Raw genomic sequence first — 57671 nt, 5'->3', positions numbered from 1 at the left:
ACTCCGCCGAGGATGAGCGCCATGCACAGCAGCTGGGCCGGTCCGGTGTGCTCGCCCAGCAGCAGGAAGCCGAGCCCGGCCACGCACACCGGCTGGAGGTAGTAGACGACTCCGGCGCGGGCCGCCCCGATCATCGAGACGGCCTTGTTCCAGGCGAAGAAGGCGACGGCCGAGGAGAACACCCCGACGTACAGCAGTGGTCCGACCGTCCCGGTGGTGGCCTCGAAGCCGCCCTGGACGGAGACGGAGACGGCGTAGGCGGGTGCCAGCATCAGCGCGCCGAGCACGAAGGTGGTGATCAGGAAGGCCGCTCCGCCGAGTTCGGCCGGCCTGCGCCGCAGCAGGGCGCTGTACGTGGCGAAGGAGAGGGCGGCGGCGAACATCCACAGGTCTCCGGCGCCGAAGTCGAAGCCGATCGAGCCGTCCCCGACGAGCAGCAGCACCCCGAGGGCGGCGAGCAGGATGCCGAAGGTCCGCCGCTTGCCAAGCCGTTCGCCGCCGAGGCGGGCGTAGAGCGCCATGATGACGGGCGAGGCGGCCATGATCATGCCCATGTTGGAGGCGGAGGTGGTCAGTCCGGCCTGGTGCACGAGCGTGTTGTAGAGGGTGACGCCGAACAGCGAGGCGAGGGCGATGAAGCCGAGGTGCCGCCGGATCAGGGCCCGCTGCTGCCAGGCCTGGCGGGCGGCGAAGGGGGCGACGGCGAGCAGGGCGATGATCCAGCGCCAGAAGACCGCCTGGACGGGTGGGACGGTCTCGGCCATGCCCCGGGTGGCGACGAAGCTGCCGGACCAGACGACCGTCGCGAGCAGGGCGAGGAGCACGCCGAGCCCGGCGGCACCTTTCTTCCCCGTGCTGCCGGGCTTGGCTTGCGAGACGGTACGGACGCGGTCCATGACGGCCACTGTGGGTCTGCTCCTCGGGGTGGGCTGGTGGTGGGTGAGGACTACCGTCGCACCGCCTCATCCGTCAGGTCCATCGAAATGTTCTGATCATTCTTTTCAGCAGAACTGAACGATCGGGGCCTGCGGGCCGCCGCCAGCTGGCCGGCGACGGTGGCCCCGAAGGCGATCGCCATCCCGACGAGCTGGACGGGCGACAGCGCCTGCCCGAGGGCGGCCCAGCCGATGACGGCGGCGGTGAGCGGGGAGAGCGGGCCGAGCAGGGTGACCGAGGTGGCGCTGAGGGCTCCGATGCCGCGGAACCAGAGCCAGTACGCGATCCCGGTGTTGATCAGCATCATGTAGCCGTAGCCGAGGAAGGCCTTGCCGTCGAGCGCGGGCGGGGCACCCTCGACGAGGGCGGCGACGGGGATGATGAACAGTCCGCCCGCGGTGAGCTGCCAGCCGGTCATCGCCAGCGGGCCCACGCCCTCGGGGCGGCCCCAGCGCTTGGTCATCACAGTGCCGGCGCCCATGGAGGCGGAGGAGATCACACCGGCGACCACGCCGACCGCGTCGAGCCGGGCCTCGGCGGTCAGGACGACCATGCTCACGCCGAACGCCCCGACGACGGCGGCGAGCACGGTGCGCAGGCTCGCCCGCTCCCCGAGGACCAGCGCGGCCAGCCCTACGACGAACAGCGGGCCGGCGGCGCCCAGTACGGCCGCGACCCCGCCGGGGAGCCGGTAGGCGGAGAGGAACAGCAGCGGGAAGAAGGCGCCGATGTTGAGGATGCCGAGGACGGCGGACTTCCACCACCACTGCCCCTTGGGCAGGGTGCGGGCCAGCGCGGTCAGCAGCAGTCCGGCGGGCAGGGCCCGCATGACCCCGGTGAACAGCGGCCGGTCGGGCGGCAGCAGCTCGGTGGCCACGGCGTAGGTGGAGCCCCATGAGATGGGGGCGAGTGCGGTCAGGGCGACGGTGGCCAAACGCTTCATGGCAGGTGACTCCTGGATCGGACGGGGGAAGCGGGCGGGAGGACCGGCGGGCTCAGCCGGCGGCGGGCACGGGGACCGGCGCGGCGGAGGCCTTCAGAGCCACCGGGGGCTCGGCGTGCACGGCCTCGGCCGGCAGGTGCCGCTCCAGCCGGAGCAGCGCCAGGGCGGCGCCGAGGGCGGCGACGGCCAGGACGGCCCAGGGCAGGCGGCCGTCGACGTCGAGCAGGGCGGTGAAGAGGGAGGGGGCGAGCGCACCGGCCAGCGAGTAGGACAGCTGGTAGGTGGCCAGGTAGCGGCCGCGGACGGCCTCGGGGGCGGCGGAGACCGACAGGGCGCCGCCGGAGGGGCTGTGGACGAGCTCGCCGAGGGTGTAGACGACGACGATGGCCAGCAGGGCGATCAGGGTGGCGCTCTGACCGGGCTTCACGGTGCCGAGCACGATCTGCCCGGTGAAGGCCGCGGCGAAGAGCAGGGCGCCGAGGGCGGCCGAGCGGGTGCGGCGGGCGCCGGAGCGGCGGACCCGGCCCGCGATCAGTACGCCGATCCCGGCGCACAGCACGGTGTTGACGGTGAAGGCGGCTCCGGTGAGGGAGTCGGGGGCCGTCAGCCAGGTCGAGAGGTAGAGGGGGAAGAGGACGGAGAGGGCGGAGTAACCCAGCGCGGTGAGGAAGTTGGCGGCGGTGAGCCCGAGGAAGGGGCGGTCGCGCAGGACCGTCCGGTACCCGGCGTCCGGCGGCCCGGCGGTGGTGGCGGCCTCCTTCGCCCGGACCGCCCGGACCCGGCCGACGAGCAGTCCGGCGAGGGCGAAGGCCAGCGAGTTGCCCCAGGCGGTGTAGGTGAATCCGCCGGTGCCCCACAGGGCCAGCACCCCGGAGACGAGCAGGGCTCCCGCGCCCATACCGGCGTTCTGCAGCGCCCGGGTGGACGCCTGGAGCCGGTCGCGGGCGGCGCCCCGCGCCACCTCGCCGATCAGGGACTGCTGGACGACGGAGAACGAGCGGTCGGCGAGCGCGGTGACGAGGGAGACGGCCGCGAAGGCGGGCAGGGAGCTCGCGAAGGGGTAGAGGGCGAAGCCGAGCGCCCGTATCCCGTAGAGCACCAGGTTGACCCGCTTGGCGCCGAACCGGTCGACGGCCGTGCCGGCCAGCGGCATGAACGCCAGCCCGGCCAGTCCGGTGACGGTCATGACCAGGCCGACGACGGTGAGGGAGAGGCCGGTGACGTGGTGGAAGAAGACCAGCGAGAACGGGATGTACATACCGATCCCGACCGAGCTGATACCGATTCCGAGGAGCAGCGACCGCTCCCCCGCGACCTTCGCTTCCCCTGACGCGGCTGTCTTCCTCATGAATACGGCCATGACCTCTCCCCCAGACTCGGTTGCCGGTAAGTAGCTTACCGCTAAGCTACTTACCGTCAAGCAACTTTCTTGCGAACGATCTCGGGAAGGCCGGATACTGCGCACATGAGTGACGACAAGGACGCAGTGGACGCGATCACGGCCCAGTGGTTCGCCGTGCGCCCCGACCTGGAAACGGCCCCCATGGCCGTCTTCGGACGCATCTACCGGATCGCCAAGGGCATGGGCGACGCGATGGAGCAGTGCTACGCGCGCTTCGGCATCTCGCGCGGCGAGTTCGACGTCGTGGCCACGCTGCGCCGGTCGGGCGCCCCGTACACGCTCTCGCCCCGGCAGCTCTCGGCCACCCTCATGCTCACCACGGGCGGCATGACAGGGCGTCTGGACAAGCTGGAGAAGGCCGGACTGCTCTGCCGCAAGCCCGATCCGCACGACCGGCGGGGACTCCAGGTGACGATCACCGACCGCGGCCTCGCGCTCATCGACGAGGCCGTCAGCGCCGGTCTGGAGGTGCAGCGCGCCGCGCTCACCGGGCTGACCGACGACGAGATCGCCGTACTCACCGGCCTGCTCCGCCGGCTCCTGGCCGCCGTCTGAGGACGCCGGGGGCTCCGAGGGCCCAGAGAGGGCCCTGAGGGCACGACAAGGCGCCGGGGGTCGTCGCACGGCCGGATCGAATCGGCGGTGCGGACCCCCGGCGCCCGGGAAAGTCTGCTGGTCCCGGCCCCGTGGGGCCGGACCGGATCAGGCCTGCTTCGGCTTGCGGTCCGACTTGTCGAGGACCATCACGAGACCGATGATCGCCAGGAAAATGGCGATGGGCAGGGCCACGTACAGGCCGACCGTCTCGCCGACGCTCAGGCCCGGACCCGGGTCGTCACCGTCGTCGCGGGTGAGCGCGAGGGCGGGAGACGTCATCAGCAGCATCATCAGCGCGGTTCCGGCCGTGACGGCGCCGGCGCGCAGAGCGTTCTTCTTGTCCACGGTGCAAACGTAGCGAACACCTAAACGGGGCGCGCGCCCGGGGGTGCCGTACGAGGCCGTGCGCCCTCCCCCACCGCGCTCAGCAGGGCGTTCGCCCGGGGCGAGGACACCAGCTCCTCCAGGGTCAGCGGCCGCCCCGCGGCATCGGCGACCGGCAGCCGCCAATTGGGGTACTGGTCCCAGGTGCCCGGCAGGTTCTGCGGCCGCCGGTCCCCCACCGCGTCCGGCAGCCATACGCCGACCAGCCGCGCGGGGGTGCGCAGCAGGAAGGCGTACAGGGCCCGTACGGCGGCCTCCTCGCCCTTGGTGTCCAGCCCCAGCCCGTCCAGCAGCTCCAGCCACTCGGCCGTGTCGGCGGCGTCCTGGGCGCGCTCCAGCTCGGCCGGGCGGGTCAGCAGGCCGAGCCGGTCCCGCAGTTCCACATGGCCCCCGGCGAGTTTGGCCGCCGTGGGCGGCAGGTCGTGCGTGGTGACGGTGGCCAGGCAGTCGGCCCGCCAGGCCTGCGGGGCCAGCGGGTCCCCGGCGCCGTCCCAGTCCCGCTCGAACCAGAGCACCGAGGTGCCGAGCACCCCGCGCCGGGCCAGTTCCTGACGGACCCGCGGCTCCACCGTCCCGAGGTCCTCGCCGATGACCAGCGCGCCCGCCCGGTGGGCCTCCAGGACCAGGATCGCCAGCATGGCCTCGCCGTCGTAGCTGACGTACGCGCCCTCCGCGGGCGAGGTCCCCTCCGGGATCCACCAGAGCCGGAACAGACCCATCACGTGGTCGATCCGCAGGGCGCCCGCGTAGCGGAACACCCCGCGCAGCAGGGACCGGAAGGGGGCGTAGCGGGTGGCGGCCAGCACGTCCGGGCGCCACGGCGGCAGCCCCCAGTCCTGGCCGCGCGCGTTGAAGGCGTCCGGCGGGGCCCCGACCGAGATGTGCCGGGCGTAGCAGGGTGACCCGGAGACGTCGGAACCCTGCGGGTGCACCCCGACGGCGAGGTCGTGGACGATGCCGACCGTCATGCCGGCCTCGCGGGCGGCCCGCTGCGCGGCGGCGAGCTGGCCGTCCGTCAGCCAGACCAGCCAGCGGTGGAAGTCGGCCCGCTCCATCGGGTCCTCCGCTCCCGCGTGCCCGGCACACCAGGTGGCGTGCACGTCCAGCGGGACGCCCTGTTCGGCGCAGAACGCCAGGTAGGCGGCTTCGCGCTCGGGGGTGCGGGGGACGGCGTACAGCAGCTCCAGGGCGGACCGCTTGAGTTCCCAGACGGCGTCGCGGTCGATGAGCGCGCCCTTCTCCAGGACCTGGCGGCGCAGTTCCCCGCCGCGGGCGGCGAGGTCGTCCAGGGCTTGTCGGTCGGGGCAGTCGGCGTATTCGGGGACGTCCTCGATCCGCAGGTGGACCGGGTCCGGGAAGCGCCGCGAGGACGGCCGGTACGGGGAGGGGTCGGTCGGGGCCCCGGGCACGGCCGCGTGCAGCGGGTTGACCTGGATGAACCCTGCGCCATGGGTACGGCCCGCCCAGCGGGCGAGTTCCGCCAGGTCGCCGAGGTCGCCCATGCCCCAGGAGCGCTCGGAGAGCAGGGAGTAGAGCTGGACGAGCAGCCCGTGGGCCCGCTCGGGCGCGGCCGGGGCCCGCTCCGGGGCCACGACCAGGGTGGCCTCGGCGCTGCGCCCGTCGGGTGCCTCGGCGATGAGCCGGTGGATGCCCAGCGGCAGTGCGGGGCCCCACGCGTGCACCTCCCCTGTCTCCTCCGCCACCACCCGCACCCGGGTGCCGGGGGGCACCCCTGCGGGCTCCGGAGCCACCCGTTCCCCCTGCCAGAGCACCACCGTGGGCGGCAGCAGCCGCCCGGCCGCCTCCCGTGCGGCGGACTCGGCGGACACCCGGATGCTCGCCGCGTCGTCGGTGACCACCCCCAGCAGCGCGAGTACAGCCTTGACGGTGGCCTCCGGTACCGGGACGGTGACGTCCGCGGCGGGCCGGTAGTCGGTGGCGACTCCGTACTGGGCAGCGAGCCGGGCCAGGTCGTCCATCTGCGGGCGCTCCTTCGTGCGTGCGGGCATCAGGGCATGAGGATGAGTCAGATGATGGGGGCACAAGGGTGGTTCACAAGGGTGGGACGCCGCCGGGGAACACCGCGTCCATACCCACTCGGAGGCACCGCATTCCTGCCGCATCCGGGGCAGATCACCCACCCGCATTGACACTCCAGCCGCACGGATGGTGGGCTCAGGCTCATTCGTACGAGTGGGGGACGTTTCGGGACGAGGAGGCTCCGTGCAGCTCAGGGGTAGGAGGCGGAACACCGCCGCCGCTCTGGCGGTGATCGGCACGCTGCTGGGCGGTGCCGTGTCCTCCGCGCCACCCGGGACCTTCGCGGCGCCCACCACACCGGACAGACCGGCGCCCGGAGCGGGCCCCGGAGCTGCCCCCGTGTCCAACGCGGCCGGGCCGATGCTCGACCCGGGAGCCGACACCCCCCGGGCGGCCTCCGAGGGGCCCGCCGTGTGGCCCCGGCCGCAGTCGATGGCCGCCGATCCGGCGCGCGAGCTGCCCCTGGGCACCGAGGCCGTCCTGGTCGCCGCGGCCGACGCCGATCCGTACGCCGTCCGGGTGGTGCGGGACGCCCTGCGCGCGGCGGGCGTGAAGACCGTCCACGAGCCGGCCCCCGGCGCCCCGCTGCCCGCACGGGGCACCGTCGTACGGCTCCAGGACACGGACGCGGAGCAAGCGCTGCGGGCGCTGGGCGCGGCCGCGCCGTCGGACCTGCCGGTCGGGGGCTACCGGCTGGCCGCGGGCCGCCACGCCGGCCGGGACACGATCGCGCTGGCCGGCATAGGCACGGAAGGACTCTTCCACGCGGCGCAGACGCTGCGCCAACTCCTCGCCGCGGGCGGCGGGAAGATGCCCGGGGTGCTGGTGCGGGACTGGCCGGCCGCGCCGGTGCGCGGGATCACCGAGGGCTTCTACGGGCAGCCGTGGACCCAGCAACAGCGCCTCGCACAGCTGGACTTCATGGGGCGCACCAAGCAGAACCGGCTGCTCGTCGCCCCCGGCGACGACCCGTACCGCACGACGGGCTGGCGCCAGGACTACCCGCAGGAGCAGCAGGCGGAATTCCGCGCGCTGGCCGAACGGGCCCGCGCCAACCAGGTCGTCCTGGCCTGGGCGGTGACCCCCGGACAGTCGATGTGCCTGTCCTCGGAGGCCGACCGGGCGGCGCTCGCGCGCAAGCTGGACGCGATGTGGGACCTCGGCTTCCGCGCCTTCCAGGTGCAGTTCCAGGACGTCAGCTACACGGAGTGGGGCTGCAAGGCCGACCGGGAGCGGTACGGGAAGGGCCCGGCGGCGGCCGCGAAGGCGCACGCGGAGGTCGCGGGCGGACTGGCCGCGCACCTGGCCGCCCGGTATCCGGGGGCGCCCGCGCTGTCGCTGCTGCCGACGGAGTACTACCAGGAGGGCACCACCACCTACCGGACGGCCCTGGCGGGCGCGCTGGACCCGCGGGTGGAGGTGGCCTGGACGGGCGTGGGCGTGGTGCCGCGCACGATCACGGGCAAGGAGCTGGCCGGCGCGCGCGCCGCCCTCGGGCATCCGCTGATCACCATGGACAACTACCCGGTGAACGACTGGGATCCGGGCCGGATCTTCCTCGGCCCGTACGCGGGCCGCGAGCCGGCGGTCGCGGGCGGTTCGGCGGCGCTGCTGGCCAACGCGATGCCGCAGGGCACCCTGTCGCGGATCCCGCTGTTCACGGCGGCGGACTTCGCGTGGAACCCGCGCGGCTACCGGCCCGGCGAGTCCTGGGCGGCGGCGGTACGGGAGCTGACGGGTGCCGACCCGCGCACGCGCCAGGCGGTGGCGGCGCTCGCCGGGAACACCGCGTCGTCCGGGCTCAAGCAGGAGGAGTCGGCGTATCTGAAGCCGCTCGTCGAGCAGTTCTGGAAGGCCCGCGCCGCGGGCGACCCGGCGGCCGGGACCGAGCTGCGCAAGGCGTTCACGGTCCTGCGCGAGGCCAAGGACCGGCTGCCGGCCCTGTCGGGCGAGGCGGGTCCCTGGCTGGACCGCCTGGCGCGCTACGGGGCGGCGGGCGAGCTGGCGGTGGACGTCCTGCAGGCCCAGGCCCGCGGGGACGGGACGGCCGCATGGCAGGCCTCCCGGGCCCTGACCGAGGTCCGGGCGGCGCTGGCGCAGCCGGGATCGGCCCGGGTGGACAAGGCCGTCCTGGAGCCCTTCCTGACGAAGGCGGTGGCCGAGGCCGACGCCTGGACCGGCGCCACCCGCGAGACCGGCACGGTGACGAAGGAGGCCGGGGCCTGGACCGTACGGCTGGACGCCCCGCGCCCGTTGTCGGCGGTGACCGTGATGACCGACCCGCTCCCCGCCGGGGCGCGGGGCGCCGTGGTGGAGGCCCACGTACCCGGCGAGGGCTGGCGCAAGGTCGCCGACGCCGCGGCCTCGGGCTGGACCCAGGTGGAGACGGCGGGGCTGAGCGCGGACGCGGTGCGCCTGTCCTGGGCCGGGTCCGGGTCCGCGCCCGCGGTGCACCAGGTGGTGCCGTGGTTCGGGGACGGCCCGCGGGCCCGCTTCGAGCTGGCGGACGGGGCCGCGGCCGACGCCGAGATCGGCGGCGCGGCCCAGCGGGTCTCGGCGCAGCTGTCCGCGCTGGGTCCCGGTGAGGTCCGCGGACCGCTGTCGGCGCGGCCGCCGGCGGGCATCGAGGTCCGCCTTCCGCAGACGGCGGTGGCCCCGCGGGGCGGCCAGGTGTCGATCCCGCTGGAGGTCAGCGTCGCCGCGGGCACCCGGCCGGGCAGCTATCAGGTGCCGGTGACCTTCGACGGGGAGTCACGCACCCTGACGGTGCGTGCGGTGGCCCGTACCGGCGGTCCCGATCTGCTGCGGACCGCGCGGGCGACCTCCTCGGCGAACGAGACCCCCGACTTCCCGGCCTCGGCGGCCGTGGACGGCTCCGCGGCCACGCGCTGGTCGTCGCCGGCGGTGGACGGCGCGTGGTGGCGGGCGGAACTGCCCGCCCCGGCGCGGGTGGGCCGCCTCGAACTGCACTGGCAGGACGCGTACCCGTCGGCGTACCGGGTGGAGACCTCCGCGGACGGGGTGACCTGGCGCCCGGCGGCAGCCGTGAAGGCCTCCCGGGGTGGCCACGAGTCGCTCCGGATGGACGCCCCGGACACCCGTTTCCTGCGGATCACGTGCGAGACCCGCGCGACGCGGTACGGCTGCTCCCTCTGGTCGGCGGAGGCCTACGCGGTCACCCCGTAGCCCGCCCGTCCAGCCCCGCGGGGTCCGGGGCGGAGCCCCGCTCCTCCAGCCCCGCCGGCGTTTGAAGCGCGGGGTCCGGGGCGGAGCCCCGGGAGGCAGGGCCGCAGGTCACCGACGGGCGCAACCCCAAACGGAACCGGCGGCCCTGCGGGAGCAACCCGGCGGGAGCTAACTGGCCGCGACCCCGATCCGGTCCAGCGCGTCCTCGGCCCCGTACGGCTGGAGATACGGCATCCACCGCGGATCCCGGTGCCCCGTGCCGATGATCCGCCACGCCAGCCCGGACGGCGGGGCCGGCTGGTGGCGCAGCCGCCAGCCGAGCTCCAGCAGGTGCCGGTCGGCCTTGACGTGGTTGCACCGGCGGCATGCGGCGACGACGTTGTCCCAGGCGTGCTGGCCGCCCCGGCTGCGCGGAATGACGTGGTCGACGCTGGTGGCGACGGCGCCGCAGTACATGCAGCGTCCGCCGTCCCGCGCGAACAGGGCGCGCCGGGTGAGTGGAACGGGCCCCCGGTAGGGGACCCGCACGAAGCGCTTGAGCCGTACCACGCTGGGCGCGGGGACGACCCTTGTCGCGCTGTGCAGATAGGCGCCGGATTCCTCCAGGGAGACTGCTTTGTTCTCCAGGACGAGGACGAGCGCGCGGCGGAGCGGTACGACGCCGAGGGGCTCGTACGACGCGTTGAGGACCAGGACGTGCGGCACGGACTGCCTCCTTGTACGTCGGCGGCGCGTGGCTCGCGCCGGGACGATCTGCTCTCCAGTCTCTCCTTAGGGCTGGTCGAAACGCCACCACTCGCCCGTAACGGGTCCGAGGTGTTTTCAACCACAGTCAGTCATCCCCAGGTGAGTCTGGTCTCTCCCTCGAACACGGCACCAAGGTGAAGGGATTGCCCCGTTAGTGTGGACGTTCTGTCCCGCATATCCCCGGATCCGTCCGGGGGTCCCCCCGGTTCCGCGGGCAGACCGCTACACCTGGAGGTTCCCGTCGTGCCCTGGCCCGCCGCCCTGCTGCCGCTGGCAGCCGACGTTCCGGACGCGCCCGCATCGGTCAAGGAGGCGCAGGAGAGCGTCACCGAGGCCGCCAGCTTCATCGAGCAGAACTGGGCCACCTGGCTGAGCATCGGCCTGCGGATCCTGCTGATCGTCGTGATAGCGGCGGTGATCCGCTCGGCGGTCCGCAAGGCACTGACCAAGCTCATAACGCGGATGAACACCAGCGCCGAGGCCGTGGAGGGCACCGCTCTGGGCGGGCTGCTGGTCAATGCGGAGCGCCGGCGCCAGCGTTCGGAGGCGATCGGCTCGGTGCTCCGGTCGGTGGCCTCGTTCCTGATCCTCGGTACGGCCGCGCTGATGGTCCTGGCCGCACTGAAGATCGATCTGGCCCCGCTGCTGGCGAGTGCCGGTGTGGCCGGTGTGGCGATCGGTTTCGGCGCCCGGAACCTGGTGACGGACTTCCTGTCCGGCGTCTTCATGATCATGGAGGACCAGTACGGCGTCGGCGACAAGATCGACGCGGGTGTGGCCTCGGGCGAGGTCATCGAGGTCGGACTGCGCGTGACCAAGCTCCGCGGGGACAACGGCGAGATCTGGTACGTGCGCAACGGCGAGATCAAGCGGATCGGCAACCTCAGCCAGGGCTGGGCGACCGCGGGCGTGGACGTCCAGGTCAAACCGTCGGAGAACCTGTCCCGGATCCGCGAGGTGGTCAAGGAGGTCGCCGACGCCATGGCCAAGGAGTCCCCGTGGGACGAGCGCCTGTGGGGTCCGGTGGAGGTCCTGGGCCTGGACGAGGTGCTGCTCGCCTCGATGACCGTGAAGGTGTCAGCCAAGACCATGCCCGGCCAGCAGTTCGCGGTGGAGCGGGAGCTGCGCTGGCGGATCAAGGAGGCCTTCGACGCCGCGGGCATCCGGATCATCGGCGGAGTGCCGGCGGCCGACGAGGACGAGGAGGTCCCGGCGGACCCGTCGGCCTCGGTCGCCGCGCCGTCCGCCCTCGCGAACCCGGCCTCCCCACAGTCACTGGCCACCGCCCCGATCCCGCCGCCGGCCGGCCCGCGGATCACCAAGTGACCGCATAGCCGGGCAGCCGCGCAGCCGGTTGCCCGCAGGCCGCACGAGCCCCGCTCGCCCCACTGCCCCGCAGGTCATCCGTGAAATGACACGTGAAATGACACAGCCTGCGGGGCAGCGGCATTGACACACTTCAACAGGTGATAGGAAACTTACCTAACAGATCACCTCGGTGAGGGAGAGCCGCTCGATGCCCGCCGCCACGCCCGGAACGCCCAGCCTGTTGCGCGCCATGAACGACCGGGCCGCACTCGAACTCCTGCTGACGCACGGCCCGCTGTCCCGGACCCGCATCGGGCACCTGACCGGGCTGTCCAAGCCCACCGCCTCCCAGCTGCTCGCCCGCCTCGAAGCGGTCGGGCTCGTCGTGGCCACCGGCACGGACGGGGGACGCCCCGGCCCCAGTGCCCAGCTCTACGCGATCAACCCGCGGGCCGCCTACGTCGGCGGTCTCGACGTCACCCCGGAGCGGGTACTGGCGGCCGTCGCCGACCTCACCGGCACGGTGGTCGCCACCCACGAGGTCCCCTACACCGAAGGCGCGGAGGCCGTCGACCAGGTGACCGAAGCCCTCGGCGGGGCCGTCAAGGCCGCCGGACTGCACCGCACCGACCTGCGCCGGGCGGTCATCGGCACGCCGGGCGCCTTCGACCCCCAGACGGGCCGCCTGCGCTACGCCAGCCACCTCCCCGGCTGGCACTCCCCCACCCTCCTGGAGGAACTGGCGGCAGCCCTGCCGATGCCCGTCGAGTACGAGAACGACGTCAACCTCGCCGCCGTCGCCGAACAGCGGCTCGGCGCCGCCCGCGGCCACGAGGACTTCGTGCTGCTCTGGAACGAGGAGGGCCTCGGCGCGGCACTGGTCCTGGGCGGCCGGCTGCACCGCGGCTGGACCGGCGGCGCCGGCGAGGTGGGCTTCCTGCCCGTGCCGGGCCGGCCCCTGGTCCGGCAGGTCACCCGGGCCAATTCCGGCGGGTACCAGGAGCTGGCCGGCGTGGAGGGACTGCCCCGGCTCGCCGCGGAACTGGGCATGGAGCCGGCCGACGCCCCCGGTGCGCCCGAGGCCCCCGGAGCACCCCACGGACCGGAAGTCGCCGCCGCCGTCGCCCTGCTCACGCGGGCCGCCGCCGCCCCCGAGGGGGCGCACCTGCGGTTCCTCCAGTCGTACGCCACCGCGCTGGCCACCGGTCTCGCCTCGGTCGTCGCCGTACTGGACCCGGAGATCGTGGTCCTGTCCGGGGCGGCGATCAGTGCGGGCGGCGAGCCGCTGCGCGCGCTGCTGGAGGCCGAACTCGCCGAACTGGCCCCCTCCCGGCCCCGGCTGGTCCCCGGCGAGGTGCGGGAACGGCCCGTCCTGCACGGCGCGCTGGAGAGCGCGCTGGCCGCCACCCGGGACGAAGTGTTCGACACCTCGGGCTGAACCGCCCGGAGCCCGCCGTCCCCGCCTTCCCCCCTGCACCCCGTATCGGCACGCCCGCACCCGCAGACCCCACCGCCATCCCCACCGGCACCCCCCACGGAAGTTCCTCCCGCAGAGAGCGAGCCCCGCCATGCCCAGAACCGGACGCCTGACCACCGCGACCGCCGTCCTCGCGGCGATATCCGCCCTCGCCACGGCCTGTACGGGCCAGGGCGCGGACACCGCCTCCGACGACCCCAAGGCGGACGTCACCCTCAACTTCTGGCACGGCTGGTCCGCGCCGAGCGAGGCCAAGGCGATCGAGGAGAACATCGCCCGGTTCGAGAAGGCGCACCCGAACATCAAGGTCCAGGTCACCGGCAACATGACCGACGACAAGGTCAACCAGGCGCTGCGGGCGGGCGGGGACAAGGCCCCCGACGTGGTCTCCTCCTTCACCACCGACAGCGTGGGCAAGTTCTGCAACTCCCGCGCCTTCGCCGACCTGAACCCCTTCCTCGCGAAGTCCGGGGTGGACAAGACGAAGGTCTTCCCCAAGACCCTGCTGGAGTACACGCAGTTCGACGGCAACCAGTGCACGCTGCCGCTGCTGCACGACGCGTACGGCCTCGTCTACAACAAGACCGCCTTCGCGGCCGCCGGCATCACCGAACCGCCGAAGACCTGGAGCCAGTTCACCGAGGTCGCGCAGAAACTCACCAAGCTCAAGGGCGACTCGTACGAGCAGGTCGCCCTGATGCCCACCTTCCACGGCTACGAGACGAAGCCGACGCGGCTCGCGGCGCAGTGGGGCGCCACGTACTTCGGCGCCGACGGCAAGTCCAACCTGGCCGCAGACCCGGCCTTCGCCAAGATGCTGACCGCGCAGAAGGACCTGGTGGACAAGCTCGGCGGCTACGAGAAGCTGGAGAGGTTCCGCAACACCTTCGGGGACGAGTGGAGCGCCGAACACCCCTTCCACACCGGCCAGGTGGCCATGCAGATCGACGGCGAGTGGCGGGCCTCGATGGCGAAGGAGGCCGGTGTCGCCTTCGAGATCGGCACCGCCCCGCTGCCCGTCCCCGACGAGCAGGCGGCCGACTACGGCAAGGGCTACCTCTCCGGCACGATCATGGGGATCGCCGCGGGCAGCAAGAAGCAGAACGCCGCCTGGGAGCTGGTCAAGTACATGACGACCGACACCGAGGCGGTGGTGGCCTTCGCCAACGCCATCCACAACATCCCGTCCACGTTCGCCGCCCTGGACTCCCCGGCCCTCCGGGTGACCCCGGAGTTCAAGACCTTCCTCGACATCGCCCGGCACCCGAAGTCCAGCACCACCCCGGCCAAGGCCGACGGCGGCACCTACCAGCTGACCTTCGAGGACTTCGCGTACGGGGTGGAGAAGGGTGACGTGGCCGACATCCCGGCCGGTCTCGCCAAGACCGGCCAGCAGATCGACACGGACATCGCGAAGGCGAAGTAGCCCGATGACCGGCGCCCACCCCCTGCGGTCGAAGCGGCGGCGCTCCGCCCTGCGGACCGCGGCCTTCCTCTCCCCCTGGCTGATCGGCTTCGCCGTCTTCTTCGTCTACCCGCTGCTGTCCACCCTGTACTTCTCCTTCACGCGGTACGACGGCTTCCGGCAGCCCGCCTTCAACGGCCTGGACAACTGGAGCTATGTCTTCACGGACTATCCGCTCTTCTGGCCGGCCATGCGCAACACGCTGTGGCTGGTCCTGGTGATGGTCACCTGCCGGGTCGCCTTCGGCCTCGGCATCGGGCTGCTCATCACGAAGATCAAGACGGGGACCGGGATCTTCCGGACCCTGTTCTACCTGCCCTACCTGGCCCCGCCGGTCGCCGCGACCCTGGCCTTCGTCTTCCTGCTCAACCCCGGCACCGGACCCGTCAACACCCTGCTGGACGCGGTGGGACTGCCCACCCCCGGCTGGTTCACCGACGCCGACTGGTCCAAGCCGGCCCTGACCGCCCTCGCCCTGTGGGGGGTCGGCGACCTGATGGTCATCTTCATGGCCGCGCTGCTCGACGTACCCAAGGAGCAGTACGAGGCCGCGGAGCTGGACGGGGCCGGCGCCTGGGCGCGCTTCCGCCACATCACCCTGCCCAACATCTCGCCGATCATCATGTTCGCCGTCGTCACCGGGGTCATCCAGGCCATGCAGTACTACGCCCAGCCGCTGGTGGCGGGGAAGGTCGCGGCCGGGGTCATCGGCGGCTCGGGCCAGCAGTTCGAGCCGGGCTATCCCGACAAGTCCACCCTGACCCTGCCCCAGCTCGTCTACAACCTCGGGTTCCAGCGCTTCGACTACGGCACCGCGTGTGTCGTCGCGCTCGTCCTGTTCGCCCTCTCCATGGCCTTCACCGCGCTCCTGATGCGGCGCCGTGGCGGTCTGATCGGAGCAGGTGGATGAGCAGCGCGCACACCGGCCGGAGATCCTCCAAGGCGGTACTGCACTGGGTCGGGGTGCACTCGCTCGGCGTGGCCGCCGCCCTCTTCTTCGTCCTCCCCTTCGTCTTCCTCCTCCTCACCTCCCTGATGGGCGACCGGCAGGCGCTGACCCGCGACCTGTGGCCCGACACCTGGGAATGGGGCAACTACGCGAAGGTGTGGCACACCCCGGGCTTCCTGACCTGGTGGCGCAACACGCTCCTGTACGCCGGACTGGGCACCCTGTTGACCGTGGTCTCCTCCGTGCCCGTCGCGTACGCGCTCGCCAAGTTCCGCTTCCGCGGGCGACGGCTCGCGCTGCTCCTCGTGATCGCCATGATGATGCTGCCGCCGCAGGTGGTGGTCATCCCCATGTACCTCTTCTGGGCCAAGCAGCTCGACCTGTCGGGCACCCTGTGGCCGCTGATCGTCCCGATGGCGTTCGGCGACGCCTTCTCCATCTTCCTGCTCCGCCAGTTCCTGCTGACCATCCCCGACGAGTACCTGGACGCGGCCCGGGTCGACGGCTGCGGCGAGGTGCGCACCCTGCTGCGCGTGGTCCTGCCCATGGCCCGGCCCGGGATCGCCGCCGTCGCGCTCTTCCAGTTCTTCTGTGCCTGGAACGACTACTTCGGCCCGCAGATCTACGCCTCCGACAACCCGGCCGCCTGGACCCTCAGTTACGGACTGGAGTCCTTCAAGGGGGCGCACCACACCAACTGGAACCTGACCATGGCCGCGACCGTACTGGTCATGGCACCGGTGATCGTCCTCTTCTTCTTCGCTCAGAAGGCGTTCGTCGAGGGAGTCACCCTGACCGGCGTGAAAGGCTGACGACGATGAAACTCGCAGTGGTGGGCGGCGGTTCCACCTACACCCCCGAACTGATCGACGGGTTCGCACGGCTGCGCGACACCCTGCCCGTCGGCGAGCTCGTGCTGATCGACCCGGCCACCGAGCGGCTGGAGCTGATCGGCGGCCTGGCCCGGCGGATCTTCGCCCGCCAGGGGCACCCGGGCCGCGTCACCACCACCACCGACCTCGATGCGGGCATCGACGGGGCCGACGCCGTCCTGCTCCAGCTGCGGGTCGGCGGACAGGCCGCCCGGCTGCGGGACGAGACCTGGCCGCTGGAGTGCGGCTGCGTCGGCCAGGAGACCACGGGCGCGGGCGGGCTCGCCAAGGCCCTGCGCACGGTCCCGGTGGTCCTCGACATCGCCGAGCGGGTCCGGCGGACCAGCCCGGGCGCGTGGATCATCGACTTCACCAACCCGGTCGGGATCGTCACCCGGGCCCTGCTGCGGGCCGGGCACAAGGCCGTCGGGCTGTGCAACGTCGCCATCGGCCTCCAGCGGAAGTTCGCGGCCCTGCTGGACCTGGCGCCGGCCGACATCCACCTGGACCACGTGGGCCTCAACCACCTCACCTGGGAGCTCGGCGTGCGCCGGGGCGGACCGGACGGCGAGGACCTGCTGGGGACCCTGCTCGCCACGCACGGCGAGGCCGTCGCCGGGGACCTGCGGCTGCCGCGGGCGGTGCTCGACCGGCTCGGCGTCGTGCCCTCGTACTACCTGCGCTACTTCTACGCCCACGACGAGGTCGTCCGGGAGCTCGGGGCCAACCCCTCGCGGGCCGCCGAGGTCGCCGCGATGGAACGCGAACTGCTCGCCCTGTACGGGGATCCCGCGCTCGACGAGAAACCGGCGCTGCTGGCGAAGCGGGGCGGCGCCTTCTACTCCGAAGCCGCCGTGGACCTGGCCGCCTCCCTGCTGGGCGACGGCGGGCCGGCCGTGCAGGTGGTCAACACGTACAACAACGGCACGCTGCCCTTCCTGCCGGACGACGCGGTGATCGAGGTGCAGGCCCGCGTCGACGGATCCGGCCCCGTCCCGCTCGCGGTGCCCCGGCTGGACCCGCTGTTCTCCGGGCTGATCGCGCACGTGAGCGCGTACGAGGACCTCGCGCTGGACGCGGCCCTGCGCGGCGGGCGCGAGCGGGTCTTCAAGGCACTGCTGGCGCACCCGCTCATCGGGCAGTTCGACCTGGCCGAAGGACTGACCGACCGGCTCCTCGCGCACAACAAGGAGCACCTGCCATGGGCGTGACGCTCCCCTCGGTGCTGGCGATCGACGCGGGCAACAGCAAGACGGACGTGGCGCTCCTCGCCCCGGACGGCTCGGTGCTGTGCTCCGGCCAGGCCGGGGGCTTCCAGCCGCCGCGCACGGGGGTGGCCGCCGCCGTCGACGTGCTGGCCGAGGCGATGGCCGACGCCGGGCTGCGCACGGACCCGGCGGCCGGGCCGCTGGCCGAGCGGGTGTCGGCGTGCCTGGCCAACGCCGACTTCGCGGTGGAGGAGCGGGAGCTGGCGCGGGAGATCGAGCGCCGCGGCTGGGGCCGTGCGACGGCGGTGCACAACGACACCTTCGCGCTGCTGCGCTCCGGGCTGCCGACGGGCGCCGGCCCGTGCGGAGTCGCGGTGGTGTGCGGGGCGGGCATCAACTGTGTCGGGATGACCCCGGACGGGCGGACCGCGCGCTTCCCCGCGGTCGGGCGGATCTCCGGCGACTGGGGCGGCGGGGGCGGACTGGCCGAGGAGGCCCTGTGGTTCGCGGCCCGGGCCGAGGACGGGCGGGGCAGGCCGACGGAACTGGCCCGCGCGCTGCCCGCGTACCTCGGCCACACGTCGATGGCCTCGCTGATCGAGGCGATGCACCTGGGCCGGGTGCCGCACGCGCGGCGGCACGAGCTGACACCGGTGCTGTTCGCGGTGGCGGCCGCCGGGGACCCGGTGGCGCTGTCGCTGGTGCACCGGCAGGCGGACGAGGTGGTGGCCATGGCGTCGGTGGCGCTGGGGCGCCTGGGTCTGCTGGAGCAGGAGGTGCCGGTGGTGCTGGGCGGCAGTGTGCTGGCGGCCGGACACCCGCACCTCAACGACCGGATCGCGGCGGGCCTCGCCGAACGGGCCCCGCGCGCCCGCATCTCCGTCATCACGGCGCCGCCCGTGCTCGGTGCCGGCCTGCTGGGCCTGGACGCCCTCGGGTCCCCGCCCGAGGCCTATGAAAAACTCCGTACCCATTTCGGTTGAACCCGCCCCGGAAGTCCTCCGGTCTGGAACCGTGGCGCCCGTGCGGACGTATTGACGGTGAAGGGGCGGCGAAGGGGGCCCTCAGGGACGGATCGCCCTGGATCCAGCACCGGGTGCTGTGGTCGACCGGCACTACGGCCATACTGCTGCGCAGGGGGTACCTCCCAGCGTCGGCTGGAGGACGACAGGACCGAGGGGGAGGTCACGGTGGCGATCACATCACGCGCGCCCGCGCCCGGGGGCGGTACTTCCGTGCCGTCCGCCGGGCCGACGGCGCCACCGCCCGTCGGGCCGCCCGGGCGGGGCACCGCCTGGGCCGAGGGCGTGGAGCGGCTGCGCGAGGCGGCGACCACCGAGCCGGGCCGGCTGCGGATCATCGGCGCGGTACTGGCCGCCCTGATCGTGCTGTTCGGCACGGTGAGCGTCTGGGAGATCTCCGACCGGGCCGCGGCCGCCGACGACGTGGTGGGCCGCAGCCAGCCGCTGAGCGCGGACGCGGCGAGCATCTACCGCTCCCTGGCGGACGCCGACACGACCTCCTCCAGCGGGTTCCTGCTGGGGGCCCAGGAGCCGCGCGAGGTCCGCCAGCGGTACGAGAAGGACATCGCCAACGCCTCCAAGCTGCTGGTGAGCGCGGCCGCCAACACCGGTGGCAACGAGGACTCCCGCCGGCAGATCACCGTGCTGAGCGAGCAGCTCCCGCGCTACACCGGTCTGATCGAGCAGGCCCGGGCCACCAACCGGCAGGGCCTGCCGCTGGGCGGCGCCTACCTGCGCTACGCCAACGAGCAGATGACCACCCAGCTGCTGCCCGCCGCGCAGCGGCTGTACGAGTCGGAGACCAAGCGGCTCTACACGGACGACGACGACGCCCGGTCCTGGCCGCTGGCCTCGATCGGGCTGGGCCTGCTCGCGGTCACCGCCCTGGTCTGGGCGCAGCGGCGCAACTACCGGCACACGAACCGGGTCCTCAACCACGGACTGGTGGCCGCGACGGCCGCGTCGGTGGTGGTCCTGCTGTGGCTGACCGTGGGGCACACGGTGGCACGCGCCTCGCTGAGCGAGGCCCGGGCGGACGGGCAGGAGTCGATGAAGGTGCTCAACGACGCGCGGATCGCCTCCCTGCAGGCGCGGGCCGGTGAGAACCTGACCCTGATCGCGCGGGGCGCCGTACTGGCCGAGGACAAGAAGTCCGACAAGTACGACGTGGACTTCACGAACAACATGGAGCAGTTGGACGCCGGACTGGCGACCGCGCTGCGGCTCGCCGACGACGCGGCCGGCCGGGACCCCGTCAGCCGGGCCGCGGACGGCGTGAAGCAGTGGAAGCAGCGGCACACGGCGGCCCGGGAGGCGGACTTGAAGGGGGACTACGAGGCCGCGCTGCCCCTGGTCGTCGGGGACGAGAAGCACAAGGAGAGCAGCGGCGCCGCCTTCGACACGGTGGACGCCTCCCTGGAACAGGCCGTCGCCCACGAGCAGCGGGAGTTCACCCGGTCCGCACAGGACGGGCTCGGCGCGCTGGGCGGTCTGGTGACGGGGGCCGCGGTCCTGGCGGTCATCGGTGCGGCAGCGGCCCTGCTCGGCATCGGCCGCAGGCTTTCGGAGTACAGGTGAGCGCGATGCGGATACGGACGAGGCGGGCCGCCGAAGGTCACGAGAACCACGGGAACCCCACGGGCCGGGCCGGGCGGGCGGCGACCGCGGGCGCGGCCTCCGGCATCCGCCGCGCGGCGGGCCGGCTGCGCGGCTGGGGCGGGGTGAGCGCGATGGCCGTCGCCTGCGCGACGACCGCCGCCGTCGTCCTGCTGCCGCTGGCCCACGCGACGCCCGACACGGGCCGGCCGGTGGTCCGCCGGCCCGCGTCGATGGCTGCGGCCCCGGCCGCGCCCTGGGCCCTCACCGACACCTGCCAGGACCCGGAGGCCAGCCTGCGCCCCTCCGACGTGGACGGCGCGACCATCGCCCGGATCAAGGCGGCCGGCAAGCTCGTCGCCGGCGTGGACCAGAACAGCTTCCGCTGGGGCTACCGCAACCAGACCGCCGAGGGCAGCCGCCTCGACGGCTTCGACATCGACCTGGTGAAGGCCATCGCCAAGGACATCCTGGGCGACGAGAACGCGGTCATCTACCGGGCCATCCCCACCAGTCAGCGCATCCCCGCCCTCCAGGAGGGGCGCGTCGACATCGTCGTACGGACCATGACCATCAACTGCAAGCGGCTGGAGGACGTCGCCTTCTCGACGGCCTACTTCGAGGCCGGGCAGCAGGTGCTGGCGCCCAAGGGATCGCCGATCACCGGGTACGACCCCTCGCTGAAGGACCGGCGGATCTGTTTCGCGGCCGGTTCCACGGCGGAGGCGGCCCTGAAGGCCCAGTCGTACGGCTCGGTGCCGGTCACCGTCGCCAACCAGCTGGACTGCCTGGTGCGGCTGCAGCTGGGCGAGGTCGACGGCATCATCACGGACAACGCCCTCGCGGCCGGTCAGGCCGCACAGGACCCGTCGGTGCGGCTGGTGGGCTCGCCCTTCACCCGCGAGTTCTACGGGGTGGCGATGAACAAGGACGCCTCGGACCTGGTCCGCCGCGTCAACAAGGTGCTGGAGAACTACCGCACGGGTGGTGGTGACAGCCCGTGGATGAAGGCGTACCTCAAGCACCTGCAGCCCGTGCTGCCCGGTGTGACGGCGCCCCCCGCACCCAAGTACCGGGACGGCTGAGGACCGTGACGGTTTCGGACACGGGACCGGGCGCGGGGCAGGATACGGGGACGCACACGGAGGCGGCGGCGGAAGCGGAGGCACAGTCGGTGGAGGCGGGGTCTGCAGTGATGGACCGGGACGACGTCGACCGCGCCCTGGCCCGGCTGGGCGCGGAGCACGAGGCCGTCGAGACCTCGCTGCTAGCCCTCCAGGACCACGCCGGGCGCCGGCTGCTGGAGGGCGCCGCGCTGAGCGGGACCACCAAGGAGCGGTGGACGGCCGCCGACGCGGACATCACCCGGCTGTGGACGTACTTCGACGCCTACAGCGGGGCCCTGACCGCCGCCCGGGAGGTACGGGAGCGGCGCCGCTGGCCGAACCGCGAGGACCTGATCGAGCTGACCGAGCGGCTGCGCGGGCCCGGAGTGCTGATCGCCGGGGCCGGTGCCGAGGGCGTCGCGCTGGCGGAGCGGCTCTCGCTCGCCGAGCTGGTGGCCCGGATGAACGGCCTGTACGCGCGCTCGCTGGATCTGGTGGTCGCCGCCGACGCCGTGTGGTCGGCGCTGCCCGCCCGGATCGACCTGCTCGCCGCCGAGCTGCACCGCACCCGCTCGCTGGCCCGCTCGGTGGGGGTGCGGCCGGGCGAGCACCCCTCGGGCGACGACCTGGAGGACATCACCGCCGAGCTGACGGAGCTGCGCACCCAGGTGATCGCGGACCCGCTGGCGTTCTGGCTGCCGGCGACGGGCAGTTCCGCGCCCGGCGGCGGCCGTCCGGACACCGGGCGCTACGACCGGGCCGCGCTCGCGCTGGAGGACGTACGCCGCGAGATCGAGGCGGTGCTGGACGTACGGCAGGACGCCGAGCAGCGGCTGATCGCCCTGCGGGACGTGCTCTCGCGGGCCGACCGGACCCTGGCGGAGGCGCGGACCGCGCGCGGCGAGGTGCTGGCGAAGATCGCCGCGTCCGAGGTGCCCGCGGTGAGCGGCCCTCCCACAGTGCTCCAGGAGCAGCTCGCGGCGGCGGCCGAACACCGGCGCCAGGCGCGCTGGCACCGGCTCTCGCCGCTGCTGGAATCTCTGGAGGAGCGCGCCGAGGAGGAACTGCGGCGGGCCCGTGAATCGTTGACCGCGGTGACGGCGCCCCTGGCCGTACGGGCCGAGCTGCGCGGGCGGCTCGACGCGTACAAGGCGAAGGTGGCCCGTCACGGGATGGCGGAGGACCCCCTGCTGATCGAGCGGTACGACACCGCCCGGCGGATGCTGTGGAGCGCGCCCTGCGACCTGCGGGCCGCCGAACAGGCCGTCCTGCGCTACCAGCAGGCGACGGCGGAAGCGCTGACGCCGCCCCAGGACCGGACCGAACCACCACGACACCAGGAACAGCGGCCCGACGGGCCCGGGGAGGAGGACGCATGAGCCTGATCGGAACCGCCTGCGTTCGTCCCGGCTGTCCGGGGGCGTACGAGGACATGGGCGGCGGCGAGGTCTACTGCGACACGTGCGGGCTGGCGCCGGTCGGCTCGGTCGCGGCGGGCGCGGACGAGCTGGTGTCGCCGCCGACGGGGATGACGAGCGCGGCCCGCGGCTCCCTGGGCTCCGGCGGGTCCCGTGGCTCGATGGGGTCGCAGGGCTCCCACGGCTCGGCGCGGTCCTCGGCCTCGGCAGGGTCCTCCCGGTCCTCCTCCTCGCGCCGCTCGGTGTCCGGGAGGCTGTCGCGCTCGGTGTCGGGGACGACCTCCACCCGTTCGGTGTCGGTGCGCAGTTCGGGCTCGGCGGCCTCGGGCCGCAGCCGGCTGGGCGCCGGTCTGGTCAACGTGCCGGAGGTGCCGCGTCCGAATCCCTCGACCGCGGTCCTGGAGAACCCGGAGGTGCCGGAGCGCAAGCGGTTCTGCTCGCGCTCGGACTGCGGGGCTCCGGTGGGCCGCTCCCGGGGCGACCGGCCGGGGCGGACGGAAGGGTTCTGCACCAAGTGCGGTCACCCGTACTCCTTCGTGCCCAAGCTGCGCTCCGGTGATGTGGTGCGCGGCCAGTACGAGGTGGCGGGCTGCCTCGCGCACGGCGGTCTCGGCTGGGTGTACCTGGCGGTGGACCGGGCGGTCGCGGACCGGTGGGTGGTGCTCAAGGGCCTGCTGGACACCGGGGACCAGGACGCGATGGAGGCCGCGATATCGGAGCGGCGCTTCCTCGCGGAGATCGAGCACTCCAACATCGTGCGGATCTACAACTTCGTGGAACACCTGGACCAGCGGACCGGCTCGCTGGACGGGTACATCGTCATGGAGTACGTCGGTGGCAAGTCGCTGAAGGAGATCGCGAACGAGCGGCGCCGGCCGGACGGGCGGCGCGACCCGCTGCCGGTGGAGCAGGCGTGCGCCTACGGCATCGAGGCGCTGGAGGCGCTGGGCCACCTGCACAGCAGGAACCTCCTGTACTGCGACTTCAAGGTCGACAACGCGATCCAGCAGCAGGACCAGCTGAAGCTGATCGACATGGGCGCGGTCCGGCGGATGGACGACGCCGAGTCGGCCATCTACGGCACGGTGGGCTACCAGGCCCCCGAGGTCGCGGAGCTGGGCCCCTCGGTCGCCTCCGACCTCTACACGGTGGCGCGGACGCTGGCCGTGCTGACCTTCGACTTCCAGGGCTACACGAATGTGTTCGTGGATTCGCTGCCGGATCCGGAGCACATCGAGGTGTTCCGGCGGTACGAGTCCTTCTACCGGCTGCTGGTCCGGGCCACCGATCCGGACCCGGGGCGGCGGTTCTCGTCCGCGCAGGAGATGGCGGACCAGCTGACGGGCGTGCTGCGGGAGGTGGTCGCCCTGCAGACGGGCCGGCCGCGGCCGCAGCTGTCGACCCTCTTCGGTCCGGAGCTGCGGGTTCCGGATACCCAGCTGTTCGCCGACGCGGCCGACACCGTCGTCTCCCGGCTGGGCTACCGGCCGATCGCCTCCCGGCGGGGCGGCGGCCTGTTCGGGCTCGCCGGCCGCGGCCGGACGGCGGTCGCGGCCGGTAAGCACGCGCCCGGTGCGCACGCACCCGGTGGCGCCGCCCTGCCCGGGGCGGCGGCCACCGGGGCGCTCGGCCCGCAGGGCCGTACCCCCGGCGGCGGCACCCCGCCCGGCGGCACGCCCGTGTCCGGGGCGGCCGGTGGCGGCGCGGCGGGTACGTGGGCGCCCGCGACCGGCGGATCCGGGGCGGGTGTGGCCGGGCTCGGGACCACCGCCACGCGGGTGACGGGCGTGCCGGGTCCGCGACCCGCGCCGCCCGCCGCGGTCCAGGGCGCGGGGGCCGCACCCGCGCCCGTACTCCTGTCCCCGGAGCCGGCTGCCGCGAGAGCGACGACCCTCGACGCCCGCGACACCGCGCTGGCCCTGCCCGTACCGCTGGTGGACGCGTCCGACCCGAACGCCGGTTTCCTGACGGGTCTGCTGGCCTCCGCGCCGGGCGATCTGCTGGGCGCCCTGAGCGCGGCGCCGGCCGATTCGGCCGAGCTGCGGCTGCGGGAGCTGCGGGCCCGCCTGGAGCTGGGCGAACTGGCCGCGGCCGGACACACCCTGGCAGATCTGGAGGCCCGGCATCCGGACGACTGGCGGGTGGTGTGGGCCCGTGGCATCGCCTCGCTGGCCACCGGTGACGACGAGATAGCGGCCCTGTCCTTCGACGCCATCTACGACGCCTTCCCCGGCGAGCCCGCGCCGAAGCTGGCGCTGGCGCTGTGTGCGGAGGTACTGGGCCAGCTGGACAACGCCGCCGAGTACTACCGCCTCGTATGGATCACCGACCCGGGATTCGTGAGCGCGGCCTTCGGGCTGGCCCGCGTCCAGCTGGCCGCCGGGGACCGGGACGCGGCCGTGCGCACACTGGAATCCGTGCCCGAGGCGTCCATCCACTACACCGCCGCGCGGGTGGCGGCCGTACGCGCACGTCTGCGCGACCGGTCCCCGCAGGAGCCGCTGCTGGCCGACCTGGCGGCCGCCGCGGACCAGGTGGAAGCCCTGCGGCGGTTCGGACTGGACCCGGAGCGGCAGGAGCGGCTCGCGACGGAGGTTCTGGGCTCGGCCCTGGACTGGGTACTGTCGGGTAGCCGGGGTTCCGACCCCGGTCGGACCTCGCTGCTCGGCAGTCAACTGGACGAGCGGGGCCTGCGCTTCGGACTGGAGCGCTCGTACCGCGTCCTCGCACGGCTGGCGCGGCGTGGCGAGGAAAGGATCGAACTGGTGGAGCGGGCAAACCGTTTCCGTCCCCGGACGTGGGTGTGAGTGATGTCGATGCATCGGCTGTCGGGCTGCCCCAGCTGCGCGGAACCCCTGGAGGAGGGTGACCGTTTCTGCGGTGTCTGCGGCTATGCCGTGAGCGCTCCTCCCCCGGCCGCCGTGGACCACCCCACCATCCCCATCCCACCGGCGCCACCGGCCCGGCCGGCCGCCGCGGGCGCCCCGGCGGGCGGTTACGCGAGCCCGGCCCCGGCTCCCGGCGTTTCGGCCCCCGGCGTCCCGCGCGCCGCCGTCGAGCCCGCCCCGGGCTGGGGCAGCGTGGCGGCGGCCGCTCCGACGCTGGTCGACGAGCCGGCCGCCTGGGCCGCCACCCGGGCGGAACCGGAGCCGGAACCGGAGCCTCGGCAGGGTCCGGCCGGGGTCACCTACGCGGCCTCCGGCCACGGGAACCCGTACGGCAACGGAACCCCGCCGGAAGGCACCCCGTGGGGCGCGGCCGAGCACCCGTACGGCGCCGCGGACGGCCCCGAGACCCGCCACGACCGGCCCGGTGGCAGCCCCGGCACGCCTGCGGAGGGGGCACCCTGGGGCGCGGGCGAAGCCCCGTACGAGAATCCGCCCCAGACCGGCGGCGCGGCCGGCGGGAAGACCTGTGTCGCCTGCCGCGCCGGGCACGTCGACACCGACGGGTACTGCGAGCACTGCGGGCACGCGCAGCCCCGCGAGCGCGACCACATCGAGGAGGAGCTCGGGAGCGTCGCCGCCGTCACCGACCGGGGACTGCGCCACCACCGCAACGAGGACTCGTTCGCCGTGTCGGCCACCGCCCTGCCCGACGGCTCCGCCGCCACCGTGGCCATCGTCTGCGACGGCGTCTCCTCCGCCAGCCGCCCCGACGAGGCGTCGGCCGCCGCGGCCGTCGCCGCCAACGAGGCGCTGCTCGAAGCGCTCCCGCGCGGCGCCCACCCCCAGGAGGCCATGCACGAGGCGATCCTGGCCGCCGCCGAAGCGGTGAACGCCCTGGCCCCGGAGACCCCCGGCGCGCAGAACGCCCCCGCGTGCACCCTGGTCGGCGCCGTCGTCAGCGGCGGCCTGCTGACCATCGGCTGGGTGGGCGACAGCCGTGCCTACTGGGTCCCCGACGACCGCGCCGCTCTGCCCCGCCGCCTCACCGAGGACGACTCCTGGGCGGCCCAGATGGTCGCCGCCGGTCTGATGGGCGAGGCCGAGGCCTACGCGGACGTCCGCGCGCACGCCATCACCGGCTGGCTGGGGGCCGACGCGTACGACCTCGAACCGCACACCGCGACCTTCAAGCCCGACCACCCCGGGGTGGTGGTGGTCTGCACCGACGGACTGTGGAACTACGCGGAATCCGCGCGGGAGATGGCCCAGGTGGTACCCGCCGACGCCGCGACCCGCCCGCTGCACAGCGCCCAGGTACTGGTGGGGTACGCACTCGACGGCGGCGGCCACGACAACGTCACCGTGGCGGTCGTGCCGTTCGCCACGCACCCCGAGCAGGAACCGGGACCGGATGCGGAGCCGGGCCCGGCGGCAGGACCGGAATAGGAAGTGGAAGCGCGCCCGCAGGTCTGACCCGCCTGCCCGAGCCCCCTAGGAGTCCAACCGATGGCGAATTTCGCCAAGCCGAGTGCCCCGCGGTTCAGCGTGGAGGTGTACCAGAACGAGTTTCTCCCCGAGGGCGGACGGGACGTCCACGCGATCGTCACGGTGACCGCCACCGGCGGTGCCACCGCCACGCGCGCGCCGGTCGCCGACGGCACGGCGGCCGTGGTGCTCATGGTCGACTGCTCGGGGTCCATGGAGTACCCGCCGGAGAAGATGCGCGGCGCCCGTGAGGCCACGGCGGCCGCCGTCGACACCCTGCGCGACGGCACCGCCTTCGCCGTGATCGCCGGTACGCACGTGGCCAAGGAGGTCTACCCCGGCCAGGGCCGCCTCGCGGTCGCGGACGCGACCACCCGCGCCCAGGCCAAGGAGGCCCTGCGCGGGCTGAGCTCCGGCGGCGGCACCGCCATCGGCACCTGGCTGCGCCTGGCCGACGGCCTGCTGCGCGGCTCCACCGCCGCCATCCGGCACGGCGTCCTGCTCACCGACGGCCGCAACGAGCACGAGGAGCCGGCCGTGCTCCGCGCCACCCTCGACGCGTGCGCGGGCCGCTTCACCTGCGACGCCCGCGGGGTGGGCACCGACTGGGACGTCAAGGAGGTCACCGGGATCGCGAACGCGCTGCTCGGCTCCGCCGACATCGTGGCCGACCCGGCCCATCTCGCCGAGGACTTCACGCGCATGATGGAGAACGTCATGGGCAAGGAGGTCGCGGACGTCGCGCTGCGCCTGTGGACCCCGGTCGGCGTGGAGATCCAGTACGTCAAGCAGGTGGCGCCCGTCCTCCAGGACCTGACCGACCGCCGCACCGAGGCGGGCCCGCGCGCCGGCGACTACCCGACCGGGTCGTGGGGCGACGAGTCCCGCGAATACCACGTGTGCGTGCGCGTCCCGACGGCCACCGTGGGCCAGGAGATGCTGGCCGCCCGCGCCACGCTCGTGCTCCCGGCCGCGGCGGGCGGGCCGGACGGGAAGCCGACCGTCCTGGCCCAGGGCCTGGTGCGCGCGGTGTGGACGGACGATCTGGCGGCGTCCACCGCCATCAACGCGCAGGTCGCCCACTACACGGGACAGGCGGAGCTGGCAGAGGCCATCCAGCAAGGTTTGGAAGCCCGCAAAATGGGCGATGTCGGTGGTGCCACGGCCAAGCTGGGGCGTGCGGTACAACTGGCGAGCTCCTCAGGAAACGCCGACACAGCACGACTCCTGGCGAAGGTGGTGGATGTGGTGGACGCGGTGGCGGGTACTGTGCGGCTGAAAGCGAAGGTCGCCGATGCCGACGAGATGACTCTTGACACCCGTTCGACACAGACCGTCCGAGTGAAGAAGACCTGAGAAGACCTGACGTGATGACGCAGGGAGAAGAAGGGGGAAGCGCCGCCATGCCGACCTGCCCGAACGGGCACCAGTCCGCGTCCGACGACTGGTGCGAGGTCTGCGGCCACCGCATGGCTGCCTCGGAGGGCCCGCCCCCGGTGCCGTCCTACGGCTACGGCTTCCCCCCGACCGCTGGTGAGCCGACCGCCCAGGCCGAGCTCTGCCCGCAGTGCCGGACCCCGCGCGAGGCCATGGCCCCGTTCTGCGAGGAATGCCGCTACAACTTCCTCACCCGTACCCCGACTTCGTACGCCCCGGCGGCCCCGGAACCGGGGCCCCAGACGACGGGTGGCGGTGCCGGAGGCGGTGCCGGAGGCGGTGCCGGAGGCCGCGGTACGCCTCCGCCGCCCGTGCCCGCTCCCGGGACCTACTCCCAGGACCACTTCGAGTACCAGGGCTCGCGGCCGTCCCGGGTCAACCGGCCGGCCGAGCCGCTGCAGCGCGAGGACGACTGGCTGCTGCCGCCGCCCGCGCACGAGTCGCCCCTGGAGTACCAGCGGGCCCCGCAGCCCCAGTACCAGCAGCAGCCCCCGCCGCAGCAGCGGGAGTACCAGCAGCAGGGACCGCCGCCCCCGCAGCAGCACTACCAGCAGCAGCCTCCGCCGCAGCACCAGCCCTTCCCGCCGCAGGGCGGGGGCGCCTGGAGCGCGACGATCGCCCCCGACCGCTCGTACTTCATGGCGATGATGCAGCGCAGCGGCCCCGAGGCCGCCGGGCTGAACCTGCCCGCGTACTCCCCGGAGCAGCACCTTCCGCTGTCCGGCAGCCAGATCACCATCGGCCGCCGCCGTGCCTCCACGGGCGAGTCCCCCGACATCGACCTGTCGGTGCCCCCGGAGGACCCGGGCGTCTCCCACCAGCACGCGGTGCTCGTCCAGCAGCCCGACCTCAGCTGGGCGGTGGTGGACCAGAACTCCACCAACGGCACCACGATCAACGGCGGCGAGGAACCGATCCAGCCCTACGTCCCGGTCCCCCTCGCCGACGGCGACCGGGTCCACGTGGGCGCCTGGACGACGATCACGATCCGCCGCGGCTGATTCACCCCTCCCCCAGGGGCCACACGTACGGCCCCTGGGGATCGTCGAGCCACGACCACTGGCCCTCGGTGCTGACCGAGACCCCGAAGCGTTCCCTGGCCGGGCGGCCCTCGCGGCGCCACAGGTCCAGGGCCTCGCGGGGGTGCAGGACGCCCGCGGTCAGCACGAGCATGAACTGGAAGCGCTCGTTCTCCACCAGCTCGTACGGAATCCCGTACCCCGTACCGGCCGGGTCGGGCGGCGGGGCGGCCGTGGCCCCGCGCAGCGGCACGAAGTACGCCGAGGTGTGCAGGAAGTTGCCCTCGGCGAAGCCGGCGTCCCGGACGGTCAGCGCGATCAGGCCGGTCGACAGCGGCGCCAGGATCCGTGCCCCCGGCCGGCACTGGCCGAGCCAGGCGTGCGGGATCAGCGGCAGTGTGCAGGTCACGATGATCCGGTCGAACGGGGCCCGGGCGGGGCAGCCGCGCGCCCCGTCCCCGGTGACCACGACCGGGTGGTAGCCGAGCTCGGCCAGGTGCCTCCGCGCGGACTCGGTGATCTCCTCGTCCAGGTCCACGGTGGTGACGTGCTCCTCGCCGAGCCGGTGGCAGAGCAGGGCCGCGTTGTAGCCGGTGCCCGCGCCGATCTCCAGGACGTCGTCGCCCTCGCGCACGTCCAGGGCGGCCAGCATCTTCGCCATCAGGGAGGGCTGGCTGCTGGAGGAGACCTGCAGGCCGTCGCGCATCCGCGTGGCCAGCGGGGTGTCGACGTAGACCCCGCGCAGCCAGCGGGCCCGGCGTTCGGGGTCGGGGTCCTGCGCCCAGAGCCGCTCGTGACCGGCGCCGCGGCCGGTCCAGAAGTAGGGCACGAACACGTGCCGGGGGACGGCGGCGAAGGCCGCCCGCCAGCGCGGGTCCTCCAGCACCCCGGCGGCGGTCAGCTCCCGCACCTGGGCGGCGTGCGCGGTCTCCCGCAGGTCCCGTGTCTCGGTGTGCCCGGTGTGTGCGGCCATGCCTCCACTGTCCTGCGCCGGACCGCCGCGTGCGAGCGCGAGGCGGCCCGGAGGGACTCGAGGGGCTCGAAGGGGCCCGCGAGGGCTTCGGGGGACGGTCCTAGGACCTCGGTCCTGGATCCGGGCGTCTGAGACGATGGTCGGGTGAATGAGATTCCGCGGGGCACGCTTCAGGAGCAGACCTTCTACGAGCAGGTGGGCGGCGAGGACACCTTCCGCCGTCTCGTCCGGCGCTTCTACCAGGGGGTCGCGGAGGACCCGCTGCTGCGCCCGATGTACCCGGAGGAGGACCTGGGCCCCGCCGAGGAGCGGTTCGCGCTGTTCCTGATGCAGTACTGGGGTGGTCCGACCACCTACAGCCAGCACCGCGGCCACCCGCGCCTGCGGATGCGGCACGCGCCGTTCCAGGTGGACGCGGCCGCCCACGACGCGTGGCTGAGGCACATGCGGGTCGCGCTGGACGAGCTGGGCCTGGCGCCGGAGCACGAGGCGCAGCTGTGGAAGTACCTGACGTACGCCGCCGCCTCGATGATCAACACGGCGGGCTAGTAGCGGGGCTTCCGGGGGATGGGACCGGCCGGACTGCCCGGACCGGTCAGACCGGCCGGACCTGGAGGGCGCCCAGGCCGCCGGTGACGCCGGGGCGGCGCATGGCGACCGATCCGTAGGGGGTGCGCAGCCGCAGCCAGGACCCGGCGGCGAGCAGCGCCACGGGGGCGGGGGCGCCGGGCAGGGGAGCGGGGGCGGCCGCGGGTACGGCGGCCCGTACCGGCCGCAGGAAGCCCAGGGACTGCGCGGCGTGCACGGCCCGCAGCGGGAGCTCGGTGTCACCCACGGTGCGGGACCAGATCTCGCGGCCGATGCGGTCGCGCTCGGACCGGGTCCGGTGCTGCACGGGCAGGGCCTCGTCCCGGGCCCGGAACTCGGCGACGGCGGCGGCCACGGCCGCTCCCATCGCCTCGGGGCCGGGCAGCCCCGGAACCTGCCGCCAGCCGCCGCGGGGCGGGAGCACCCCGGCCCAGGGCGGTCCGGTGACCGGCCCGGGCACGGTGGCCTCGGCGGAGGCCTCGTCCACGGACTCCAGCAGCTCGCCGGCGGACACCGTCAGGTCCAGCGGCGTCGCGACGGGCGCGGCGAGCCGCACCGTGCGGACGGCCAGGATGTCGAAGGACGGCGGCCGCCCGAAGACGGCGAGCGCGCCGCCGCCCGCCTGGAGGCGTACGGCGGCGGCGCGGTCGTAGTGCACCAGCCGGCCCAGGAAGGCGGCGAGGTCCGCCGCCTCCCCGGAATCGGCGAAGCGCAGCTGGTCGTTCATGCCGCGAGGGGCCCTTCCCGGCCGGTGCCGGACTCGGACCCGGTCGCGGTCGCGGGTTCGTCGAGGTACTCCTCGAGGAAGTGCCTCTCCTCGGCCGTGATGCGGCGGGGCCGCCCCGCGGCGAGGTTGTAGGGCACGACCACGGTCTCGGCGCGCACGTAGACCGTCTCGGGCGCGTCCTCGGTCGCCTCGTCCTTGACCTCGTAGCGGATGGTCAGGGACGCGGCGCCTATCCGGGTCACCCAGGACTCGATGAGGACCGGCTCGTGGCGGTGTACGAGGGGCAGCTTGTAGTCGATCTCGTGACGGGCCACGACGGAGCCGCCCGTGAAGGACTCGCTGCCCTCCCCCGGCGCGAGGCGGAACATGAAGTCGATCCGCGCCTCCTCCAGGTAACGGAGGAAGACGACGTTGTTGACGTGCCCGAAGGCATCCATGTCCGCCCAGCGCAGGGGGCACCGGTAGTGGTGTCTGGCCATGACGGCTACCTCAGCCTCGGGTGAGCTTCTTGTAGGTGGCACGGTGCGGGCGGGTGGCGTCCACACCGAGACGCTCGACCTTGTTCTTCTCGTACGACTCGAAGTTGCCCTCGAACCAGTACCACTTGGACTCGCCCTCGTACGCCAGGATGTGCGTGGCGACCCGGTCGAGGAACCAGCGGTCGTGGGAGATGACCACGGCGGCACCGGGGAACTCGAGCAGGGCGTTCTCCAGGGAGGAGAGCGTCTCGACGTCGAGGTCGTTGGTGGGCTCGTCGAGGAGCAGCAGGTTGCCGCCCTCCTTGAGCGTCAGCGCCAGGTTCAGGCGGTTGCGCTCACCACCGGAGAGGACACCGGCCGGCTTCTGCTGGTCCGGGCCCTTGAAGCCGAAGGCGCTGACGTACGCGCGGGACGGCATCTCGACCTGGCCCACGTTGATGTAGTCCAGCTCGTCCGACACGACCGCCCAGAGGGTCTTCTTGGGGTCGATGTTGGCGCGGCTCTGGTCGACGTACGAGATCTTGACCGTGTCGCCGACCTTGATGGCGCCGGAGTCCGGCGTCTCCAGGCCCTGGATCATCTTGAAGAGCGTGGTCTTGCCCGCGCCGTTCGGACCGATGATGCCGACGATGCCGTTGCGCGGCAGCGTGAAGGACAGGTCGTCGATGAGGACCTTGTCACCGAACGCCTTGGAGAGGTTGTTGACCTCGACCACGATCGAGCCCAGACGCGGGCCCGGCGGGATCTGGATCTCCTCGAAGTCCAGCTTCCGCATCTTGTCCGCCTCGGCGGCCATCTCCTCGTAGCGGGCGAGGCGGGCCTTGGACTTGGTCTGGCGGCCCTTGGCGTTGGAGCGGACCCACTCCAGCTCTTCCTTGAGGCGCTTCTGGCGCTTCTCGTCCTTGCGGCCCTCGACCTTGAGGCGGGTGGCCTTCTTCTCCAGGTAGGTGGAGTAGTTGCCCTCGTAGGGATGCGCGCGGCCGCGGTCGAGCTCGAGGATCCACTCGGCGACGTTGTTCAGGAAGTACCGGTCGTGGGTGACGGCCACGACGGCGCCCGTGTACTGCGAGAGGTGCTGCTCCAGCCAGTTCACCGACTCGGCGTCGAGGTGGTTGGTGGGCTCGTCGAGGAGGAGCAGGTCCGGGGCCTCGATCAGCAGCTTGCAGAGCGCCACGCGGCGCTTCTCGCCACCGGAGAGGGTGGTGACCGGCCAGTCGCCGGGCGGGCAGCCCAGGGCGTCCATGGCCTGCTCCAGCTGGGCGTCCAGGTCCCACGCGTTGGCGTGGTCCAGGTCCTCCTGGAGCTTGCCCATCTCGTCCATGAGGGCGTCGGTGTACTCGACGCCCATCAGCTCGGCGACCTCGTTGAAGCGCTTGAGCTTCTTCATGACGTCGGCGGCGCCGTCCTGGACGTTCTCCAGGACCGTCTTCGACTCGTCGAGCTTGGGCTCCTGCATGAGGATGCCGACGGTGAAGCCGGGCGACAGGAAGGCGTCACCGTTGGACGGCTGCTCCAGGCCCGCCATGATCTTCAGAACGGTGGACTTACCGGCGCCGTTGGGGCCGACCACACCGATCTTCGCGCCGGGCAGGAAGTTCAAGGAGACGTCATCAAGAATCACCTTGTCGCCGTGCGCCTTGCGCGTCTTGCGCATGGTGTAGATGAACTCAGCCAAGAGAAACCGTCCGGCAGATCGATGGTGGGCAGATACACCCCATCTTGCCAGGCGTCCATACCTCGGGGGAAACGCGTATGGTCCGGGGGCCCTGACCTGGGGTCCAGAGTCAGGGCCCCGCACGATCCTGGTCGTCGTTGGCCGTCGGCGGCTGTCCTTGGACCACCTCTGACGGCCCAGGGACGGCCCAGCCTCGGAGGGCACAGCCCACCTTTGCGCAGGTGGGGGCTATGCCCGCCGCTGCACGACGCCCGCCGAAGCGAGCGCGTCCGCAACGGAATCCATGCCGACCACGACGACGTCCGCGCCGGCATCGGCAGGGGTGGACAGCTTCCGGGGCTTGTTCGCGAAGCCGATGCTCCGGACGCCTGCGGCTCGGGCCGCCTCGACGTCCGTGGTCGAGTCGCCGATGAGCACCAGGGCGGCAGGCTCGATACCCAAGGTCCCGGCGACGGCGAGCAACGGGTACGGATCGGGCTTCATGAGGTCGGGCCAAAGGACCGGACGCCCGACCACGGCATCGACCGTTCCTCCGATGCCTTGATCGCGAGGTACTCACGCACGCACTCGGCCGAGTTGTTGCTCACGACGGCAACCCGCCGGTTCGATTCCTTGGCCGCCGCCAGCGCCTGCACGGCGCCCGGAGCCGGGGGCCCGGCAACCTTGACCGCAGCGACCTCGGCGGCGGTCAGCGCTGCCTCCGCTTCAGCTAGCAGGGCCGCACCACCCTCCTGCGAAAGTCGATGGATCTCCATCGGGTCGTCGGTCGCGCGGGCACGGTCCGCGAGTGCCGGTGCACGGCTCGCAGGGTCCTCAAGGGACCCGGTACCGCGTCTGACGGCCCAGAGACGACCCAAGCGGCATGAGACGCCCCCTGCTCGCGGTTCCGCCGCGGGTGGGAGGCGGTTTTACGCGTACGGTCAGCGCCCCCGACCTGGGACCCTGGGGCGGGTCTCACCCTTTGGTCACCGTTGGGCGTTCGTCGGTAGCTGCTGGAGGCCCTTCGAGGGCCCACGGACGGCCCGGAACGGATCCTGTTCCCGTCGCTCCCCGTCGGCCGGGGATGCCTGCGTGGGGCGGAAAGCGCGGGCGGTAGCGGGACTCCGGAAACCCGACCAATATAGAAAGGAAGGTCCTTCAAGCGTGCTTCCGCGCGATTCCTCCCGCTTAGGCGAGACGCTGACCGCGTGGGCAGGAGGCACCGAGATGATCACTCAGGTACAGATTGCCACTGTGTTGGACCACTCGGTCCATGGCGCCGATGGAAGCAAGATCGGCGATGCCAAACATGTCTTCCTCGATGCTGTCACCGGCCAGCCCGAATGGGTCAGCGTCAAGACGGGTCTGTTCGGCGCCAGGGAATCTTTCGTTCCCCTCCGCGAGGCCACCATGGTCGAGGACCACCTCGAGGTTCCCTACGCCAAGGACACGGTCAAAGAGGCCCCCAATGCCGACGTCGACGCCGGGGGCGCCCTCTCAGCCGACGAGGAACACCGCCTCTACGAGCACTACGGCATCAAATGGGAGGACGGCGGGCAGCAGGCCAGCCAGCCCGGCCAGGGCGGACGGACCCGCGCTGCTGACTCCCGGGCCGTCACGGACGCCTCCACTGCAGAGGCCTCGCTCCGCTACGACGACACGACCGCCTCAGGCATCGCCCGCAGTGGCAAAGAGGACGTCGACACCAGCGCGCCCCAGTCCGGTTACGACGACACCACCGCCTCAGGCATCGCCCGCGGGGGCAAAGAGGACGTCGACACCAGCGCGCCCCAGTCCGGTTACGACGACACCACCGCCTCAGGCATCGCCCGCAGTGGCAAAGAAGACGTCGACACCAGCGCGCCCCAGTCCGGTTACGACAACACCACCGCCTCAGGCATCGCCCGCGGCGGAACAGCGCCTGCCCGATCTGACAGCTCCGAACGGAGTGAGGCGACGGCAGACTCCGAGGAACAGGGGCGCGCCGGCACGGAACAACCTGGTACAGGGCGAGCACGGCTCCGTATGTACGTGGCTCCCGAAGAGCGGTGAACGTAACTGGACGGACCGAGCGGCGAGAGGCGGACCCGGAAGGCGGTCAACAGCGTGCCGAAGCGGCCCGGTGAGGCGCTCGACGGCCCACAGACGGCCCAGGCGGCATGAGACGGCCCCCGGCTCGCGGTTCCATCGCAGGTGGGGGGCGTTTTTCGTCATCCGAGGGCCAGTTACCACCCCATCTTGCCGTACGTCCATACCCTCGGGCGAATGGGTAGGTCAGGCGCCCCTGACCTGCGGCGTGACCGGAGGGCAGGGCTCACGCTCCGGCAGCCGGCGTTGCCGGCGGTAGCGGCGGACGGCCCCGGCCGAGGAGCGAGGGCCGGGTCCGGAGGCAGTGGGCGATCGTTTCTCCGGTGAACTTCCTGGGCCGACCGGGCGAGCCGCTGTCAAGATCCTCCCCGCCGGTACCGATGCACCGCACCCCGAGCGGATCGAGAACCGAGTGGGGCAGATGGCTCACGAAGAGGAACCGGATCGACAGAACGGGCTGACCCGGGAAGCCGGCAGGCTGGGCAAAAAGCTCCCGTTCTGGGCATCGCGCGGAGAAATGGGCCCATGGGAGCAGAAGGAGAGCCTCCTGGCGAGGATCGCCGAACTCGAGCCGATCCTCGAGGCGGCGAAGATGCGCGCGTTGGCCAATTCCGAACAGAGCGAGGTGGCGCGGGCCTATGCGAGCAAAGCTCATTCGGAACTGAGCGAGGCCAAGAAGACGCTCGCGCACACATGGCATCCCATCATGCGCCGCGCGGAACACCTGGGTGTCGCGCAGTCGCATCTCGACGCCGCCTTGAACCTGCTGGTCTGGATGGCTCCGGACGATGACATCAAGGCGTTCCTGCCTCAGATGCTGGCCCTCACGGAAGAGCACTTCGACAGCAACGATCCGCGGCGGATCCGGGTCGCACAGCTCGCCCGCGATCTCCAGCACCCGGACGCCCGGGCGATCGATCCGAGCGAGCGCGCCTTCCTCGCCGAGACGGTCAGCCTTGCCCGGCGCCTTCTGCGGAAAGAGACGCTCCGCGTCCGCAGTTTCGTACGGATCGTCGCGTTGGTGACCGTAGGCCTCTTTCTCGCCGCGGCCGGGGTCGCGGCTGCCACATTCCACTGGGAGGACATGGTCCCGCTGTGCTTCACACCCGAGAACGGGAGAATGTACAAGGTGGTTTGCCCGACGACGAGTATCGACGTGAAAGACCCACCGACCCTCGCGCAGATCATGGCGACCACTCGCCCCGGGGACTACATCGTCGTCGAGATCGTCGGTGCCGTGTCCGCAACCATTGCCTCCGCAGCTGCTCTGAGACGGATCAGGGGTAGCGCGCTGCCCTACAACGTGCCGGTCGTACTCGCGCTGCTGAAGCTGCCCACGGGAGCGCTGACGGCCCCGCTCGGACTGCTTCTGATGCGTGGCGGCTTCATCCCGGGCCTCAGCGCCCTCGACTCTTCGGCCCAGATCATCGCGTGGGCCATCATCTTCGGCTACTCCCAGCAGCTGTTCACGAAGTTCGTCGACAGTCGCGGACAGGCTCTGGTCGACGCCGTTCGCGGTCCGGCCAGCCCGGCTGTGACCCCGAGCCCCGTGAGCATCGCCCCCCAGTCGGCCCAGGGGGCGTGAGGCGGCGCCCCTGTGCCCGGACGGCACCCCCACCGCTTCGCCCCGGGGCAGGATGCCTCTGGCAGGACGAACGGACATGGATGGGCGGAGCAGTTCACCCGCGAGCAGCGGGCGGCCGGCGCGCAATGGCGCGTGAGCAGGAGGTGGCCGAACTCGCGCGCCGGCGCGATCACCACTCGGTGTTCGCCGCGGCTGTGGGAAAGGACGCTGGACGCCGTGCGGGCCGGTCTCGGCGTGGAGAGCAGCCGGCAGGACGGCCGGGGGCCCGGCAGGATGGCGGGGAATGCGGGGGCGCTGCCTCCGCCGGCCGTACACGGAGGTACATGTGAACAACGCGCTCCTGGCGCTCGCCGGCGCGATCATCGCGGTGACCGGCACCCTGCTCGCGCCGATCCTCTCCCAGCGCGTGCTCGCACGCGTGCAGACGGAGCAGTTCGAACGGCAGGAGCGGGCGGCCGACGCCCAGTGGGTGCGCGAGCAGCGCGTGGCGGGGGTGGAGAAGCGGCAGGCCTGCTACGTCACGGCGAACTCCGGCTACCGCCGCTACCGCATCGAGCTCATGAAGTACCTGTGGCTCGTCCACAAGGGCGAGGTGACCGCGCAGGCGCGGACCGATCTGGAGGAGACGCGGCTCGCGATGCACACCGCCTTCGCGGAGGCCCAGATGGTCGCTTCGGACGCGGTGCTGCGAGAGCTGGACGCGATGACGACGACCCTGGCCGGCGCGTACAGCCGCACCCTGCACCTGGAAGAGGGCAACCCGCACCCCGGCTGGTCGTTCGAGGAGATACAGGCCGAGCTGCTGGAGCTGGGGGGCCGCTGGAAGAACATGCGCGGCCTCATGCGGGCCGACCTGGGGGTGAGTGCGGGCCCGACCGCCGCCGACGCCTGACCCGTCAGCGGGGGCGGGGGCGGTAGACGGTCAGGGCGTCGGGGAGCTCGTCGAGGACGAGGTCGGTCGGGGCCTCGGCGTATTCGCCGTCGTAGGCGAGCGGGGTGCCCGCGGGGATGTCCCCGATCCGCAGGCTGCGCAGGCGGGTGGCCACGTGGATCGGGGAGCGGCTCAGCGGCCCCGTGAAGGCGGCGGCCAGGAGCCGCGGGCCGGGGCGGCCACCGCCGTGGACGAGCCGCAGGTCCAGCAGGCCCTCGCCGAGATGGTCGCGGCGGCGGGGGGTGGGGCCGGTGCCGTGGTAGGTGCCGTTGCCCGCGAAGAGCAGCCATACGCTCCGGGGCCGTCCGGCGAGCCGCAGCCGCACGGGCCGCTGGGAGCGCAGCACCCGCCAGGCCGCCAGCAGGGCGGCCGGGCCGCCGCCGATCCGCGGGGCCCAGCGCAGCCGGTGGCCGAGCAGCTCCGGGTAGGCGCCGATGCTGAAGTTGTTCAGGAAGTAGCCGGGCTCTCCCCCGGGTCCCGGGGAGAAGCGGCCCACGCCGACGCGGACGGCATGTCCCCGCGCCACGGCCTCGCAGGTCGCCTCGGCTCCGTCGAGGCCGAAGTCCATCGCGAAGTGGTTGAGGGTGCCGCCGGGGAACACGGCCAGCGGCACCCCGGCCCGCAGTGCGGCGGTGGCGGCCGCGTTGACCGTGCCGTCGCCGCCGCAGACCCCGAGCACGGTGGCCCGTGAGGCTGCCTTGGCGAGCGTGGTGGACAGTTCCGGGCCCTCGCATTCGATCACCTCGGCCGCGGGCAGGCGGGTGCGCAGGATGTCGAGACCCGCGGCGGCGGCCGTACCCGAGCCGGTGTTGACCACCAGGGTGAGCCCGGCCCCGTCGGGGAGCGCGGGGGCCCCGGCGGCCGGCCGCTCGTCGCCCGGCACGACCCGGGCCTCGCGCGCGTCGCGCGCGAGGCGGCGTACGACGAACCCGGCGGCCACCCCCAGTGACGCGCCGACGAGCACGTCGGAGGGGTAGTGCACCCCGGTGTAGACCCGGGAGAACGCCACGGACGCGGCGACCGGGGCGAGGACGGCCCCCCAGCCCGGGGAGGCCAGCGCCACTCCGGTGGCGAAGGCGAAGGCCGACGCGGAGTGCCCGGACGGGAAGGAGGTGGTCTGCGGCTGGGTGGCCAGCTGCCGGGTCAGGGGCACGCCTTCCAGCAGCGGCCGGCGCCGGCGTACGGACCACTTGCCGACGGTGTTGATGGTCGCGGAGGCCAGCGCCAGCGAGGCGACCCCGCGCACGGCGGCCTTGCGGGCACCGGCCGACCCGAAGACCGCGATCGCCGCGGCGGCCCCGCCCCACAGCACGCCGTGGTTCGCGGCCCGGCCGAGCCTCGGCAGCACCCGGTCGGCCCCGGGCCAGTGCCGCTGCGCCACCGCGTCGAACAGTCGGCGGTCCCACCGGGCGAAGGCACCGGACCAGTTCAGTTCTTGATCAGCCATCTTCTGCCCTTACCCCGGGCGGCGGTTCCGAACCGGTCCGCGCGGCCACCCGGCCCATCGGGCCCGTCCGGTCGGGCCGCGAAGCCCACCCGTCAGGTCACCCCGCAGGACCTCAGGAGGTGTCTTCCTCGTCCAGCGGGCGCTTGCGCAGCAGCAGCACCACCAGGCCGCCCAGGACCACCAGGCCCACCGCCAGGGAGGCAATGACCGGGGTGGCCGCCGAGCTGCCGCTGATCGCCAGCCGCTCGTCGTCCGGGGAGGTCGTCGCGAGGGCCGCGGACCGCTCGCCCAGCACCTCGGCCGCCGAGCCGGAACCGGCTCCTGGGGCATCGCCCGAGGTGCCTCCCGGCGCCGGGGACGGGGGTTGCGGCCAGAGCGCCGTGGCCGTGGCGGCGGCCGCGGACTCGCTGGAGCCGGCCACGATCTGGGCGTGGGTGGGCAGCTCGCCGGTGAAGACCCGCCCGACCGGCACTTTGGTGGCGCCCTGGACGGTGATCGAGGCCGTCCCGTCGGGGGTGCCCGCGGGCACCTCGAAGTAGAGCCGGCTGCCGTTGACGGCGGTGGTCAGCGGCTGCCCCTCGGCGTCCACCACCCGCACCCCCATCGCGACGGCCGCCGCGTCGGGAATGACCGACACGCTCGGCGCCCCGGTCCGCACGGTCACCGGGCCGAGCCGGGTGCCCACGGCCCCCGACACGTCGCCCGGGTCCAGCCCGAGCGAGGCCGGTGGCTCCGGCAGCTGCCCGGCGGCCCGCTGCAGGTAGTCGGCCAGCTTCTCGGCCGCCGGGTCCGCGGCCTCGACCTGCGCCCCCTCCGCCAGCCGCCAGATCGCCACCTGGGTCCCGGCGGCCGCGCTCTGCGCCGTGAGGGCCCCTGCCCCGGCCGCCTTGGCGAGCCCGGCCAGATCGTTGTGCTGCGGGTAGGAGTGCTCCAGGACCCAGCGGATCCGGCCCGCCTCCCGGTTCCCGGCGAGCGGGCTGCCGCTCCAGCCGCTCTCGGTGTACCGGGCCTGGGGCTGGGCGTTGCCCGTCACGCCGACCCCGTACGTCTGGAGCATCCCGCCGCCGTCGACCCGCATCTCGTAGAGCCCGGCCGGGATCTGCCGGACCGAGCCGTCCCCGGACCGCAGGACCGCCTGCCCGAACGTCTTCAGCCCGTCCAGCACGGCGCTCGCACCCTCGGGCGACCTGGGCGCCACCGGGCCGGAGTCGGCTGACGCCCGCGCCGCGGGCGCGGTGGCGAGGGCCGCGGCCAGCAGGGCCACCGCCAGCGGCCGGCGCGCGGAGCCCCGTACCGCGGCGGAAGGTTCGAGAGGAACCGGGGCAGGAGCAGGAGCAGGAGCTGGAACAGGCGCAGACGAAGACGCAGACGCAGGAGTGGGATCAGGAGCGGAGAATGCGGGAACGGCAATCGACACAGTCTTCCCCTTCGGGCCAAAGACCCAGGTGCCCGTGAGTACCGGGGAATCCTATCCGCCTCGAACACTCAGACCACCGCCGCCTTCTGAGTGTCCATCAGAGGTGTCTCCGTCCGCACCACGCGCCGGAAGGCGGCGGTACCGCGATTGAGGTCATGACCGATGGCCGTCGCGTCGATCTCCGCGGAGAACCACCGGTTGCCCTCTCCGTCGGGCGGATCCTCCCGTACCCGTAGCCGCCCGTGCACCACCAGCGGCTCGCCGACGGATACGGAGCCGGCGAGGTTCACGGCGAGCGTCCGCCGCGCCCACACCGTGTAGAAGCTGGTGGTCCCGTCCGTCCAGGTGTCCTTGCGACGGTCGAAGTACCTCGGCGTCACCGCGAAGCGGAACCGCGCCGCCGGACCGTTCACCGTCTCCTTGTAGTCGATCTGCGTCGCCACATAGCCCACCAGCGTCACCTGCGTGTCGTACATCCCGGTCGCCCTCCCCCGTGGTTCCGGCCCGTACGGATCCGTACGGATCCGTGCGGACCAGCCGTACGGACCATCCGTACGTGGTACGAACCATGCTGGGGCAGGCCGCCGGTCCCCGCTCCGGCCTGTGGATTACTGCCGGGTTGTGGACAACCGGCTCCCCCCTGCGGCGACCGTGGCGTACTGCTCCCGCACCTCCCGGTAGCGCAGCAGCTCCGCCGCCACCGGTTCCAGCACCCGGGCCCGGCCGCACCCGGCCGCCGCCTGCCGCAGTCTGCGCTCCGCGTCCTGCCCGTACCTGCGCGCCGGACCGCGGGCCGCGAGCGAGCAGGACCATTCCACGAGCGGTCCGCCGATGATGCCCGCCACCATCAGCAGCACCGGCGGCAGCAGCCTCGGCTCCAGGACCCCGACGATCTGCCCGACCAGCCACAGCCCGCCGTAGATCTGCAGCAGGGTCATGGCCGCCTGTGCCAGCACCGCCGCCGGCCACCACGTGGGCCGCGGCGGTTTGATGCTCGGCACCGCGACCGCCGCGCCGAGGGTCACCGCGATCTCGTCCAGCGCCTCCGGCAGCCGCTCCGCGCCGCGCACGGCGGTCTCGCGGACCGCCTGCGCCCACGGGTCCGGCAGTCCGGACACCGCCTCGTCGGCGACCGCCCGCACGGCCTGCTCCACCCGCTGACGCGCGGTCACCTCCTCCTCGACCGGGGCCTCGGCGACCGCCGGGCCGCGCCCGCCGATCGCCGCGAGGGCGGCCAGACCCGCCAGGGAGCGGGGCGCGCGGCGGCCCTCGTACCAGCGCCACAGCCGCAGCCACGGCGTCCCGCACGCCTTTCCGGCATTGCGCCGCCACGCGCGCTCGGCGGCGAGCCCGGCCGCGTACGCGCCGACCGCCTCCGCGAGCCGGTCCTCGAACTCGGCGCGCGCCGCCTCCCCGATCTCCGGCCCGGGGTGCCCGTCGGCCACGTAGAGCGGTCGCAGACGCACGGCCGCGCGGTCGACGTCGGCGGAGATCCGCCGGGTGGCCGCGCCCTTCTCCTGGGTGAACTGTCCGAGGAGCTCACGCAGTTCCCCGACGCCCTCCCCGGTGAGCGCGGACAGTCCGAGGACGGTGGCGCCGGGCTCGCCGTGCTCGCCGAGGGCGATGCCGTCGTCGTCGAGGAGCCGGCGCAGGTCGTCCAGTACGAGGTCGGCGGCCTCCCCGGGCAGCCGGTCCACCTGGTTCAGGACGACGAAGGTCACCTCCGCGTGCCCGGCGAGCGGCCGCAGGTAGCGCTCGTGCAGCACGGCGTCCGCGTACTTCTCCGGATCCACCACCCACACCACGGCGTCGACCAGCGCCAGCACCCGGTCCACGTGGTCCCGGTGCGCGCCGACCGCCGAGTCCAGGTCGGGCAGGTCGACGAGGACCATGCCGCGCAGCGCCTCCGCCTCCGAGGTCTCGCGGGGCCTGCGCCGCAGCCGCCCCGGGATCTCCAGCCGGTCCAGCAGTCCGGCGGCTCCGTCCGACCAGCTGCACGCGATGGGCGCGGCGGTGGTCGGGCGGCGCAGCCCCATTTCGGAGATCTGCACACCGGCGAGTGAATTGAAGAGAGTGGACTTGCCACTTCCGGTGGCTCCGGCGATCGCGACGACCGTGTGCTGGGGCGACAGTCCACGGCGCGCGGCCGCCTCGTCCAGTACCCGCCCGGCCTCGGCGAGGGTCTTTCCGTCGAGCCTGGTGCGGGACAGACCGACCAGCTGGCGCAGCGCGTCGAGGCGCAGCCGCAGGGCCTGTCCTTCGGGGCTGAGCGGGGGCGCGGTCGACTTGCCGCCGTCACTGCCCGCGCCGGAGACGGCCCGTACGAGGGCCTCGTCGCCCTCGTCGCCGTCGTAGTCCTCGTCCCCCTCCCCGTCCTCGATCCCGTTCACGGCCCGGGGGCGCGAGCGCGCGATGAGTCCGTCGTCCCAGCGGTCGTCGGTGCGGTCGGTCAGGGCGGTCACCGCGTCACCTCTCCTTCTGCAGTACGGACAGCGCGGCAATCAGCTCGGCCTGTGGTTCCGGGGTCACTTCGAGCGCCTCCAGCGGGGCGAGCCGGCGGTCGCGTTCGGCGCGCAGCACCTGGTCGAGGTGGTCGCCGACCAGTTCCCCGCCCCGGTCGCGCAGCCGCAGGGCGGCCTGCGCGCCGATCCGTTCGGCGAGCTTCTCCCCCGCGGGCCGGGCCCGTTTGCCGCCGAGGAGGGCGGCGACGAGCAGGGCGGCCACGCCGTCGGGGTCGGGTGCGGGCTGCCGGTCGCTCTTGGCCACCTCTTCCTCGGCGAGTTCCTCCAGGACCCGCCGCCAGCGGCGTACGGCCATGCCGATGCGCTCGCCCGCCTCCCGGTCGGGCGCGGGCAGCGAGACCGCGCCGGCGGCCGGCTCACGCCGCCAGGCCTCGGCGATGCGCTCGTCGGCGGCGGCGACGGCGCACTGGAGGAGCGCGGCGAGGGATTCGGCGAGCGAGTCGAGCAGTTCGTCGGCGCTCGTGTCGAGCGGGTAGCCGCGCCACCGGGTCAGCGCGTCCCCGGCCAGAACGGCGCCGTGGTCGAGGCGGCCCCGGACCCGCCTGCCCTCCCGTTTGTACGCGTCCTCGACGGCCGAGGTCAGCCGTACGGCGGCGGCGTGCTGGGCGGCGACGGCCGAGGCGAGCTCCGGCATCCGGCGCTTGAGGGAGTCCAGCGCGCCGAGCGCGGTGCGCCCGACGGCGTACTGCCGGGCGGCCGGGTCCTGCGCGTGGTGGGCGAGCCAGGCGAACAGCGGGGCGACGGCACTGGCCGGCAGCAGCCCGCCCCCGCCGGTGGACTCGGGCAGCTCCGGGACGGTGAACCGCGGTACGTCGCCCAGCCCGGCCTTGGTGAGCAGGGCCCCGTACTGCCGCGAGACCTCGGCGAGCACCTGGTGCGGGACCCGGTCGAGGACGGTGACGAGGGTGGCTCTGTACTGCTTGGCGGTGCGCAGCAGGTGCCAGGGGACGGCGTCGGCGTACCGCGAGGCGGTGGTGACCATCACCCAGACGTCGGCGGCGCAGATGAGTTGGGCGGCCAGCGTCCGGTTCTCGACCACCAGCGAGTCGATGTCGGGGGCGTCGAGGATGGCGAGCCCGCGCGGCAGGCTGGAAACGGTCTCGATCCGCATCTCGCGGGTCGCGTGGGTGTCGGCCGGTCCGCGGTCGCGGGCCCGGGGTCTGGCGGCGGGGGGCACCTCCTCCTCACCGTGCGGGACCCAGACCCGCATCAGGTCGGGCAGTACGCGCATGCCGGCGAACCAGTGGTGGTCATCCGGATGGCAGACGAGCACCGGTGTGCGCGTGGTCGGGCGCAGCACCCCGGCTTCGCTGACCTGTCGGCCGACGAGGGAGTTGACGAGGGTGGACTTACCGGCCCCGGTGGACCCGCCGACGACGGCGAGCATCGGCGCCTCGGGCGCCTTCAGCCGGGGTACGAGGTAGTCGTCGAGCTGCGCGAGCAGCTCGGCTCTGGTCTGGCGGGCGCGCGGAGCGCCGGGCAGGGGCAGCGGCAGACGCACGGACGCGACCCGGTCGCGCAGGGCGGACAGGGCATCGAGCAGCTGAGGCCGAACATCCAAGGTCACCACATGCGAAGAATGCCCAATTTGGGACCATTTTTGAAGCTTATACGTCCTCTGCGCGCCGACCGCGACTCCAGTGGGACATTCTGGGCACGGCGGACGAGTGGGGCGCAGGCATAACGAGTGCACAACACCAGGGGCGCCGCGGCGCAAAAGCGATGCGAGAATCGCACCTGCCTGCGATTATCGGGACCGCTTCACCGAACCTCCACATCGTGGCTCGCGGGTGAAGCAACCGGGACAAGGCGACCGGAGCCCTATCCTTGACCCGGCACGGACCGCAGCCCCACCCCCACCGGGGGCTCCAGGCCCTCCAAGGCCGCCTTCCGGCCCCCGTAGCTCAGTGGATAGAGCAGGTGCCTTCTAAGCACTTGGCCGCAGGTTCGAGTCCTGCCGGGGGCACTCCTCACGTCCCACCTCAAGCCCTCCCTCCGGGGAGGGCTTTCGTGCGGGCCGGCTCCGCCGGGCCCGCCCCGGAGCCCGGCAGCTCGCTCTAGGGAGTGCGCGCCGGGCGGTACTTGTAGTACGTCAGGAACATGTCCACCCCGGTCTCGCTCAGGGCCGTGGTGGTCTCCTGGGGCAGGCCCACGCCGTAGGCGCTGTGGATCAGGTGCGGGTAGAGCACCAGTGAGTAGAACTGGATGATGGCGACCTCGACGTCCGGCATGTCGAGGCGGCCCTCCGCGATGAGCCGCTCGAAGGTTTCGAGCAGGGCCGGGCGGACCCGGTCGGGGCCGCTCCGCTTCCAGGCCACGCCGAGTTCGGGAAAGCGGACGGTCTCGTTGACCACCAGGTGGCGCAGTGCCATCACGTCGGGCCGGATCATGCCCTTCACCCAGGCCTCGGCGGTCCACACCAGCGCGGTGCGGAGGTCGTCGATGTCCTCCAGGCGGGCGGCGGTGCCTTCGACGGCCGCACCCAGGGCCTCTTCGAGGGCGTCTCCGATGACGGCCAGGAAGAGCGCGTCCTTGTTCCCGAAGTGGTTGTAGACGGTCACCTTGGAGACTCCGGCCTCCGCGGCGATGGTGTCCATGCCGACCTTGAAGCCGTCCCGCACGAAGGCCGTTCGCGCGGCCCTGACGATCGCCAGCCGCTTGCGGGCGGCCCGGTCGCCCGTCGGCACCCGCGGGTTCTCTTCCATCACCGCTCCGCCCGCCTTCGCATCCACGACCCGTTCCCCCACCGGTCGACGCCAGCCTAGCAGCCCCTGAACTGATCAGTTGAGTTCACATGAACCGACCTGTACAGTTCAAACGCGCCGAGTCCCACGGGGGTGGGCTGGGCGCCCCACCCCGGCCGGAGTAACCCCGGCGCACGTCGCTCCGCCCGGCCCGGTCGAGGCCGCGGCGGGCCACCGGCTGCCGCTCCGCACCGAGTACATGGACGTGGACGCGTACCGGTTCGGGCAACCGGACGCCCACGAACGGCCGGCCGAGCTGTGGCGGGACGAGCTGTCCGCGTTCGTCGGGGCGGCCGCGGGGAGTTCGGCCTTCCCGGGACCTGCGTCGGAATGCTGATGGCCGGTCAGGAGGCCTGCGCCTCCTACGGGGTGACCACCCTCGGCCACCCGCAGCCGGTCGACGGCGACACGCTCTTCCACCTGGCGTCGGTGACCAAGACCTTCACCGCCACCGCGCTGATGCGCCTGGTCGCCGAGGGCCCGGTGGAGCTGGACGCCCCGGTGCGCCGACCGCGTCCCGGCCTCCGTGCCCCGACCGACTTGCGGGAAGGCCGGGGATGCGGTTGCGTCGAAGGAGATGGGTACGTGGTTTCCGTCTCCCCTGGGTTGGGGGTGAGCCATCGTGCTGTTCACCCATCGCTCGGAGGCCGGCGAGAAGCTCGCCGAAGCGCTCCGGCACCTGAAGGGGGAAGATCCCGTCGTACTGGGCCTGCCCCGCGGCGGAGTCCCCGTCGCCTACCGGGTGGCCCGCGCGCTCGGCGCCCCGCTCGATGTGATCGTGGTGCGCAAGCTCGGCGTCCCCCACCACCGTGAGCTGGGCTTCGGCGCCATCGGCGAGGGCGGCGTACGCGTCATCAGCGAGGACATCGTCCGCGGCAGCCGCCTGGGACCGCAGGACATCGAGGCGGTCGAGCACGCCGAGGAGGCGGAGCTCACCCGGCAGGCCGCGCGGTTCCGCGGGAACCGGCCGCGGGTGCCCCTGGACGGCCGGACCGTGATCGTCGTGGACGACGGGATCGCGACCGGGGCCACGGCCGCCGCCGCGTGCGAGGTCGTACGGGCGCAGGGCGCGGCGCGCGTGGTGCTGGCCGTTCCGGTGGCCCCGCCGGACGCCGTCGCCCGGCTGGGCTCGGCGGCCGACGAGGTGGTGTGCCTGGCCACACCGCACGCCTTCCGTGCGGTCGGCGAGTGGTACCAGGACTTCTCCCAGACCTCCGACGAGGAGGTCGTCTTCCTGCTGGCGCGGGCGGCGGCCGACCCCGTCAGCCGCCCGCCCGTCCGGGCCGCCGAGGTCGAGGTGGACGCCGGCGGCCTCGTCCTGGCCGGCGACCTCGCCCTGCCGGAGGGCGCCGGAGCGGTCGTGGTGTTCGCGCACGGCTCGGGCAGCAGCCGCCACAGCCCGCGCAACCGGTCGGTGGCGGCGGACCTCAACCGGGCGGGCCTGGCCACCCTGCTCCTCGACCTGCTGACGCCCGACGAGGAGGTTGACCGCGCCAACGTCTTCGACATAGAGACCCTGGCCGGGCGGCTCGCGGACGCCACCGCCTGGCTGCGCCGCCGCGAGTCCCTCCCGACGGGCTGGTTCGGGGCGAGCACCGGGGCCGCGGCGGCGCTGTGGGCGGCCGGGGAGACGGGCGCGGAGATCGGCGCCGTGGTGTCCCGCGGTGGTCGGCCGGACCTGGCCGGTGCGCGGCTCGCCGCCGTACGGGCTCCCACACTGCTGATCGTGGGCGGCCGGGACTCGACGGTGCTCGACCTCAACCGCCGGGCCCAGCGCGAGCTGCGCTGCGAGAACCGGCTGGAGATCGTCCCGGGGGCCACCCACCTCTTCGAGGAGCCGGGAGCCCTGGAGGAGGTGGCCGACCTGGCCCGCGACTGGTTCACCCGCCACCTGGTGCCGACCTAGACCGGACCGGTCGGACTGGACCGGTCGGACTGGACCGGTCGGACTGGACCGGTCGCGCGGCGGCGGCAGCAGTGGCGCGGCAGCGGCGCCGCGCGCGACCATGAGGAGATGGAGCAGGCGTCGGTGCAGGATGTCAGCACCCCGGGCCGCATCGCGTCGCCCGGTGAGGGCATCGGCCCGGACGAGCTGGCGCTCGCGGCCCGCAACCACGGGCTTCCGCTGGAGGCCCTGCGCTACGAGGTCACACCGCCCGGACTGCACTACGTCCTGGTCCACTACGACATACCCGCCGCCGACCCGGCCGGCTGGTCCCTCACCGTCGGCGGCCGGGTCCGTACCCCGCTGACCCTGGACCTCGCCGCCCTGCGCGCGTTCCCCTCGGTCACCCTGCGCGTCACCATGGAGTGTGCGGGCAACGGCCGGGCCCGCCTGACGCCCCGGCCGGTCAGCCAGCCGTGGCTGGTCGAGGCGGTGGGCACCGCCGACTGGACGGGCGTACCGCTGCGTCTGGTGCTCGCCGGGGCCGGGGTGCGGCCGGACGCGGTCGAGGCCGTGTTCACCGGCGCCGACCACGGGGTCGAACGCGGCGTCGAGCAGGACTACCGGCGCAGCCTGCCGGTGGCCGCCGCCACCGGGGACGACCCCGAGGTGCTGATCGCCTATGCCATGAACGGCCTGCCCCTGCCCCCGCAGCACGGGTGTCCGCTGCGGCTGGTCGTCCCCGGCTGGTACGGCATGGCGCACGTCAAGTGGCTGCGCGAGATCACCCTCGTCGACGCGCCGTTCACCGGATTCCAGCAGGCTGTGGCCTACCGCTACCGGCGGGCCGCCGACGATCCGGACGACCCCGGCGAGCCGGTCACCCGGATCGCGCCGCGCGCCCTGATGGTCCCGCCCGGATTCCCCGACTTCATGTCCCGCACCCGTATCGTGCGTCCCGGCCCCGTACCCCTGGAGGGGCGGGCCTGGTCCGGCCACGCGCCCGTCGAACGGGTGGAGGTGAGCGCCGACGGGGGCCGCTCCTGGACCCGGGCCGAGGTCGCGCCGCCGGGGCCGCACCGGTGGGCGTGGCAGGCCTGGTCCTGTGTCTGGGCGGCGGCGCCGGGCCGCCACACGCTCACCGTCCGCGCCACGGACGCCGAGGGCGGCACGCAGCCCCTCGAACAGCCCTGGAACCGCGGCGGTTTCGGCAACAACCTGGTCCAGCACGTCCCGGTCCTGTGCTGCTGAGCGGGGGGAGGGGGGACGACGGCGGACAGCGGGGCGCCGTCAGCCGAAGCAGCCTTCGACGTAGTCCGCGGTGCGCTGGTCGGAGGGGCTGGAGAACATCGCCGGGGTGGGGAACGCCGACCAGGGTCATGATCAGGAGGGCCGTGGCGCCGACGCCGCGGGCGGAGCCTCGGAAGATCCGGTCGGCCGGGTCGCTGCCCTTGGCGAGAGGGCGGGGGCGCCGCCCCGGTCGGCGGGCTCGGGCGCGGCGACGACGGTCGTGGTCGCGGCGGTCACAGCAGGCCTCCCCCGCGGACGGCCAGCCCCGGCGCGTCGGCGGCGCCGGGCAGGCGCAGGCCGCGCAGCCACCAGGTGTAGGTGACGCCGGAGGCGACCTGCGCCTCGGTGACGGCGGACACGGAGGGGCGTGTGTGGGCCCTGTGATCCCTAGGAAATTCCGAGAATCCGCACCGCTTGGTAGTAGGTCCACGCGGTGCCGTCGCAGGAGCTCCTGCGGGAGCCCGAGTACTGCGCGCAGACCCGCTTCAGGTCCGCGTGGAACGCCAGGTCCAGCCGGGTCTTGGCGGCCGGAAACAGCCCTGCCGCGCGGTGGTTGCGGTACCCGAAGTCGTGGCGCGCGCAGGCGTCCGCGAAGGGGAAGCCGAGGGGGTTGTCGGGGGACGAGGTGCAGTGGTCCGTCGACCAGTCGAAGCCGTACGCCGCCCAGGCGGCCCGGTGCTCGCGGGCCTCGGCCCATTCGTGGTAGCTGGCGGCGCTGGTCTGCGTCCAGCGGCTCAGCACCTGCGGCTTGTCGGCCGGGACCTGAGGAGTCGCCCAGGCCGCCGGGGCGAGTGCGAGCACCGCGGTGGCGGTGGCGGTGGCGAGACCAGGGACGAGAGCGGGGACGAGGCGGCGACGGCGCATGGGGTTCCTCGGTGCCGGGGCGGACGGGTCACCTCCGGCCAACTCCCGCGGGCACCGCGCGGTTACTGCGCGTCGGTGGAACCGGACCCGACACCCTCCCAGGTATGAGCCCGTATGGGACCTGCGGCGCATTTCAGGTTCGTCCTGAGGAGGGACGCGCGGCGGGGGCCCGCCCGCCGAGACTGGAAGGCATGAACCGCCGCCCGCTCGTCGTCGCCGCAGCCACCGTGGGAGTCCTCGCCACCGCCGCCTTCGCGCTGCCCAATCTGCCGCCCAACCCCGTGACCGACACGATCGACAGCAAGGTGTACAAGGAGAAGGGCAAGCGCTTCGCGAGCGCCGCCGACGCCCCCACGCGGGAGAAGGCGCCGTTCGCCCTGCCGTCCTGGATACCCAAGGACGCCACCGACGTCCGCATACGGGTGCGCACGAGCGGTGAGGCCCGGCTGATCCGGTTCACCCTCGGCGCGACCCCGCTGGACGGACCCCAGTGCGGTGCGGGCACGTCGAAGCCGGTGGGCGCCACCCCGGATCTGCACGCCAAATGGTGGCCGGGCAGCCTGCGGGACGGTGTGCGCTCCGAGTGCCGGGGTACCCACCAGTATCAGGTCGTGGTGCGCGGCAAGCGGGTCTACGCCTGGACGGACGGCACCCCGTCCCCGGACTCCGTGGGGCCCCGGGACAGCGCCGCCTCCACGCCCCGGACCCAGGGCTGACCACTTCGCCCGCCCAGCCCGGCGGGCCAGGACCGCTCAGTCGCGGGCCAGGGCCTCCGCGGTGGCCCGGGCGAAGCCCTCCGGGTTGTCGAGCATGATGTTGTGCCCGCAGTCGGGGACGGACACCACGGCCACGCCCGAGGCCTGGAGGGCTTCGGCGCCCGGGAGCGGGCCGTCCGCCTCGGGCAGCAGGTAGGTGCGCGGGATCTTCGACTCCAGCAGCAGCTCACGCATGGTGGGCGTGGTGCCGGCGGCCAGGTGGACGGCCGTGCGGTACAGGGCGGTTCGGCCGGCCAGCCGCATGGTGGACCACCAGTGCGCGCCGACCCTGTCCCGCACCTCGGCCCAGCCCCCGGCCAGGAACTCCTCCTCGGTGTAGGAGGCGATCCCGCTGCTGCCCGGCATGACGGGGCCGGGCTGCTGCGGATCCAGGTTGGCGTCGACGAGCACCAGCCGGGACACCAGGTGGGGGTGCCGGTCCGCGAGCACGATGGCCACGGCCCCGCCCATGCTGTGGGCGATCAGCTCGGCGCCCTCCACACCGGCCTCGGTGAGAGCGGCCGCCAGCGCGTCGGCATGCGCTTCGAGGGTGTAGCCGAACCCCTCGGGCCGGTCGCTGTGCCCGTGGCCCAGCAGATCGACGAGCAGCGAACGCCGCCCCGCCAGCAGCGGATGGGTGGCACTCGCCGCGAAGTAGGCGGGCGAGGTGGACCCGAGCCCGTGCACGTATACCCGGGCCGGCTCCTCCCCCGCCAGCTCGACCCAGCGCATCCGGTCGCCCTCGGGCGTGACCACGGCGTTCCTCACGATGCTCCCCCTCAAGTGGTTCGTACAGCAGTCTTCGACAGCCGGAACAGGCTAAGTGCTGCCCCGGGGGCAGGGGTGTGCGGCGGCCGCCACGCCGTACCCGGCATCGGCTGACCATCCGTCATGCGCGCACTATCGTGGCCGCCATGGACATCCGCCGGGCCCTTACCTCCGCCGAGCTCACAGCCGCCGAGTCCCTCTTCGACGGGCCTGCCCGCACGGAGTGGTCCGAGCGCTTCCTCGCCGCCCCGGGGCACCTGATGCTCATCGCCTACGTCGACGGCGTGCCCGCCGGGATGGTCTCCGGCATCGAGATGAGCCACCCCGACAAGGGCACCGAGATGTGCCTGTACGAGCTCTCCGTGGACGAGGGGTACCGCCGTCGCGGCATCGGCCGCGACCTGACGCTGGCCCTCGCCGAGGAGGCGAAGGCCCGTGGCTGCTACGGCATGTGGGTGGGGGTCGACACCCACAACGAGGCCGCTCTGGCCACCTACGACGCCGCCGGCGCCCGTGACGAGGGGGTCTTCTCGATGCGCGGCTGGCCCCTCGCCCCGTAGCCGGTCACCCGGACCCCGCCCCGCCCGGCCGCTCTTCGGGCCGCCTCCCAGGCAACTTCCGGCCCCGGCGCGGCGCTTAGGGTGTTCGCTGGTCGGCCCATCGGTCGACCGGGGGATCGGGGGAGGCCGATGAACAGCGCGACCGAGGTGTTCGAGCCGCTGCGGGCGGACGATCCGTCCACCGTGGCCGGATACCGCATCGCGGCCCGGCTCGGCGCGGGCGGCATGGGCCGGGTCTACCTGTCGCACACCCAGGGCGGGCGGCCGGTGGCGCTCAAGGTCGTACGCCCGGAACTGGCCGAGGACCCGGCGTTCCGGAGGCGGTTCCGCCGTGAGGTGGAGGCCGCCCGGCGGGTCCGGGGCGCGTACACCGCCGAACTGATCGACGCCGACGCGGACGCGACGCCGCCCTGGCTGGCCACCCTCTACGTACCCGGGCCCTCGCTGTCGCAGGCCGTGGCCCGGCGCGGACCGCTGCCCGTGCCCGCCGTGCTCTGGCTGATGGCGGGCGTGGCCGAGGCCCTGCAGGCCATCCACGGCGCGGGCATCGTGCACCGCGACCTGAAGCCGTCGAACGTGCTCCTGGCCGCCGACGGGCCCCGTGTCATCGACTTCGGCATCTCGCTGGCGTCCGACACCACCGCGCACACCGCCACGGGCGCCACCATCGGCACACCGCAGTACATGTCCCCCGAGCAGGCGTCGGCGGACGAGGTCACGGCAGCCTCCGACGTCTTCGCGCTGGGCCAGACGGCGGCGTTCGCCGCGCTGGGCGAGCCCCTGTACGGCACCGGCCCCTCCGCGATCGTGCTGTACCGGATCGTGCACTCCGAGCCCGACCTGTCCCGGCTGCCGCAGGAGCTCCGTCCGCTGTTCGCCCGGTGCCTGGCCACCGATCCGCAGGAGCGGGCCACCCCCACGGAGATCGTGGAGTGGTGCCGGACGCAGCTGGGCGAGGACGCCGACGCGGACGGCGGCCCGGCGCTCTGGCGCGAGGTGACCGGACCGGAGCTGACGGCCCCGCAGCCGCTGCCCGAGCCCGTACCCGAGCCGGCCCCGGAGCTGGTACCGGCACCCGCTCCCTCGCCCGCCCCGGCCCCCGGCCCTCCGCTCCCGGTACGCCAGGTGTGGCAGCCTCCGGAGCCGGCGGCCCCGGAGGAACCGGAGCAGCGGCGCAAGCGCCGGCGGCGCAACGCGCTGCTCACCGCCGCGTCGGTGACGGTGGTCGCCGTGCTGCTGGGCACCCTCTGGGTGGCCGCCGACCGGTCGGCGGACGGTCTGCGCGACCGGGCGAAGTCCCCGACGGCCGAGGGAACACCGGCGGGCGGGGCCCGCCCGGCGAGCGGCGACCCAGCCCGGGAAGCCGCCGGATCCGCTTCGAAGCCGGGCCAGGACCCGAGTCCGAGTCCGAGCCCGTCCGCGAGCGCACCCCCGAAGGCCATCCCGTACCCCGGGTTGACCCTGAACGAGGAGAATTCGGTCGGCATCAAGGAACCGGTCCAGCGTGCCAATCGCGCCGGGGACCTCCGACTCGACTGCGAGCAGGCGGGCTGCAGGCTGGAGAGCGACACCAGTGTGATCACCCTCCTGTCGGGCGGGCCGAACGGCTCCCTCGACTCCTGCCGGACCGCCCTCGCAAGCGGGTCCACAAGAAGCCAGTCACTGTCCCAGGCGGCGGCCGGCAGCGAGCTCTGCATCAAGCACCGGTCGGGGGACATCGCGCTGCTCGCACTCACGCTCAAGTCGACTCCGTGGATGCGGGAACTGCCGAGCTCCCTGAGGGCGGACATGACGGTCTGGCGCGCGGCCTGACGGAGCGGTCGGCCGCGCGGGCGGATCCGGAACCGGGACCAGGTCCGGGACCGGGACCGGGACCAGGTCCGGGACCGGGACCGGGACCAGGTCCGGATCCGCCCGCGCGGCGGCGTGTCGTGCACCCACCCGGCGCACCCTCCGCGCGCCCGCACCCGCGCTCGCGGAGCATCGGCCGCATGACCGCATTCGCCGCGCTCCTCCCCGCCGCCGCCCTCCTCGCGGCAGCCACCACGGCCGCCACGCCCGTCACGGCCACCACGGACGTCTCTCCGGCACCCCGCTCCGGCACCGCCCCCTACGTCGTCGTCCTCAAGGACACCACCTCCCGCGCCCCGACCCGCGCCCTGGCCGCCGAGGCCGTGAACGCCGGCGACGAGGTCGGACCCGTCTATGACGCCGCCCTGAACGGCTTCGCCGTCCGCACCACGGCCGCCCGGGCCGCCGCCCTGGGCGCCGACCCCCGGGTGGCCTCGGTGGAGCCGGACACCGAGTTCCACACCACCGACACCACCGACAGCACCGACACCCCCGGAGCCACCGACACCCCCGGACCGCAGATGGCGCCGCAGGCTCCCGCGCCCTGGTCCCTCGACCGCATCGACCAGCGAGAACTCCCGCTCGACGGCTCGTACACGTATCCCGGCAGGGCCGAGGGCATCACGGTCTACGTCGTCGACACCGGTATCAACACCGGCCACCTGGAATTCGGCGGCCGCGCCCGCTTCGGCTACAACGCGGTGTTCCTCGGGAGCTCCCGCGACTGCAGCGGCCACGGCACGCACGTCGCGGCGACCGTGGGCGGGGAGACGTACGGGGTGGCCAAGGGGGTCTCGCTCGTCGGGGTGAAGGTGGCCGACTGCGATGGTTCCGCGTCCCTGTCGGCGATCCTGAAGGGTATCGACTGGGTGGTGAAGGACGCCGCCAAGGCTCCCGCCGTCCCGGCCGTGGCCAACATGAGCATGGGCGGCACCCGCAGCTACGCCCTCGACACGGCCGTGGTCCGGGCCGTGTCCGCCGGGATCACCTTCACCGCGGCCGCCGGGAACGACGGCAAGGACGCCTGCGGCGGATCCCCGGCCTCCGTCCCGCAGGCCATCACGGTCGCCGCGACCGACGCCGGGGACCGGCGGGCGGCGTTCTCCAACCACGGCCCCTGCGTGGACCTCTCGGCTCCGGGCGTGGGCATCACCTCGGCCTGGAAGGGCTCCACCACCGCCACGGCCCGCGCCTCCGGCACCTCGATGGCCGCTCCGCACGTGGCCGGGGTCGCCGCTCTCATCCTGGCGCGTGGTACGGCGCGCACCCCGGCGCGGGTGACCGAGGAACTGCTGCACAGCGCCGTGTCCGACCGGATCACCGGACTCCCGGCCGGCACCCCGAACCTGCTGCTCCACACCCCCACCGGGCGCTAGCCCCACCCTCGTCAGGCACCCCGACCGGTCGGTATCCGATGGGCCATCAGACTCTCCCTGATGGCCCATCAATTTCTGTGTGCTTCGGGCGAAAGCAAGTCATTGACTTCTCATCACGGCGACGCGTCAATATCGGCCACCGCACCGGCTCGGCCTCCCCCACACAGCGGGTGGGGGGAGGGGTTCGTCATGACGAAGGAGTCGCGACCCAGTGAGTACGAGAACGTATCGACGAAGAGTACTGGCCGGGGCGGGAGCCCTGTCTCTGGCCCTGACGGGCGGCGTGGTGGCCCTGACGGGATCCGCGCAGGCCGCGACCAAGACCACGGCTGTCTTCGAGAACTGCGACGCCCCGGCGCCGCAGCCGGACGGCTCGGGCAACCAGAACTGGACGGTCACCCTGCCCGACGGCGCCAAGGCCGGCGACGTCGTCCCGATCACGATCGACCCTGGCGCGAGCCCGCTGATCCCCGGGTTCTCCGTCACCACGGTGAACACCTCCAAGATCACCCTCAAGGTCGGGACGACCACCCAGGTGGTCACCAGCCCGCCGGAGACCGTCTCGGTCGTCGCCGGGCAGCCGCTCGACCCCAAGGCGTTCTCCGGCACCATCAAGATCCCGGACGGCACCGAGGGCACGACCGTCCAGGTCGCCCTCGACCTGGCGGTAACCGACGCGGACCTCTCCGGCTCGGTCTTCACCACCACCTGCACCCCGGCGCCGCGCCCGAGCGCCGCGCTCGGCTCGGTCGCGGTCGAGGCCCTGCCCAAGGACCCGGTCACCACGAAGCTGACGCCCAACAGCGGCCCGGCGGGCACCGCCGTCGCCGTGACCGGCGCCAACTTCCCGGCCGGCGCCGTCACCTGCTCCGCCCTGCTCGCGGGCGCGGCGACCGGTGACACCGGTGCGGGCACGGCCGACGCGTCCGGCGCGGCCACCTGCAACATCACGGTCACCAAGAAGGCCGACGCGATCAGGATCGACGGTTCGATCACCCCGTACAAGGCCTTCGTGTTCCTGGAGGAGCAGGCCGGTGTGAAGAACCCGGTCGACGTCGAGGTCCTGCCCGGCCCGCTGGCCCTCGGCCCGAAGGACGGCCAGCCGGCCGTCAGCTTCGGCGCGGTCACCATCAACGGCAAGGCCCAGTCGGTGGTCGGCGTCTTCAACGCCGCGACCGTCCAGGACTTCCGCGGCGGTTCGCTGGGCTGGGACGTGACGGCGACGCGTACGCCGTTCCTGAACCAGACCACCGGCCACTCGATGGCGAAGGCGCAGATCGGCATCCAGCCGTCCTGCACCGTGACCAACCCGGACAGCCCGAGCACCTGCACCGCGGGCACGCCCGGCGCGATCTCCGACGTCCCGATGAAGGTGGCCTCCCAGGCCGCCGGCGGGGACGAGCTGACCGGCGGCGAGTTCGCCGTCGGCGGCGCCGGAATGATCCAGCTCCCGCCCTTCATGTTCGCGGACACCTACCAGACGGTCGTGACCTTCTCGATCGCCTGACCCGTACGGCCGCTCGTCCCAGGGTGGTGGGGGGGGGGGGGGGGGGGGGGGGGGGGGGGGGTGGGGGGCGGGGGGGGGGGGGGGGGGGGGGGAGGGGGGGGGGGGGGGGGGGGGGAAGGGCGGGGGGGGGGAGGGGGCCGCGGGAGACGTGGGGGGGGCGAGGAGAGGTAGGCAG

The 57671-nt window shown here is 73.3% G+C and carries 49 protein-coding genes, 1 tRNA gene and 1 pseudogene (1 of these 51 running past the window's edge); 29 read left to right on the top strand and 22 right to left on the bottom strand.

All coding sequences use genetic code 11. The features are described from left to right. The 3 genes in view from ACZ573_RS22645 to ACZ573_RS22635 are tightly spaced (at most 52 nt apart) and all read right to left on the bottom strand, a layout consistent with a single transcriptional unit that may run on beyond the window. Positions 1–905, bottom strand: the 5' portion of a protein-coding gene (locus ACZ573_RS22645) for a DMT family transporter (protein WP_471306933.1). The gene continues 25 nt to the left of window position 1, outside the view; the window shows 905 of its 930 coding nt (coding positions 1–905); the start codon lies at positions 903–905; the stop codon falls past the left edge of the window. A 41-nt stretch (positions 906–946) separates the two neighbouring features. Next, a complete protein-coding gene (locus ACZ573_RS22640) occupies positions 947–1879 on the bottom strand; it encodes an EamA family transporter (protein ID WP_471306931.1) in 933 nt (310 codons plus the stop codon). Positions 1880–1931: 52 nt separating this feature from the next. Then, on the bottom strand, positions 1932–3227 hold the full coding sequence (locus ACZ573_RS22635) for an MFS transporter (RefSeq protein ID WP_471306929.1): 1296 nt from the start codon (positions 3225–3227) through the stop codon (positions 1932–1934). A 117-nt stretch (positions 3228–3344) separates the two neighbouring features. Between ACZ573_RS22635 and ACZ573_RS22630 the strand changes: the two genes are divergently transcribed. After that, positions 3345–3836 carry a MarR family winged helix-turn-helix transcriptional regulator gene (locus ACZ573_RS22630; protein WP_301371090.1) on the top strand — a complete coding sequence of 164 codons (492 nt, stop codon included), beginning with the start codon at positions 3345–3347 and terminating at the stop codon, positions 3834–3836. A 147-nt stretch (positions 3837–3983) separates the two neighbouring features. On the opposite strand, the gene ACZ573_RS22625 is transcribed toward ACZ573_RS22630, so the two are convergent. Both ACZ573_RS22625 and ACZ573_RS22620 read right to left on the bottom strand, forming a co-directional pair. Then, positions 3984–4223, bottom strand: a complete 240-nt coding sequence (locus ACZ573_RS22625; RefSeq protein WP_301371088.1) for a hypothetical protein — start codon at positions 4221–4223, stop codon at positions 3984–3986. A gap of 20 nt (positions 4224–4243) precedes the next feature. Further along, positions 4244–6271 carry a 4-alpha-glucanotransferase gene (locus ACZ573_RS22620; protein WP_471306926.1) on the bottom strand — a complete coding sequence of 676 codons (2028 nt, stop codon included), beginning with the start codon at positions 6269–6271 and terminating at the stop codon, positions 4244–4246. Between the two features lie 214 nt (positions 6272–6485). Between ACZ573_RS22620 and ACZ573_RS22615 the strand changes: the two genes are divergently transcribed. Then, positions 6486–9488 (top strand): beta-N-acetylglucosaminidase domain-containing protein, encoded by a 3003-nt coding sequence (locus ACZ573_RS22615; protein WP_471306924.1) that lies wholly within the window; start codon positions 6486–6488, stop codon positions 9486–9488. Positions 9489–9656: 168 nt separating this feature from the next. Here ACZ573_RS22615 and ACZ573_RS22610 read toward each other — a convergent pair whose 3' ends face one another. Continuing rightward, a complete protein-coding gene (locus ACZ573_RS22610; protein ID WP_301371082.1) occupies positions 9657–10193 on the bottom strand; it encodes an HNH endonuclease in 537 nt (178 codons plus the stop codon). Between the two features lie 285 nt (positions 10194–10478). Here ACZ573_RS22610 and ACZ573_RS22605 point away from each other — a divergent pair, with 285 nt between their 5' ends. The 10 genes from ACZ573_RS22605 (at position 10479) to ACZ573_RS22560 (ending at position 22617) form a co-directional block, all read left to right on the top strand. Beyond that, positions 10479–11561 carry a mechanosensitive ion channel family protein gene (locus ACZ573_RS22605; protein WP_471306922.1) on the top strand — a complete coding sequence of 361 codons (1083 nt, stop codon included), beginning with the start codon at positions 10479–10481 and terminating at the stop codon, positions 11559–11561. Positions 11562–11751: 190 nt separating this feature from the next. Then, positions 11752–12981 (top strand): ROK family transcriptional regulator, encoded by a 1230-nt coding sequence (locus ACZ573_RS22600; protein ID WP_471306920.1) that lies wholly within the window; start codon positions 11752–11754, stop codon positions 12979–12981. A 130-nt stretch (positions 12982–13111) separates the two neighbouring features. Beyond that, positions 13112–14446 carry an ABC transporter substrate-binding protein gene (locus tag ACZ573_RS22595; protein ID WP_471306918.1) on the top strand — a complete coding sequence of 445 codons (1335 nt, stop codon included), beginning with the start codon at positions 13112–13114 and terminating at the stop codon, positions 14444–14446. 4 nt (positions 14447–14450) lie between these two features. After that, positions 14451–15395: a carbohydrate ABC transporter permease gene (locus tag ACZ573_RS22590; RefSeq protein ID WP_471306917.1), complete on the top strand. Its 945-nt coding sequence runs from the start codon at positions 14451–14453 to the stop codon at positions 15393–15395. Beyond that, positions 15392–16246, top strand: coding sequence for a carbohydrate ABC transporter permease (locus tag ACZ573_RS22585; RefSeq protein WP_402695055.1), 855 nt, complete (start codon positions 15392–15394; stop codon positions 16244–16246). Before ACZ573_RS22590 ends, ACZ573_RS22585 begins: the two co-directional genes overlap by 4 nt. A gap of 5 nt (positions 16247–16251) precedes the next feature. Continuing rightward, a complete protein-coding gene (locus ACZ573_RS22580) occupies positions 16252–17517 on the top strand; it encodes a 6-phospho-beta-glucosidase (protein ID WP_471306915.1) in 1266 nt (421 codons plus the stop codon). Then, complete coding sequence (locus ACZ573_RS22575; RefSeq protein WP_471306913.1) at positions 17508–18497, top strand: N-acetylglucosamine kinase; 990 nt, start codon at positions 17508–17510, stop codon at positions 18495–18497. Before ACZ573_RS22580 ends, ACZ573_RS22575 begins: the two co-directional genes overlap by 10 nt. A gap of 207 nt (positions 18498–18704) precedes the next feature. Then, complete coding sequence (locus ACZ573_RS22570; RefSeq protein WP_471306911.1) at positions 18705–20114, top strand: hypothetical protein; 1410 nt, start codon at positions 18705–18707, stop codon at positions 20112–20114. 152 nt (positions 20115–20266) lie between these two features. Further along, entirely contained in the window at positions 20267–21217 is a 951-nt protein-coding gene (locus tag ACZ573_RS22565; RefSeq protein ID WP_471307151.1) for a glutamate ABC transporter substrate-binding protein, read from the top strand. A gap of 110 nt (positions 21218–21327) precedes the next feature. Continuing rightward, positions 21328–22617, top strand: coding sequence for a coiled-coil domain-containing protein (locus ACZ573_RS22560; RefSeq protein WP_471306909.1), 1290 nt, complete (start codon positions 21328–21330; stop codon positions 22615–22617). Between the two features lie 70 nt (positions 22618–22687). Here the strand turns inward: ACZ573_RS22560 and ACZ573_RS22555 are convergent, their stop codons facing one another. Further along, entirely contained in the window at positions 22688–23014 is a 327-nt protein-coding gene (locus ACZ573_RS22555) for a hypothetical protein (protein WP_471306907.1), read from the bottom strand. A 10-nt stretch (positions 23015–23024) separates the two neighbouring features. Between ACZ573_RS22555 and ACZ573_RS22550 the strand changes: the two genes are divergently transcribed. Genes ACZ573_RS22550 through ACZ573_RS22535 form a run of 4 tightly spaced genes read left to right on the top strand, consistent with a single transcriptional unit; the run spans position 23025 to position 29467 of the window. Then, positions 23025–25463 carry a serine/threonine-protein kinase gene (locus ACZ573_RS22550; RefSeq protein WP_471306905.1) on the top strand — a complete coding sequence of 813 codons (2439 nt, stop codon included), beginning with the start codon at positions 23025–23027 and terminating at the stop codon, positions 25461–25463. Positions 25464–25466: 3 nt separating this feature from the next. Beyond that, positions 25467–26990 (top strand): protein phosphatase 2C domain-containing protein, encoded by a 1524-nt coding sequence (locus tag ACZ573_RS22545; protein WP_471306902.1) that lies wholly within the window; start codon positions 25467–25469, stop codon positions 26988–26990. Positions 26991–27050: 60 nt separating this feature from the next. After that, positions 27051–28385 (top strand): VWA domain-containing protein, encoded by a 1335-nt coding sequence (locus ACZ573_RS22540; protein ID WP_471306900.1) that lies wholly within the window; start codon positions 27051–27053, stop codon positions 28383–28385. 14 nt (positions 28386–28399) lie between these two features. Then, complete coding sequence (locus ACZ573_RS22535) at positions 28400–29467, top strand: FHA domain-containing protein (RefSeq protein ID WP_471306898.1); 1068 nt, start codon at positions 28400–28402, stop codon at positions 29465–29467. A 1-nt stretch (position 29468) separates the two neighbouring features. Here ACZ573_RS22535 and ACZ573_RS22530 read toward each other — a convergent pair whose 3' ends face one another. Further along, positions 29469–30458, bottom strand: coding sequence for a methyltransferase domain-containing protein (locus ACZ573_RS22530; RefSeq protein WP_471306896.1), 990 nt, complete (start codon positions 30456–30458; stop codon positions 29469–29471). Between the two features lie 144 nt (positions 30459–30602). On the opposite strand from ACZ573_RS22530, the gene ACZ573_RS22525 reads away from it, so the two are divergent. Beyond that, a complete protein-coding gene (locus ACZ573_RS22525; RefSeq protein ID WP_314244663.1) occupies positions 30603–31007 on the top strand; it encodes a globin in 405 nt (134 codons plus the stop codon). A gap of 46 nt (positions 31008–31053) precedes the next feature. Here the strand turns inward: ACZ573_RS22525 and ACZ573_RS22520 are convergent, their stop codons facing one another. The 5 genes from ACZ573_RS22520 to ACZ573_RS22500 all read right to left on the bottom strand — a co-directional run bounded on the left by ACZ573_RS22520 (position 31054) and on the right by ACZ573_RS22500 (position 34682). Further along, positions 31054–31773 carry a DUF8010 domain-containing protein gene (locus ACZ573_RS22520; protein WP_471306893.1) on the bottom strand — a complete coding sequence of 240 codons (720 nt, stop codon included), beginning with the start codon at positions 31771–31773 and terminating at the stop codon, positions 31054–31056. Further along, positions 31770–32252, bottom strand: coding sequence for an acyl-CoA thioesterase (locus ACZ573_RS22515; RefSeq protein ID WP_471306891.1), 483 nt, complete (start codon positions 32250–32252; stop codon positions 31770–31772). Before ACZ573_RS22515 ends, ACZ573_RS22520 begins: the two co-directional genes overlap by 4 nt. 10 nt (positions 32253–32262) lie before the next feature. Then, positions 32263–33927 carry an energy-dependent translational throttle protein EttA gene (ettA, locus tag ACZ573_RS22510; protein WP_471306888.1) on the bottom strand — a complete coding sequence of 555 codons (1665 nt, stop codon included), beginning with the start codon at positions 33925–33927 and terminating at the stop codon, positions 32263–32265. Positions 33928–34155: 228 nt separating this feature from the next. Beyond that, positions 34156–34410 (bottom strand): HAD family hydrolase, encoded by a 255-nt coding sequence (locus ACZ573_RS22505; RefSeq protein WP_471306886.1) that lies wholly within the window; start codon positions 34408–34410, stop codon positions 34156–34158. Continuing rightward, a complete protein-coding gene (locus ACZ573_RS22500; protein ID WP_471306883.1) occupies positions 34407–34682 on the bottom strand; it encodes a hypothetical protein in 276 nt (91 codons plus the stop codon). The genes ACZ573_RS22505 and ACZ573_RS22500 overlap by 4 nt, the downstream gene beginning before the upstream one ends. A gap of 451 nt (positions 34683–35133) precedes the next feature. On the opposite strand from ACZ573_RS22500, the gene ACZ573_RS22495 reads away from it, so the two are divergent. The 3 genes from ACZ573_RS22495 to ACZ573_RS22485 all read left to right on the top strand — a co-directional run bounded on the left by ACZ573_RS22495 (position 35134) and on the right by ACZ573_RS22485 (position 38471). Further along, positions 35134–35958, top strand: coding sequence for a PRC-barrel domain-containing protein (locus ACZ573_RS22495; protein WP_471306880.1), 825 nt, complete (start codon positions 35134–35136; stop codon positions 35956–35958). Between the two features lie 340 nt (positions 35959–36298). After that, on the top strand, positions 36299–37579 hold the full coding sequence (locus ACZ573_RS22490; RefSeq protein ID WP_471306878.1) for a hypothetical protein: 1281 nt from the start codon (positions 36299–36301) through the stop codon (positions 37577–37579). A gap of 325 nt (positions 37580–37904) precedes the next feature. Further along, positions 37905–38471, top strand: a complete 567-nt coding sequence (locus ACZ573_RS22485) for a hypothetical protein (RefSeq protein WP_471306875.1) — start codon at positions 37905–37907, stop codon at positions 38469–38471. Between the two features lie 4 nt (positions 38472–38475). On the opposite strand, the gene ACZ573_RS22480 is transcribed toward ACZ573_RS22485, so the two are convergent. The 5 genes from ACZ573_RS22480 to ACZ573_RS22460 form a co-directional block, all read right to left on the bottom strand. Continuing rightward, entirely contained in the window at positions 38476–39957 is a 1482-nt protein-coding gene (locus tag ACZ573_RS22480) for a phosphatase PAP2 family protein (protein WP_471306873.1), read from the bottom strand. Positions 39958–40069: 112 nt separating this feature from the next. Beyond that, the gene (locus ACZ573_RS22475) at positions 40070–41221 is read right to left on the bottom strand and encodes a thioester domain-containing protein (protein ID WP_471306871.1); all 1152 of its coding nucleotides are present in this window, start codon (positions 41219–41221) and stop codon (positions 40070–40072) included. 221 nt (positions 41222–41442) lie between these two features. Further along, a complete protein-coding gene (locus ACZ573_RS22470) occupies positions 41443–41850 on the bottom strand; it encodes a single-stranded DNA-binding protein (protein WP_471306869.1) in 408 nt (135 codons plus the stop codon). A gap of 132 nt (positions 41851–41982) precedes the next feature. Further along, on the bottom strand, positions 41983–43836 hold the full coding sequence (locus tag ACZ573_RS22465; RefSeq protein WP_471306867.1) for a GTPase: 1854 nt from the start codon (positions 43834–43836) through the stop codon (positions 41983–41985). Between the two features lie 4 nt (positions 43837–43840). Beyond that, positions 43841–45466, bottom strand: a complete 1626-nt coding sequence (locus tag ACZ573_RS22460; RefSeq protein WP_471306865.1) for a dynamin family protein — start codon at positions 45464–45466, stop codon at positions 43841–43843. 323 nt (positions 45467–45789) lie between these two features. Between ACZ573_RS22460 and ACZ573_RS22455 the strand changes: the two genes are divergently transcribed. Then, positions 45790–45862, top strand: a tRNA-Arg gene (locus ACZ573_RS22455). A 91-nt stretch (positions 45863–45953) separates the two neighbouring features. Here the strand turns inward: ACZ573_RS22455 and ACZ573_RS22450 are convergent. After that, the gene (locus ACZ573_RS22450) at positions 45954–46601 is read right to left on the bottom strand and encodes a TetR/AcrR family transcriptional regulator (RefSeq protein ID WP_471306863.1); all 648 of its coding nucleotides are present in this window, start codon (positions 46599–46601) and stop codon (positions 45954–45956) included. Between the two features lie 369 nt (positions 46602–46970). Here ACZ573_RS22450 and ACZ573_RS22445 point away from each other — a divergent pair. The 3 genes and pseudogenes from ACZ573_RS22445 to ACZ573_RS22435 all read left to right on the top strand — a co-directional run. Beyond that, positions 46971–47099: pseudogene (locus tag ACZ573_RS22445) on the top strand (serine hydrolase); the annotation flags it as partial. Between the two features lie 163 nt (positions 47100–47262). After that, positions 47263–48546, top strand: a complete 1284-nt coding sequence (locus ACZ573_RS22440; RefSeq protein WP_471306861.1) for a phosphoribosyltransferase family protein — start codon at positions 47263–47265, stop codon at positions 48544–48546. A 108-nt stretch (positions 48547–48654) separates the two neighbouring features. Next, positions 48655–49776, top strand: coding sequence for a sulfite oxidase (locus ACZ573_RS22435; protein ID WP_471306860.1), 1122 nt, complete (start codon positions 48655–48657; stop codon positions 49774–49776). 272 nt (positions 49777–50048) lie between these two features. On the opposite strand, the gene ACZ573_RS22430 is transcribed toward ACZ573_RS22435, so the two are convergent. Both ACZ573_RS22430 and ACZ573_RS22425 read right to left on the bottom strand, forming a co-directional pair. After that, positions 50049–50174: a hypothetical protein gene (locus ACZ573_RS22430; RefSeq protein WP_471306858.1), complete on the bottom strand. Its 126-nt coding sequence runs from the start codon at positions 50172–50174 to the stop codon at positions 50049–50051. 28 nt (positions 50175–50202) lie between these two features. Continuing rightward, positions 50203–50679, bottom strand: coding sequence for a phospholipase (locus ACZ573_RS22425; RefSeq protein WP_471306856.1), 477 nt, complete (start codon positions 50677–50679; stop codon positions 50203–50205). 191 nt (positions 50680–50870) lie between these two features. Here ACZ573_RS22425 and ACZ573_RS22420 point away from each other — a divergent pair, with 191 nt between their 5' ends. Then, complete coding sequence (locus ACZ573_RS22420; protein WP_471306854.1) at positions 50871–51395, top strand: hypothetical protein; 525 nt, start codon at positions 50871–50873, stop codon at positions 51393–51395. Positions 51396–51431: 36 nt separating this feature from the next. Here the strand turns inward: ACZ573_RS22420 and ACZ573_RS22415 are convergent, their stop codons facing one another. Then, positions 51432–52202, bottom strand: coding sequence for an alpha/beta fold hydrolase (locus ACZ573_RS22415; protein WP_471306852.1), 771 nt, complete (start codon positions 52200–52202; stop codon positions 51432–51434). 146 nt (positions 52203–52348) lie between these two features. Here ACZ573_RS22415 and ACZ573_RS22410 point away from each other — a divergent pair, with 146 nt between their 5' ends. The 4 genes from ACZ573_RS22410 (at position 52349) to ACZ573_RS22395 (ending at position 57496) form a co-directional block, all read left to right on the top strand. Further along, positions 52349–52762: a GNAT family N-acetyltransferase gene (locus ACZ573_RS22410; RefSeq protein WP_471306851.1), complete on the top strand. Its 414-nt coding sequence runs from the start codon at positions 52349–52351 to the stop codon at positions 52760–52762. Positions 52763–52891: 129 nt separating this feature from the next. Continuing rightward, positions 52892–54574 carry a serine/threonine-protein kinase gene (locus ACZ573_RS22405; RefSeq protein WP_471306849.1) on the top strand — a complete coding sequence of 561 codons (1683 nt, stop codon included), beginning with the start codon at positions 52892–52894 and terminating at the stop codon, positions 54572–54574. A gap of 179 nt (positions 54575–54753) precedes the next feature. Next, complete coding sequence (locus tag ACZ573_RS22400; RefSeq protein WP_471306847.1) at positions 54754–55989, top strand: S8 family peptidase; 1236 nt, start codon at positions 54754–54756, stop codon at positions 55987–55989. A 211-nt stretch (positions 55990–56200) separates the two neighbouring features. Beyond that, positions 56201–57496, top strand: coding sequence for a hypothetical protein (locus ACZ573_RS22395; protein WP_471306845.1), 1296 nt, complete (start codon positions 56201–56203; stop codon positions 57494–57496). Positions 57497–57671: the final 175 nt, after the last annotated feature.

The organism is Streptomyces sp. NPDC040545 (assembly GCF_055595065.1).
The sequence above is the reverse complement of the archived record's forward strand: the minus strand, read 5'-3'. Positions and strand labels throughout refer to the sequence as shown.

Coding starts and splice junctions, on each gene's coding strand:
- ACZ573_RS22495 (WP_471306880.1), top strand. CDS start 35,134: ATGATCACTCAGGTACAGATTGCCACTGTGTTGGACCACTCGGTCCAT.
- ACZ573_RS22530 (WP_471306896.1), bottom strand. CDS start 30,458: ATGGCCGCACACACCGGGCACACCGAGACACGGGACCTGCGGGAGACC.
- ACZ573_RS22425 (WP_471306856.1), bottom strand. CDS start 50,679: ATGCGCCGTCGCCGCCTCGTCCCCGCTCTCGTCCCTGGTCTCGCCACC.
- ACZ573_RS22520 (WP_471306893.1), bottom strand. CDS start 31,773: ATGAACGACCAGCTGCGCTTCGCCGATTCCGGGGAGGCGGCGGACCTC.
- ACZ573_RS22515 (WP_471306891.1), bottom strand. CDS start 32,252: ATGGCCAGACACCACTACCGGTGCCCCCTGCGCTGGGCGGACATGGAT.
- ACZ573_RS22565 (WP_471307151.1), top strand. CDS start 20,267: ATGGCCGTCGCCTGCGCGACGACCGCCGCCGTCGTCCTGCTGCCGCTG.
- ACZ573_RS22470 (WP_471306869.1), bottom strand. CDS start 41,850: ATGTACGACACGCAGGTGACGCTGGTGGGCTATGTGGCGACGCAGATC.
- ACZ573_RS22420 (WP_471306854.1), top strand. CDS start 50,871: ATGAACCGCCGCCCGCTCGTCGTCGCCGCAGCCACCGTGGGAGTCCTC.
- ACZ573_RS22535 (WP_471306898.1), top strand. CDS start 28,400: ATGACGCAGGGAGAAGAAGGGGGAAGCGCCGCCATGCCGACCTGCCCG.
- ACZ573_RS22545 (WP_471306902.1), top strand. CDS start 25,467: ATGTCGATGCATCGGCTGTCGGGCTGCCCCAGCTGCGCGGAACCCCTG.
- ACZ573_RS22630 (WP_301371090.1), top strand. CDS start 3,345: ATGAGTGACGACAAGGACGCAGTGGACGCGATCACGGCCCAGTGGTTC.
- ACZ573_RS22480 (WP_471306873.1), bottom strand. CDS start 39,957: ATGGCTGATCAAGAACTGAACTGGTCCGGTGCCTTCGCCCGGTGGGAC.
- ACZ573_RS22580 (WP_471306915.1), top strand. CDS start 16,252: ATGAAACTCGCAGTGGTGGGCGGCGGTTCCACCTACACCCCCGAACTG.
- ACZ573_RS22595 (WP_471306918.1), top strand. CDS start 13,112: ATGCCCAGAACCGGACGCCTGACCACCGCGACCGCCGTCCTCGCGGCG.
- ACZ573_RS22620 (WP_471306926.1), bottom strand. CDS start 6,271: ATGCCCGCACGCACGAAGGAGCGCCCGCAGATGGACGACCTGGCCCGG.
- ACZ573_RS22575 (WP_471306913.1), top strand. CDS start 17,508: ATGGGCGTGACGCTCCCCTCGGTGCTGGCGATCGACGCGGGCAACAGC.
- ACZ573_RS22635 (WP_471306929.1), bottom strand. CDS start 3,227: ATGAGGAAGACAGCCGCGTCAGGGGAAGCGAAGGTCGCGGGGGAGCGG.
- ACZ573_RS22560 (WP_471306909.1), top strand. CDS start 21,328: ATGGACCGGGACGACGTCGACCGCGCCCTGGCCCGGCTGGGCGCGGAG.
- ACZ573_RS22405 (WP_471306849.1), top strand. CDS start 52,892: ATGAACAGCGCGACCGAGGTGTTCGAGCCGCTGCGGGCGGACGATCCG.
- ACZ573_RS22640 (WP_471306931.1), bottom strand. CDS start 1,879: ATGAAGCGTTTGGCCACCGTCGCCCTGACCGCACTCGCCCCCATCTCA.
- ACZ573_RS22600 (WP_471306920.1), top strand. CDS start 11,752: ATGCCCGCCGCCACGCCCGGAACGCCCAGCCTGTTGCGCGCCATGAAC.
- ACZ573_RS22435 (WP_471306860.1), top strand. CDS start 48,655: ATGGAGCAGGCGTCGGTGCAGGATGTCAGCACCCCGGGCCGCATCGCG.
- ACZ573_RS22505 (WP_471306886.1), bottom strand. CDS start 34,410: ATGAAGCCCGATCCGTACCCGTTGCTCGCCGTCGCCGGGACCTTGGGT.
- ACZ573_RS22410 (WP_471306851.1), top strand. CDS start 52,349: ATGGACATCCGCCGGGCCCTTACCTCCGCCGAGCTCACAGCCGCCGAG.
- ACZ573_RS22540 (WP_471306900.1), top strand. CDS start 27,051: ATGGCGAATTTCGCCAAGCCGAGTGCCCCGCGGTTCAGCGTGGAGGTG.
- ACZ573_RS22400 (WP_471306847.1), top strand. CDS start 54,754: ATGACCGCATTCGCCGCGCTCCTCCCCGCCGCCGCCCTCCTCGCGGCA.
- ACZ573_RS22500 (WP_471306883.1), bottom strand. CDS start 34,682: ATGGAGATCCATCGACTTTCGCAGGAGGGTGGTGCGGCCCTGCTAGCT.
- ACZ573_RS22450 (WP_471306863.1), bottom strand. CDS start 46,601: ATGGAAGAGAACCCGCGGGTGCCGACGGGCGACCGGGCCGCCCGCAAG.
- ACZ573_RS22590 (WP_471306917.1), top strand. CDS start 14,451: ATGACCGGCGCCCACCCCCTGCGGTCGAAGCGGCGGCGCTCCGCCCTG.
- ACZ573_RS22585 (WP_402695055.1), top strand. CDS start 15,392: ATGAGCAGCGCGCACACCGGCCGGAGATCCTCCAAGGCGGTACTGCAC.